At 47.7% G+C, this 57,671-nt stretch carries 52 protein-coding genes, 3 pseudogenes and 2 riboswitches (1 of these 57 running past the window's edge); of the genes and pseudogenes, 16 read left to right on the top strand and 39 right to left on the bottom strand.

Annotated elements, in window-relative coordinates:
• Positions 1–159: 159 nt before the first annotated feature.
• The 17 genes from Psfp_RS01725 to spoIIM form a co-directional block, all read right to left on the bottom strand.
• Positions 160–840: a DUF2953 domain-containing protein gene (locus Psfp_RS01725; RefSeq protein ID WP_134216833.1), complete on the bottom strand. Its 681-nt coding sequence runs from the start codon at positions 838–840 to the stop codon at positions 160–162.
• 150 nt (positions 841–990) lie between these two features.
• Positions 991–1,965, bottom strand: a complete 975-nt coding sequence (gene trpS, locus Psfp_RS01730) for a tryptophan--tRNA ligase (RefSeq protein WP_134216834.1) — start codon at positions 1,963–1,965, stop codon at positions 991–993.
• A 32-nt stretch (positions 1,966–1,997) separates the two neighbouring features.
• On the bottom strand, positions 1,998–2,624 hold the full coding sequence (locus Psfp_RS01735) for a site-2 protease family protein (protein WP_134216835.1): 627 nt from the start codon (positions 2,622–2,624) through the stop codon (positions 1,998–2,000).
• Positions 2,617–5,256, bottom strand: coding sequence for a CBS domain-containing protein (locus Psfp_RS01740; protein ID WP_134216836.1), 2,640 nt, complete (start codon positions 5,254–5,256; stop codon positions 2,617–2,619). Before Psfp_RS01740 ends, Psfp_RS01735 begins: the two co-directional genes overlap by 8 nt.
• Positions 5,257–5,487: 231 nt before the next feature.
• Positions 5,488–6,843: a TrpB-like pyridoxal phosphate-dependent enzyme gene (locus Psfp_RS01745; RefSeq protein WP_134216837.1), complete on the bottom strand. Its 1,356-nt coding sequence runs from the start codon at positions 6,841–6,843 to the stop codon at positions 5,488–5,490.
• 143 nt (positions 6,844–6,986) lie between these two features.
• Positions 6,987–7,964, bottom strand: a complete 978-nt coding sequence (locus tag Psfp_RS01750; RefSeq protein ID WP_134216838.1) for an acyl-CoA dehydratase activase — start codon at positions 7,962–7,964, stop codon at positions 6,987–6,989.
• A gap of 32 nt (positions 7,965–7,996) precedes the next feature.
• A complete protein-coding gene (locus Psfp_RS01755) occupies positions 7,997–8,983 on the bottom strand; it encodes an acyl-CoA dehydratase activase-related protein (protein WP_134216839.1) in 987 nt (328 codons plus the stop codon).
• 81 nt (positions 8,984–9,064) lie between these two features.
• Positions 9,065–9,673 (bottom strand): stage V sporulation protein AE, encoded by a 609-nt coding sequence (locus tag Psfp_RS01760; RefSeq protein ID WP_134216840.1) that lies wholly within the window; start codon positions 9,671–9,673, stop codon positions 9,065–9,067.
• 464 nt (positions 9,674–10,137) lie between these two features.
• Positions 10,138–10,332, bottom strand: coding sequence for a dodecin family protein (locus tag Psfp_RS01765; protein WP_134216841.1), 195 nt, complete (start codon positions 10,330–10,332; stop codon positions 10,138–10,140).
• 162 nt (positions 10,333–10,494) lie between these two features.
• Positions 10,495–11,274: an RNA polymerase sporulation sigma factor SigF gene (gene sigF / locus Psfp_RS01770; RefSeq protein ID WP_190238875.1), complete on the bottom strand. Its 780-nt coding sequence runs from the start codon at positions 11,272–11,274 to the stop codon at positions 10,495–10,497.
• Positions 11,275–11,292: 18 nt separating this feature from the next.
• Positions 11,293–11,742 carry an anti-sigma F factor gene (spoIIAB, locus tag Psfp_RS01775; protein WP_134216843.1) on the bottom strand — a complete coding sequence of 150 codons (450 nt, stop codon included), beginning with the start codon at positions 11,740–11,742 and terminating at the stop codon, positions 11,293–11,295.
• A gap of 15 nt (positions 11,743–11,757) precedes the next feature.
• A complete protein-coding gene (spoIIAA, locus tag Psfp_RS01780; protein WP_243120424.1) occupies positions 11,758–12,129 on the bottom strand; it encodes an anti-sigma F factor antagonist in 372 nt (123 codons plus the stop codon).
• Between the two features lie 134 nt (positions 12,130–12,263).
• Complete coding sequence (locus Psfp_RS01785) at positions 12,264–13,439, bottom strand: D-alanyl-D-alanine carboxypeptidase family protein (RefSeq protein ID WP_134216844.1); 1,176 nt, start codon at positions 13,437–13,439, stop codon at positions 12,264–12,266.
• Between the two features lie 195 nt (positions 13,440–13,634).
• Positions 13,635–14,936 (bottom strand): pyrimidine-nucleoside phosphorylase, encoded by a 1,302-nt coding sequence (locus Psfp_RS01790; protein WP_134216845.1) that lies wholly within the window; start codon positions 14,934–14,936, stop codon positions 13,635–13,637.
• A 44-nt stretch (positions 14,937–14,980) separates the two neighbouring features.
• Positions 14,981–16,162 (bottom strand): phosphopentomutase, encoded by a 1,182-nt coding sequence (locus Psfp_RS01795; protein ID WP_134216846.1) that lies wholly within the window; start codon positions 16,160–16,162, stop codon positions 14,981–14,983.
• A gap of 30 nt (positions 16,163–16,192) precedes the next feature.
• On the bottom strand, positions 16,193–17,080 hold the full coding sequence (xerD, locus tag Psfp_RS01800; protein WP_134216847.1) for a site-specific tyrosine recombinase XerD: 888 nt from the start codon (positions 17,078–17,080) through the stop codon (positions 16,193–16,195).
• Positions 17,081–17,166: 86 nt separating this feature from the next.
• Positions 17,167–17,796 (bottom strand): stage II sporulation protein M, encoded by a 630-nt coding sequence (spoIIM, locus tag Psfp_RS01805; RefSeq protein ID WP_192895229.1) that lies wholly within the window; start codon positions 17,794–17,796, stop codon positions 17,167–17,169.
• 184 nt (positions 17,797–17,980) lie between these two features.
• On the opposite strand from spoIIM, the gene mciZ reads away from it, so the two are divergent.
• Entirely contained in the window at positions 17,981–18,172 is a 192-nt protein-coding gene (gene mciZ, locus Psfp_RS01810) for a Z-ring formation inhibitor MciZ (protein WP_134216849.1), read from the top strand.
• Between the two features lie 217 nt (positions 18,173–18,389).
• Here the strand turns inward: mciZ and Psfp_RS01815 are convergent, their stop codons facing one another.
• The 7 genes from Psfp_RS01815 to Psfp_RS01845 all read right to left on the bottom strand — a co-directional run bounded on the left by Psfp_RS01815 (position 18,390) and on the right by Psfp_RS01845 (position 23,698).
• Entirely contained in the window at positions 18,390–19,511 is a 1,122-nt protein-coding gene (locus Psfp_RS01815; RefSeq protein ID WP_134216850.1) for a M20/M25/M40 family metallo-hydrolase, read from the bottom strand.
• Between the two features lie 172 nt (positions 19,512–19,683).
• Positions 19,684–20,244 (bottom strand): 2-oxoacid:acceptor oxidoreductase family protein, encoded by a 561-nt coding sequence (locus Psfp_RS01820; protein ID WP_134216851.1) that lies wholly within the window; start codon positions 20,242–20,244, stop codon positions 19,684–19,686.
• The gene (locus Psfp_RS01825) at positions 20,244–20,990 is read right to left on the bottom strand and encodes a thiamine pyrophosphate-dependent enzyme (protein WP_134216852.1); all 747 of its coding nucleotides are present in this window, start codon (positions 20,988–20,990) and stop codon (positions 20,244–20,246) included. The genes Psfp_RS01820 and Psfp_RS01825 overlap by 1 nt, the downstream gene beginning before the upstream one ends.
• On the bottom strand, positions 20,987–22,054 hold the full coding sequence (locus Psfp_RS01830; RefSeq protein ID WP_134216853.1) for a 3-methyl-2-oxobutanoate dehydrogenase subunit VorB: 1,068 nt from the start codon (positions 22,052–22,054) through the stop codon (positions 20,987–20,989). The genes Psfp_RS01825 and Psfp_RS01830 overlap by 4 nt, the downstream gene beginning before the upstream one ends.
• Complete coding sequence (locus Psfp_RS01835) at positions 22,051–22,269, bottom strand: 4Fe-4S binding protein (RefSeq protein ID WP_134216854.1); 219 nt, start codon at positions 22,267–22,269, stop codon at positions 22,051–22,053. Before Psfp_RS01835 ends, Psfp_RS01830 begins: the two co-directional genes overlap by 4 nt.
• A 60-nt stretch (positions 22,270–22,329) precedes the next feature.
• Positions 22,330–22,584 carry a hypothetical protein gene (locus tag Psfp_RS22085; protein WP_243120425.1) on the bottom strand — a complete coding sequence of 85 codons (255 nt, stop codon included), beginning with the start codon at positions 22,582–22,584 and terminating at the stop codon, positions 22,330–22,332.
• Positions 22,585–23,080: 496 nt separating this feature from the next.
• Positions 23,081–23,698 (bottom strand): LysE/ArgO family amino acid transporter, encoded by a 618-nt coding sequence (locus Psfp_RS01845; RefSeq protein ID WP_134216856.1) that lies wholly within the window; start codon positions 23,696–23,698, stop codon positions 23,081–23,083.
• 136 nt (positions 23,699–23,834) lie between these two features.
• Between Psfp_RS01845 and Psfp_RS01850 the strand changes: the two genes are divergently transcribed.
• Entirely contained in the window at positions 23,835–25,286 is a 1,452-nt protein-coding gene (locus Psfp_RS01850; RefSeq protein ID WP_134216857.1) for a PLP-dependent aminotransferase family protein, read from the top strand.
• 115 nt (positions 25,287–25,401) lie between these two features.
• A riboswitch (Fluoride riboswitch) is annotated at positions 25,402–25,475 on the top strand.
• A gap of 128 nt (positions 25,476–25,603) precedes the next feature.
• Positions 25,604–25,774, top strand: a complete 171-nt coding sequence (locus Psfp_RS21435; protein WP_192895230.1) for a hypothetical protein — start codon at positions 25,604–25,606, stop codon at positions 25,772–25,774.
• A gap of 56 nt (positions 25,775–25,830) precedes the next feature.
• Here the strand turns inward: Psfp_RS21435 and Psfp_RS01855 are convergent, their stop codons facing one another.
• Positions 25,831–27,717 (bottom strand): 7-cyano-7-deazaguanine synthase, encoded by a 1,887-nt coding sequence (locus tag Psfp_RS01855; RefSeq protein WP_134216858.1) that lies wholly within the window; start codon positions 27,715–27,717, stop codon positions 25,831–25,833.
• Entirely contained in the window at positions 27,714–28,292 is a 579-nt protein-coding gene (locus Psfp_RS01860; RefSeq protein ID WP_134216859.1) for a hypothetical protein, read from the bottom strand. Before Psfp_RS01860 ends, Psfp_RS01855 begins: the two co-directional genes overlap by 4 nt.
• Before the next feature lie 181 nt (positions 28,293–28,473).
• Between Psfp_RS01860 and istA the strand changes: the two genes are divergently transcribed.
• Entirely contained in the window at positions 28,474–30,009 is a 1,536-nt protein-coding gene (istA, locus tag Psfp_RS01865) for an IS21 family transposase (protein ID WP_134216860.1), read from the top strand.
• Entirely contained in the window at positions 30,002–30,748 is a 747-nt protein-coding gene (istB, locus tag Psfp_RS01870; protein WP_192895231.1) for an IS21-like element helper ATPase IstB, read from the top strand. The genes istA and istB overlap by 8 nt, the downstream gene beginning before the upstream one ends.
• Positions 30,749–31,021: 273 nt before the next feature.
• Here istB and Psfp_RS01875 read toward each other — a convergent pair whose 3' ends face one another.
• Positions 31,022–31,270 (bottom strand): hypothetical protein, encoded by a 249-nt coding sequence (locus Psfp_RS01875; RefSeq protein ID WP_134216862.1) that lies wholly within the window; start codon positions 31,268–31,270, stop codon positions 31,022–31,024.
• 264 nt (positions 31,271–31,534) lie between these two features.
• On the opposite strand from Psfp_RS01875, the gene Psfp_RS01880 reads away from it, so the two are divergent.
• The 8 genes and pseudogenes from Psfp_RS01880 (at position 31,535) to Psfp_RS01920 (ending at position 41,948) form a co-directional block, all read left to right on the top strand.
• Complete coding sequence (locus Psfp_RS01880; protein ID WP_134215405.1) at positions 31,535–31,747, top strand: helix-turn-helix transcriptional regulator; 213 nt, start codon at positions 31,535–31,537, stop codon at positions 31,745–31,747.
• A 19-nt stretch (positions 31,748–31,766) separates the two neighbouring features.
• The gene (locus Psfp_RS01885) at positions 31,767–34,607 is read left to right on the top strand and encodes an SNF2-related protein (protein WP_134216863.1); all 2,841 of its coding nucleotides are present in this window, start codon (positions 31,767–31,769) and stop codon (positions 34,605–34,607) included.
• A gap of 19 nt (positions 34,608–34,626) precedes the next feature.
• Positions 34,627–35,484 (top strand): annotated as a pseudogene (gene dinD / locus Psfp_RS01890) (DNA damage-inducible protein D).
• Between the two features lie 15 nt (positions 35,485–35,499).
• On the top strand, positions 35,500–37,083 hold the full coding sequence (locus Psfp_RS01895) for a site-specific DNA-methyltransferase (RefSeq protein ID WP_205079444.1): 1,584 nt from the start codon (positions 35,500–35,502) through the stop codon (positions 37,081–37,083).
• Positions 37,070–39,832, top strand: a complete 2,763-nt coding sequence (locus Psfp_RS01900; protein WP_134216865.1) for a DEAD/DEAH box helicase family protein — start codon at positions 37,070–37,072, stop codon at positions 39,830–39,832. The genes Psfp_RS01895 and Psfp_RS01900 overlap by 14 nt, the downstream gene beginning before the upstream one ends.
• Before the next feature lie 30 nt (positions 39,833–39,862).
• Positions 39,863–40,705 carry an HNH endonuclease gene (locus Psfp_RS01905; protein WP_134216866.1) on the top strand — a complete coding sequence of 281 codons (843 nt, stop codon included), beginning with the start codon at positions 39,863–39,865 and terminating at the stop codon, positions 40,703–40,705.
• A 40-nt stretch (positions 40,706–40,745) separates the two neighbouring features.
• Positions 40,746–40,994, top strand: coding sequence for a hypothetical protein (locus Psfp_RS01910; RefSeq protein WP_134216867.1), 249 nt, complete (start codon positions 40,746–40,748; stop codon positions 40,992–40,994).
• A 393-nt stretch (positions 40,995–41,387) separates the two neighbouring features.
• Positions 41,388–41,948 carry a DUF6550 family protein gene (locus Psfp_RS01920; protein WP_153189488.1) on the top strand — a complete coding sequence of 187 codons (561 nt, stop codon included), beginning with the start codon at positions 41,388–41,390 and terminating at the stop codon, positions 41,946–41,948.
• 86 nt (positions 41,949–42,034) lie between these two features.
• Here the strand turns inward: Psfp_RS01920 and Psfp_RS01925 are convergent, their stop codons facing one another.
• From Psfp_RS01925 to Psfp_RS01935, 3 genes are all read right to left on the bottom strand, one after another.
• Complete coding sequence (locus tag Psfp_RS01925; protein ID WP_134216869.1) at positions 42,035–42,703, bottom strand: hypothetical protein; 669 nt, start codon at positions 42,701–42,703, stop codon at positions 42,035–42,037.
• Between the two features lie 429 nt (positions 42,704–43,132).
• Positions 43,133–43,576, bottom strand: coding sequence for a DUF6076 domain-containing protein (locus tag Psfp_RS01930; protein WP_243120427.1), 444 nt, complete (start codon positions 43,574–43,576; stop codon positions 43,133–43,135).
• A 12-nt stretch (positions 43,577–43,588) separates the two neighbouring features.
• Positions 43,589–44,104 (bottom strand): hypothetical protein, encoded by a 516-nt coding sequence (locus Psfp_RS01935; RefSeq protein WP_134216870.1) that lies wholly within the window; start codon positions 44,102–44,104, stop codon positions 43,589–43,591.
• Between the two features lie 291 nt (positions 44,105–44,395).
• Here Psfp_RS01935 and Psfp_RS01940 point away from each other — a divergent pair.
• From Psfp_RS01940 to Psfp_RS21995, 3 genes and pseudogenes are all read left to right on the top strand, one after another.
• Positions 44,396–44,701: pseudogene (locus tag Psfp_RS01940) on the top strand (AAA family ATPase); the annotation flags it as partial.
• A gap of 11 nt (positions 44,702–44,712) precedes the next feature.
• On the top strand, positions 44,713–46,278 hold the full coding sequence (locus Psfp_RS01945) for a recombinase family protein (RefSeq protein WP_134216871.1): 1,566 nt from the start codon (positions 44,713–44,715) through the stop codon (positions 46,276–46,278).
• A 161-nt stretch (positions 46,279–46,439) separates the two neighbouring features.
• Positions 46,440–46,973 (top strand): hypothetical protein, encoded by a 534-nt coding sequence (locus Psfp_RS21995; RefSeq protein ID WP_205079446.1) that lies wholly within the window; start codon positions 46,440–46,442, stop codon positions 46,971–46,973.
• 47 nt (positions 46,974–47,020) lie between these two features.
• Here the strand turns inward: Psfp_RS21995 and Psfp_RS01960 are convergent, their stop codons facing one another.
• From Psfp_RS01960 to recN, 9 genes and pseudogenes are all read right to left on the bottom strand, one after another.
• On the bottom strand, positions 47,021–48,223 hold the full coding sequence (locus Psfp_RS01960; RefSeq protein WP_243120428.1) for an MFS transporter: 1,203 nt from the start codon (positions 48,221–48,223) through the stop codon (positions 47,021–47,023).
• A 286-nt stretch (positions 48,224–48,509) separates the two neighbouring features.
• Positions 48,510–49,501, bottom strand: a pseudogene (gene eno / locus Psfp_RS01970) (phosphopyruvate hydratase).
• Between the two features lie 218 nt (positions 49,502–49,719).
• Positions 49,720–50,754, bottom strand: a complete 1,035-nt coding sequence (locus Psfp_RS01975) for a hypothetical protein (protein WP_192895232.1) — start codon at positions 50,752–50,754, stop codon at positions 49,720–49,722.
• Positions 50,755–50,782: 28 nt separating this feature from the next.
• A complete protein-coding gene (locus tag Psfp_RS01980; RefSeq protein ID WP_243120429.1) occupies positions 50,783–51,118 on the bottom strand; it encodes a dynamin family protein in 336 nt (111 codons plus the stop codon).
• A gap of 62 nt (positions 51,119–51,180) precedes the next feature.
• Positions 51,181–51,239, bottom strand: a riboswitch (Fluoride riboswitch).
• A gap of 409 nt (positions 51,240–51,648) precedes the next feature.
• Positions 51,649–52,206 carry a DUF3795 domain-containing protein gene (locus tag Psfp_RS01985; RefSeq protein WP_134216874.1) on the bottom strand — a complete coding sequence of 186 codons (558 nt, stop codon included), beginning with the start codon at positions 52,204–52,206 and terminating at the stop codon, positions 51,649–51,651.
• Positions 52,207–52,975: 769 nt separating this feature from the next.
• Positions 52,976–54,184 (bottom strand): diguanylate cyclase, encoded by a 1,209-nt coding sequence (locus Psfp_RS01990; RefSeq protein WP_134216875.1) that lies wholly within the window; start codon positions 54,182–54,184, stop codon positions 52,976–52,978.
• Between the two features lie 192 nt (positions 54,185–54,376).
• Complete coding sequence (gene spo0A, locus Psfp_RS01995) at positions 54,377–55,147, bottom strand: sporulation transcription factor Spo0A (protein ID WP_134216876.1); 771 nt, start codon at positions 55,145–55,147, stop codon at positions 54,377–54,379.
• Positions 55,148–55,356: 209 nt separating this feature from the next.
• Positions 55,357–56,676 (bottom strand): SpoIVB peptidase, encoded by a 1,320-nt coding sequence (gene spoIVB, locus Psfp_RS02000; protein WP_282434315.1) that lies wholly within the window; start codon positions 56,674–56,676, stop codon positions 55,357–55,359.
• Between the two features lie 270 nt (positions 56,677–56,946).
• A protein-coding gene (gene recN / locus Psfp_RS02005; protein WP_134216877.1) for a DNA repair protein RecN crosses the window boundary here: on the bottom strand, positions 56,947–57,671 show its final stretch. 964 nt of this gene lie beyond the right edge of the window; 725 of the gene's 1,689 nt are visible here — the last part of the coding sequence; its start codon lies off the right edge, out of view; its stop codon occupies positions 56,947–56,949.

Genomic DNA, 57,671 nt, shown 5'->3' on the forward strand with positions numbered 1-57,671 from the left:
GGCATTTTGCATCACTTTTGGGAGAAGTGACTGAGGTTTATCAGGAGCCGGATACGAGGCCCGTAAGTCCGGTTCTGTGAGAGGGATAACGCCGCAGAAAATTACTGCGGCGCTACCCTACTCGATTCATTTAGACTCCTATGCCTAATCCAAGATTTTTCAACCCTTCAACTTCATAAAGACAAACTTGAGGCCGGTCAAAAAGATGTGGCCGACTTTGATATCAAGTTCGCAGTCAATCCTGGTAGTAAAGCAGGGCTTCTCAAATCTCGGTGTAATAACCACTGCAGGTCTGGCGGCCCCGGAATGTATAACGCGGTAAAGCTTGGCTAAGAGCAGCCCTTTCACCCCCCCGGCCAGCCCTGCCAGGAACCCGGTCACGTGGGGTTCCTCCATGCCAAATTCCGTACTCCATTGAAAACGCCGCAAGTATACTTTCCCAAGCAAGTACCGGATTGCCGGCATGTAGTTCTCAAAAAAAATTTTACCCTTTTTCATCATGAAAAGGATACGCTTCAGGCCGAGCACTTCTTCCGCCTCTATTTTCCCCACTGGATCCGGGTCGTTTTTCCCCGTCACCTTCGCCTCTATTTTGAAGGCCGGCCTTAACGTCCGTGGCCACAATGGACGGCGCCATGGCCGGAAACCAGGCTTCAGTTCTGTTTTCACCACAGGTATCTCCATTTTGTAGGAGATTAACCCGCGCCAAAGAGATAGCTTTAAAGCAAAATGGTCGTCCCTCCCCTGCCTCCGGTACTGCAGCCTCATTTTTAGACTGGTCAGGGACAGGATCAGCGCAAACGTGCCAACCAGGATCATTACCAACTGGGTCCTGCCCACTTACTCCCACCCCCTGCATTATTTTCCCTTATGAGAGCAGTAATATACCAAATACTGTTTATCTAGCAGCAAAGCCGCCTCTTAATTGAGGGCGGCCGGGTGGGTAGTTTACATATCAAATTAACTAGCGCCATATAGCATGGACGTCTTCTATTTATACCAGTAGTCCAGGCCAACGTTGTGCCGCGCCCGATCCAGGTAGACAGCTGCAGCCTGCCTGGCCTTACGGGCGCCCTCGCGCATGATGTCGATGACATACTGCCTGTCCCGCTCCAGTCTTTGGCGCTCGTTGCGGTAGGGCGTGAAATATTCCCAGATGACGCCTACGAGCTCTTTCTTTAAATCACCGTAACGCAAACCGGGGTTCAGAAAACGTTCTTTGAGAGCAGCCCTGTCTCTCTCATCCAGAAAGAGGCTGTACAAATCATAAAGTATATTGTCCTTCAACGGCTTGGGCTGGTCGACCGGGGTCGAATCCGTTTTGATGCGCATGATTTTTTCCCGGATGCTTTTTTCATCGGCAAATATTTCTATGGCGTTTCCGTAGGATTTAGACATTTTCTGTCCGTCAACTCCCGGTACCGTGGCAAAGTCTTCTTCGATATCCGGTTCCGGAACCACAAAAGTATCTCCGTAAGTATTATTAAAACGGATGGCGATATCTCTGGCAATCTCCAGGTGCTGCTTCTGGTCTTTGCCGACCGGGACTTTATCCGCGCCGTAGAGTAAAATATCGGCCGCCATGAGCACAGGATAGGCGAACAGACCGTGGCTGGCGGGAATCCCTTTAGCGGTCTTATCTTTATAGGAGTGACTTCTCTCCAAAAGCCCCATGCCCGTTACGTTGGACAATAACCAGGTCAACTCGGTTACTTCCGGGACGTCGCCCTGTACCCAGAACACCGACTTCTCCGGGTCAAGCCCCAGAGCAAGGAAGTCACAAACTGCTCCATAAGTTTGCCGGCGTAAAAAATCACTGTCAAAGACTGAGGTCAGAGCATGATAATTAACAATGAAGCAAAACAGCTCGTTATGCTCCTGGTAATCCACCATCCTTTTCATCATGCCGAAATAGTTCCCCAGGTGCAGTGAACCCGAGGGCTGGATTCCTGATAGAATGCGCAAAAAAAAAGCCTCCTTTTGAAAATAATTATTGCCTACCTTACCAGCTGCGCAACAATATTTGCCAGCAAAATAAGGATATTTACGACAGGGTTTATTAAAATGGATATAAAGCGAAACCCGAAAAAAACCAGGACTATAAGCAAAATTGGTCCGTAAGCCTCAAGCTGGTCCAGCCAGTCCTGGCGGCCCGGCAAGAGACCGGCCAGGATTTTGGAACCATCCAGAGGCGGGATGGGGATGAGGTTAAATATCGCCAGGACCACGTTAATCACGATCACGTACTGCATGATGATATTAAAATAGGGGATTTGCATGCTCCCAAACAACCCTAAAATCACCGCTGAAGCCACGGCCAGGAGAAAGTTCGTGGCGGGTCCGGCCAGGGATACCAGCAGCATTCCCTGTTTTATATCGCCCCTGAGGTTGTACGGGTTGACCGGTACCGGTTTGGCCCAGCCGAATCCGGCCAGTAAGAGCAAAATAAAACCAACCGGGTCCAGGTGCGCCACCGGGTTAATTGTAAGGCGGCCATGCGCTTCGGCCGTCCTGTCTCCAAGCCGGTAAGCCACCCAACCGTGGGCATACTCGTGGAAGGTGAGCCCGATGATTATGGCGGGCAGGGTCAAGGCAATGGTATGCAGGCTGGGAAAATTAAACACTATTAATTACTCCTTCGTAAGCCGCCAGGTACTCCCTGGCATAGCTCAATTCTTCCTGCCTGGTGCGTACCAGGCCGTCCAAACGGGCTTGCCACACGGCATCCAGCGCCAGCTTGAAAGCCGGCCCCGGCGTGAAGCCCATGCCGCTCAGGTCCTTTCCGGTGATGGAAGGCTGGTCGTAGTTAATAGCGCTGAGGACCTGACGCAATTGTGTCCTCGCAGCGTTTCCGGTAAGGCGGGTCAAGATTAGCGGGTATACTTCCTCTGGCAGCGGCATCAACCGCCTGGCCAGATCACTCATCTGGACCTGCTGAGCGCGCTGTAAAGAATCAGCGACGTCCTGCCACCCGGACAGACCTGCATGCACCCTGCCGGTCCAGCGTTGGCCTAGATGATAGCGGCGGCATATAGCGCCTGCAGCGTCAGCATCCGAGCGGCTCAGCAGCGCCAGGAGGTACGCAAGCCAGGGTTCCAGCTGTTCTGCCAGGTCCCAGGTATGTATTACTCTTAATGAGCGCGGCAGCTCATCCAGTACCTGCCGGACTTGCTCATAGTCGACGCCCGGGAAGAGGTAGTCCCATAACCCAATTTCTTTCAACCGGTAGAGGGCCAGCCCCGGCCGCGGCTCTGAAAGGATGTGCTTTAATTCTTCCCACACCCGCTCCATAGCCACCCTTTCCAGCATCTTGCTGCGTACAGCTTCCCTGGCCAAAGCAAAAGTCTGAGGTTCCAGGTCCATGGCATAGCGCTTTTCAAACCTTACCCCCCGCAACAGCCTGGTTGGGTCCTCTACAAAGCTGAGGTTGTGCAGTACCCGTACCAGGCCGCGTTCAAGGTCCTCCCTGCCGCCGAAGTAATCAATGATATCACCAAAATCATTCTGGTTTAAGGAAACCGCCATGGCATTGATGGTAAAGTCGCGCCTGTAAAGGTCCTGGTGCAGAGACGAAGTTTCAATTTGAGGCATGGCCGCGGGATGTTGGTAAAATTCCACCCTGGCCGTTGCCACATCCACCTGCCGGCCATCCGGAAAGAGGACCGTCGCGGTGCGGAATTTGGGATGGACACGTACTCTGGCGTCGTAGCGCCGGCCAAGCGCGCGGGCCATTTCCACCCCATCTCCTTCCACCACCAGGTCGAGATCAAGGCTCTCTACGCCCAGCAGCAGATCGCGGACAATGCCTCCAGCGGCGAAGACCCGGCACCCCAATTCATTAGCTATTGTTCCAACTTGTTCCAATATTGTTATATATGCTTCCGGCAGACTGCGATAGATCAGCTCGCGTATGTTTTTATAGTGGTATTTGAAGCTTTTTTCACTATATACCTTATAATGCTTTGACTGTACATCACCGTGCAGCGTCCGCAGCACATCAGTCCGCGATACTATGCCGACCAGTTTTCCTTCTTGCAGTACCGGAAGCCGGCCGATGTCGTGCTCAATCATCAACTCTCTAACCGCGGCAACCGTAGCTTCCGGGCCGACGCTCACCAGGCTACCGGTCATGAATCCTTTAACGGGAGCATGCCCAAGACCGTGGTGGACTGCTTTTTCCACATCACGCCGGGAAATAACTCCCACAACTTGCTCATCTTTTATTACAGGCAACCCGGTATGACCGTAGCGCAGCATAATTCGCCCCGCTTCTTCAATCACGGTTTCCGGCGCCACTGTCTTTACCGGGCTGGACATAATGTCTGCCACGCTAACGGGTGGTTTTACCTTCTGCCTGATCGCAGCCAGGAGAAGTTTTACCACATCCGCCACCTGCGAATTTTTGATGACAGCCGACGCCGCCGCGGGGTGTCCCCCGCCGCCCAGCATACCAAGGATATCTTTAACGCTTACTTCGGGCACGCTGCTGCGGGCGACAACGTGGACACAGCCGTCCATCTTGACCACCGTGAAAACAGCTTCAAGGTTGGCAAAATCGACCAGCTTGTGAGTCAGCAGGTCCAGGCCTCCCACAAATTGGTCCAGGTCCGCCTCTGCAATTAGAAACTTGATTCCGTTGATATTATACCTCTCAGCCGAAACCAGCAGAGCTTTCAACAGTCCTCTTTGTTCCTCCGTCAAAGGGCGCCACAGGAAGTTTGCGACCACGGCAAGATTGGCCCCGTTGGCCAGGGTATAAGCCACCGCTTCCGCATCCCTGGGGGTGGTATTGGAAAAGACAAGAGACCCGGTATCTTCATAAATGCCCAGGGCCAGGACAGTTGCCTCCACCGGTGTTATCTGAAGGCGCTTTTCCCTGATTTTTTCTACCAGCAGGGTTGTGGTCGCCCCAACCATCTCAACGACCTCAAACCTGCCCGTGGCGTCCCCCTCACTGCGGGGGTGGTGGTCGTAAATATGCACCTCGACACCGGGTCTATCCAGGAGGTAAGCTAGTTTGCCAAGGCGGGAGGGTGTTTTGGTGTCAACAAGAATGAGCTTTTCCACCAGTTCAGGCGCGATATCCCGGATGGCCCTGACATAGATGGTATCCTTATGCAGGGCCATAAACTCCTCAACGTTTTTCAGGAGCGCCCCGGGAAAGACCATAATGGAGCCGGGATACAGTTTTTGTGCCGCCACCATCGAAGCCAGGGCATCGAGATCGGCATTGGTATGAGTCGTAATTATATCCACTGCCGGGAGGCCTCCGCTAAACAACCTTTTCCAAAATAATACGTTTTTATATTATATCATACTGCCGGATGTATTTAAAAGCGCCCTATGGGCGCTCAGGTTCTGCTGACCTGGTTGTCTCATTGCTGTGGCAAGGGCGAATGAATTCTCGCCAACATTTAATGGCGCATTGCTCCGTATGCGAAAAAAAGAGGGTCGGCGCCGGGAAAGCTGACAACCCTCTTTTTCGTTTTAAATTTTTGGCAGCTTTTCCAGCGCCTTTTTAAGATTTTCCTCCGGAAGCGGGTAATCTACCAGGTTCCCTTCCATATATGCGTCATATGAGGGCAGGTCCAGCAGGCCATGACCGCTCAAGTTGAACAGGACAGTCCTGGACTCTCCAGCCTCCCTGGCGGCTAATGCCTCTTCTACCGCGGCATGGATGGCGTGTGATGATTCCGGAGCCGGCACTATACCCTCGCACCTGGCAAAAAGGACCCCCGAATCAAATACCGCTGTTTGCCCGTAAGCCACGGCCTCGGCAATACCGTCATGCACCAGCTGGCTTACCAGTGGCGATTCGCCGTGGTAGCGCAGGCCTCCGGCGTGAATACCGGGCGGCATGAACTCTGTGCCTAAAGTATACATGGACAGAAGCGGGGTGAAACCGGCCACATCACCGTAATCATAGCCAAAGCGCCCCCTGGTAAGAGTCGGACAGGCGCTTGGTTCCACTGCCAGCAACTTTACTTTGGCGCCTTTAACAATTTTATCATAGGCAAAAGGGAAAGTCGCCCCACCGAAATTGCTGCCGCCACCGCAACAGGCAATGACAACGTCCGGGTAGTTATCCACCTTGGCCAACTGTTCCCTGGCCTCCAGGCCGATGACGGTTTGATGTAAAAGAACGTGGTTTAAAACACTGCCCAGCGCGTAGTTGGTATCATCGCGCCCGGCCGCGTCCTCAACCGCTTCACTGATGGCTATACCCAGGCTGCCCAATGATTCGGGATCCTTTTTTAAAATTTCCCTGCCTGAATTGGTGCGGTCGCTGGGGCTTGCAATTACCTCCGAGCCGAAGACATGCATCAGTGAACGCCGGTAGGGCTTCTGGTGATAGCTGACTTTTACCATATACACGGTGCATTCCATGCCAAAGAAGTTGCAGGCCTGAGATAAAGCGACTCCCCACTGGCCGGCGCCGGTTTCAGTAGCCAGCCGCTTAATCCCCTCTTTTTTATTATAATAGGCCTGGGGAACGGCCGTGTTGAGTTTGTGGCTTCCCGCCGGGCTTGCTCCCTCATATTTGTAATAGATTTTGGCAGGGGTATCCAGGGCTTTTTCCAGGCGACGCGCGCGACAGAGAGGTGAAGGCCTCCAGAGCTTGTAGATCTCCATCACCTCATCGGGGATCTCAATCCAGCGCTCCTCGCTTGCCTCCTGTTTAATCAGTTCAAGCGGAAAGATGGGTGTTAAATCCTGCGGAGCTATAGGCTCTTTTGTGGCCGGGTTCAACGGCGGTTTGGGCTTATTTGGCATATCCGCCTGAATATTGTACCAGGCCCTGGGCATCTCTTTCTCGGTTAACAGCACTTTGATTTCACTCATCTCTTCTTGCTCTCCTCTCATCTCTTGAAATATTTATGGCGACAGCCAAAACCATTTTATCGTATTGGGCTGTACCGGCGCAAGGGTATGTTACCATGAAAATACATTTTCATTTCTGCCGGCGCATAATTAACATGGTTGTTCTAGCTAATTTTTTCCTCCCGGCCGGCCGTACTGCTCCACTTACCACAGCGGTCGCCCCAGCGCGCTAAAATATTATTGTTTTCCGCTATCTCCACCACTTCGCACAAGTTGGCGCAACCGGAGCACTCAAAACTACCGGCGCGAAAACTGGTATCAGCCACCCCAAAGCCTTTAAAAAGGCTGGTACCTTTCCTGGCTACAGCTTCCCTGGCAAGTATGGCGGCGCCAACCGCGCCCATAACGTTAAAATAAGGCGGCACCTGGACTGAAAGGTCCAGGGCTTTCTCAAAAGCCCTTACCATCCCGACATTGGCGGCTACCCCTCCCTGGAATACTACCGGCGCCAGGATTTCTTTGCCTTTTCCCAGGTTGTTGAGGTAGTTTCTGACCAGAGCCTCGCAGAGACCGGCTAAAATATCCGGCAAGCTGCAGCCCATCTGCTGTTTGTGGATCATGTCGGACTCGGCAAACACCGCGCACCTGCCGGCGATACGCACAGGAGCCCTGGCCAGCAAGGCGTACTCCCCAAATTTCTCAATCGGTATGTTCAGACGCGCCGCCTGCTGGTCGAGAAAAGAACCGGTACCGGCGGCACATACAGTATTCATGGCAAAGTCATTGACGACTCCATTGCGCAGGATAATAATTTTGGAGTCCTGGCCGCCGATTTCCAGTATGGTCTGAACGCCAGGCGCCAGTGAGGAGGCTGCCACAGCGTGGGCGGTGATTTCGTTCTTTACGGCGTCGGCGCCTACGATAAGGCCTGCCAGATGCCTTCCGCTGCCGGTTGTGCCAACCCCCCTGACAATTGTGCCGGAGGGAAGCCGGGCGCCAAGTTTTTTTAAACCGGCCTGAACGGTGGCGATAGGCTGCCCCTGGGTCCTTAGATAGATATCCTCGACAACCATGCCTCCCTCGTCTAAAAAGACAATATTGGTACTAACCGAGCCGACGTCTATACCCAAAAAACCCTTCATAACTTACGCCCTCCCGAATATCTTTTTTCCTTTTACATAGAGATTGCTCCGGCTTTCCTCCAGCGCAACATGTCCATAAATGCTTCCAGCCTGGTTAAGAGACCGGCTTCTCCGGTATGTTCATCCAGAGTAATATTTAAAAAAGGAACACCATTTGAGCGAGCGCTCCGTTCAATTAATTCCCCCGTCATAGAATCGGGGCCGCAACCGAACGCCGCTATATGCACAAGCCCTGCCACATCCGGACGTTTCATATAATTAAAGGCCGCTCCCGCCATGCGCTGGCCCAGCGTCCAGAACAGTTTTTTGGGCAGACAGCGGGAAGCGCAGTTAACGGCGTGGTCCGGCAGAAACTCCGCTGTTACGATGCTTGCCCCCATTTCTTTCAGTCTCTTGATAATGTTCATGTTGATGTAGGTGTCATAGATATTGTAGGGATGGCCGATTAAAGCTACTTTAAAGGAATCCTCCGGTTCAGGAAGGGGTAAATTTTCAACCCGGTCCTCCAGAATAGCCATGGCCTCGGTCGGCATCAACCCCATCTGAAGAAGCTTACAGTACTGATTATGCGCCTTGACCGACCGTAAGAAAGCCATCCATATTTTGTAGCTGCTGCCGCTGAATAATTTCCCCACCTCATGTGCCGCCCGGTAGATTTCCATACTGCTTTTATAAAGATTGATATTGGTGTCAATCAATTTGGGAAGTCCCTTGATCCGCCTGATCATATCCGGGAAACCCAGGAATTTCGGGCAAATGTACTCACGCCTCCCGATGCTGACCATCCGGGGCAAAAAAAGGAGGTCCGACTTACCTGCGAGGTCCAGGACATGACCGTAGGCCAGTTTAACCGGCAGGCATACTTCATCAACGGCGTTTTTCAGCCCGTTTGCCAGGAGCCCCTTGTTGGAAGGTTGTGAGAGCACTACCTCGGCCCCCAGTTCTTGAAAAAAGACCCGCCACATCGGGTAGTAGTAATAATAAAGAAGAGCCCTTGGAATACCAACCTTTAAAGGCACGGTATATTCCTCCGTCCAGTGTGTTTTGGGCAAAAAAAATAACCAGCCTGGTGTGAAGTATCCCCATTTGCAGGGATTTTATTACAAGGCGCCGTCCGGTTGTAGTACAGCAAGGTCTTGTGCAAAACCGCTTTTCTCGATTATAGTCTGAAAAGCCCTTGTTGTTAGCGGCGCGCCCTTTCCTGCGTCATCAGCGCCGTCCATTTTGCCTATATCGCCGATGCCGATCACCAGGGGCAGGTTAAGCTTATCGATTATTTCGACAGTATCACCTTCCTGCGGATCATGTTTAGGTTTCCCACTTTTATCGACTGCGCCTTCAATAACCTTTCCGGAGTTGGTTATAGAAGCGTCTACCGTACAGCCGGATACGTTTTCCGTGTTGGAGGCGACCGCCAACACCCCAAGCACCTGTATCTCAGGATGAGCAGTGATAAAAGCCAGTGCCTCCTCGCCACGCCCCGCGCCGTTGAACCCGCGGTCATCAAGCATAACCACGACCGGGTCATTGGGGGCCTGTTTAATCATTTCCACCAGTTCCTTTCCGGACCGCCTGGTCGGATTCCCGGCTGAGGCTGAAATGCAGCGGGCGCCGATGTTTTTAGCCGCCACTTCCACCGCCCTCTTGGCGATGCGGTCTCCATCGGTAACAAGGATGACTTTTCTTTTGCACTCAGAAAGATTGTCCATATTGTCCTCTAGGTCTTAAAAAGTCAGCGCCGGATAGCCGAATAACCGATAATGTCGCTGATCAATATATGACCTTTCGTTATACTTCCCTGCAGGTTAAACCTTATGCAGACAACAGAACTCAGGGACACAGGGACAGGTACCTTGTCCCTCTTTATTTATTGTTGTTGACTTGTTGACTTGGGACAGGGTACCTGTCCCTGTGTCCCGTGTCCCTCCATGATAAGCCTCCTTTAGTTGGTCATTGAGAACAGACTGGGGAGGCCTGATTTATAATTTAAGAAGAGTTCGGGGATATACCCGAACCCTTCTTTGTCAATACATCTCACTCACACGTAAAACCCTTGCGCTGTTTTAATCTGGTTCGATTTCATTCAAATTTGCATTGCGTAACAATTTAAGTTAATGGCAGCATTCCACGCCCGCGTCAAGATGTGTTTCATATTAGTTCTTCAATAATGTACCTATTCGGTATGCGCTATTTTTACATTGGCTTTGTATTCAACAAGACGGCCGTTCTCAACATTGGCGGTGAAGTTCACGATTTCAACAGCTACGATATTCTTCACTGTACGTGACGCTTCGCTGATAGCAGACTGGACGGCGCCTTTCCAACTATCGGGGGATTCCCCCACCAACTCTGAAACTATAACATGCATGGTTTATTCCTCCTTAAGTTTTTTCTTTAGCGGTAATATTATGTGTAGCAACCGGATATCTATACAATTTTTAGGAGCAAAATAAAAAGGCCCTTTACGGAGCCTCAGTATATCTACAAACCTTTCCTTGGAACTGTTCCCGTCCTTGGCGCTTGTGAGAGACTATTCACCACTGTCATCCATCAGGTCCTTAATTTTTTTCAAGGCCTGTCTTTCCAGCCTCGAGACCTGGACCTGTGAAAGACTCAGCCGCCTGGCAATGTCAGACTGGGTTTTATCCTCAAAAAAACGCCAGGTTATGATCTGCCTGTCTCTTTCCGGCAGTTTATCTAAAAGCTCGCTTACCGAAAGGCTCTCAAGCCAGGGTGTTTCCCCGTCTTCACTGTCCTTCAACTGGTCAAGCAGGTAGATCGGGTCACCGTCATCCTGATGCAGGGTCTCATAAATGGAAGCGGGTGTCTGCGCAGCTTCCAGGGCATTGACAATTTCTTCTCTGGAAAGACTCAGTTCACCTGCGATCTCGCCAATTGTTGGTTCCCTGCCCAGCCTGGCCGTAAGCAGTTCCCTTGTTTGCTGTATTTTATAAGCTGTTTCTTTGACCGAGCGGCTAACCTTGACCGGGTTGTCATCTCTTAAGAACCGCCTGATTTCTCCAACTATCATAGGTACCGCGTAAGTTGAGAATTTAACGTCATATCCCAGGTCAAATTTATCAATAGCCTTCATCAGCCCGATGCAACCGATTTGAAAAAGGTCTTCCAGTTCATAGCCCCTGTTCTGAAATCGTTTGACCAGGTTAAATACCAATTTGAGGTTGCAGTTGACCAGCTTGTCGCGGGCATAACTGTCACCATTTTTGGCTTTCTGGAGTAATTCTTTCATTTCCTTGTCTTTCAACAGGGGAAAGCGTGGCAGGTTCATTTCCACCAACCTGCTGCTCATTATTTGTTCAACTCCTGCTTAGTGTTCCCGGCTGTTTTGGACAGCCCCGGCGCCAACTCTTCTACTCATGCGGACCATGGTTCCACGCCCCGGCAGTGAATCGACCTGTAAGTTCTCCATGAAAGACTGCATAAAAACAAACCCGAGGCCCAGTCGTTCAGGGTCTGTGGTAAACGCCGGCTGCAGAGCCCTGTCAATGTCTTCTATTCCCCTGCCATCGTCTTCTATGCTTAGTTCAAGCGTGTTTTCCGTCAGTCCGGCATAGATCTTTATAAACCTGTCCGGGGCATTCCTGTAGCCGTGGATGATAGAATTGCTTACCGCTTCTGATACGGCGACCTTAACTTCCTCAAGGTCGCTCAAGGTAAATTCAAGCTGGGAGGCAAAAGCGGCGACAGTTGCCCTGGCAAAGGATATATTCGCCGGTATGCTAAGAAATTCCAGTTTCATCTGGTTATTTAACGGCATGGTTTCAATCCTCCTCTAACCTAGTTTCCGCAGGGCCTCGGCTTCACTGTCAGACTCGCCCATAATCCTGAAGAGACCGGACAATTCAAGGATTCTGCGAACCTGAGGCTGAGGTGAGACAATGATAACTCTACCCCCGTTTTTTGAAACCCGCTTGTAACGGCCCAGAAATACTCCCAGTACCGAACTGTCCACAAATGATACTTTCGATAGATTCAAAACTATATTTCTGGCGGGTTCCCGGTCGAGAGACTCTTCAAGGTTATTTCGGAGAAAGTCAGCTACGCTAAGGTCAAGTTCGCCACCCGGGCGGACAAGCAGGGTATCCTGTTTAAACTCAATATCCAAGAGCACGGGCGCCAATCCTTTCTCAATAGTTAATTGCATATACCCTTCTGCTAAATCTTACCAAATGTATCACCAAAAGGCAAGCTGTGATTCGAGATAAGAAAAATGAGCAGGCTTTTCGGCCGGCTCATTTAACACATCACCTGTGGATCATGACGTCTCTATATCCGATTTTAATAAACGCTGTCGATTACTCTTTTCATTTGAAGGAATATTGAGGCTTTGGGGACGTCATCTTTGGCTATGAGTTTAACCCGCAAGACTTCCTGTCCTTTCTTTGTAACGACATACGACCCCACTTCCTGGCCCTTCAAGACCGGGGCGCTAATATATCCAGGCAGTTCAACCTTTGACTCAAACCCCTTTTCTTCACCCTTTGGCACTACTACGCCGGCCCTTTCCGAGGTCAGGACATCCACACTGGCGGACTGCCCCTTACTTACCTTGACAGTGCCCACGCTGGTCCCCTTTTCGGCCATATTAACCGCTTTATAACGGGCAAATCCATAGTCCAGAATTTTGGTTGATTCATTGAAATGACTTTTGGGTTCAGCCGTTCCCAGGACAACACAGATCAGCCTGAGGCCGTCTCTTTCCGCCGAGGAAGCCAGACAGTATTTTGCCGCCTCCGTCCAACCGGTCTTGCCGGCGTCGGCTCCATCGTACCACCAGAGCATCTTGTTGGTGTTCCATAATTTAAAGGCGCCGCCGCGCAGTTCATGTTCCTTCATCGCGGTTATTTTTTTAAAAAGCGGGTTTTCCAGCCCTGCTTTTAAGATCACGGCCAGGTCATGAGCGCTGGTATAGTGGTCATCCGCGGTAAGACCGTGGCAGTTGACGAAATGGGTGTTTTCCAGTCCGAGGGACTTGGCCTTATCGTTCATGGCCTCTACGAAAGCTTCTTCGCTCCCTGCAATGTGTTCAGCGACAGCCACGCTGGCGTCGTTAGCCGATTGCAGCCCTACTGCTGTGAGCAGGTCCCACAGGCTCATTTCTTCACCAGGTTCGAGATAAATCTGCGACCCGCCCATTTCCCAGGCGTTTTCACTGGCCACAACCTGGTCGGTCAACTTAAACTCACCCGCTTCCACTGCTTCCGTCGCCAGCAGCAGGGTCATCAACTTTGTGACGCTGGCCATGGGCAGCCGCTTGTCCGGCTCCTTTTCATAGATAATTTTATTGGAATAGGGCTCAAGCAGCACGGCCGCTTCGGCTGTTGTTTTCAGGGTTCCTTTAGCGGGTTCATTGGCTTTTGCCGCCAGTTCGGCGGCAAAAGCCAACGGACAACCAGTAAAAACGGCAAGAAGCCATGCAAACAACAGGATTAACTTGGTTTTTTGCCAGGACATAAAAGCTTACCCCCAATCGATATTTCAGTTTCTCCAAATTCTTCCAGGTGGTTCTATGGAAACGCTATCATCTTCGCTTGTACCGGGGTTGTTTGTATTATGTTTCCTTGTTTTAAAGTTATGCGTGGTAACTCATTAACACATAAAAAAACACCCCGCGCATATGCGAGGCGACTCGTGCTGTAACAGGCAATTTTATTGCACCACATCATATACAAAATGAATCGGGCTTGGCTGACTATCACTGAATGAATATGCGTCCATTACCATAGCTTCGGCTTCTTCATGCTCATCAAGGTTAGAGTGCAATATACAGATTGTATCACCGGCTCTGACATACTCACCTATTTTTTTAACCATGGTCAATCCGGCGGAGTAATCAATGCGGTCGTCCTTTTTTTCCCGGCCTGCTCCAAGGAGCATCGCCGCAACTCCTATGGCTTCAGCGTTGATTGCCGCCACATAACCTGATTTTAAAGCTTTCACTTCGATATGCTTCTTCGCTTTGGGAAGACTAGCAGGGTTATCTATAAATCCGGGATTGCCCCCTTGGATTTCAACAAACTGTTTGAACTTTTCAATAGCCTTACCGGACATAATATATCGTTCCAGCTCATTATAAGCATGTTCAAAATCAGGAAAAGCGCCGCCCAACACAGTCATGTGAGCCGCTATGGTAAGCGCTACAGCGGTTAAATCCTTTGCGCCTTTCCCCGCCAGCGCTTCTATTGCTTCCTTAACTTCATTGGCGTTACCGACCTCATTGCCTAAAGGCTGGCTCATATCCGTAATAACAGCTATTGTCTTTCTGTTAAGCGATTTGCCTATTTCAACCATAGTCAGGGCGAGTTCCTTAGCTTCATCGATTGACTTCATAAAAGCTCCGGACCCGACCTTAACGTCCAGGACAATGGCGTCGGCGCCGGATGCTATCTTCTTACTCATTACCGAGCTCGCGATCAAAGGGATACTGTCCACTGTCGCGGTAACGTCCCGCAAGGCATATATCTTCTTGTCGGCAGGAGTCAAGTCGGCGCTTTGACCGGCAATAGCCATTTTGTAGGCATTCACATTTGAAATGAATTTGTCGCCCGGGAGGTTGGTGTTAAATCCGGCAATTGCCTCCAGCTTGTCAATAGTCCCCCCTGTGTGACCCAAACCCCTGCCGGACATTTTTGCAACCGGTATTCCCGCGGCTGCGACCAGGGGGATAATGACCAGGCTGACCTTGTCGCCAACGCCGCCGGTCGAATGTTTATCAACTTTTATTCCTTTGATTGCCGTCAGATCAAGCTTATCTCCCGAATCAACATAAGCAAGGGTCAGGTTGGCGATTTCTTCTTTATCCATACCCTTGAAGTATATCGCCATGAGTAAGGCTGACATCTGATAGTCAGGCACTTCTCCGGAAGTGTAGCCGGAAATGATGAAGTTAATTTCATCCCTGGTTAATTTTCCACCCTGCTTCTTTTTTTGGATCAGGTCAACCATCCTCATCGCATTACCCCCATATTACTGCTCTGCTTTGACGGCCAGCTTTTTCAATGCGCGCTTATTTGCGGCCAAAAGCTTGTACCGGCAGAATATTTCAGGCCAAAGCTGTCGGCTATGGTGGCCGCCACATCCGCGAAGGTTTCCCTTACCCCGAAATCTATCCCGCCGCGCAGCGTTTTGCCGTAAACGAGGAGGGGTACGTACTCCCTGGAGTGGTCCGTGGACGGGGTGGTGGGGTCACAACCGTGGTCCGCCGTAATAATCAGCACGTCCTCTTCCCGCAGTAGTTTTATTAGTCCCGGTAAACGCAGGTCCAGCTCTTCCAGCGCCTCAGCGTAGCCCCGCGGGTTATTGCGATGGCCGTAAAGCATATCAAAGTCAACCAGGTTGGCAAAAATCAGCCCGCCTGCAACCGAGTTAAGCATATTTATGATCTGCTCCATGCCATCCGTGTTTCCTTTGGTCGGAATGGAATCGGTAATCCCCTCTCCATCGAAAATGTCACGGATTTTACCGATAGCAATGACGGGGATGCCGTTATCTTTAAGCAGGTTCAGCACTGTTTGGCCCGGTGGTTTTAATGAAAAGTCATGCCGGTTCATCGTCCTTTTAAAATTCCCCGGTCCACCGGTGAAAGGCCTGGCGATCACCCTGCCCACGGCATGCTCCCCGGTTAGCAGCTCCCGCGCAATACGGCAAATCCGGTACAATTCTTCCAGCGGTATGATCTCCTCGTGTGCGGCTATCTGGAATACGCTGTCGGCTGAGGTATAGACGATGGGTAAACCTGTCGCCATGTGCTGTTCACCAAGTTCTTCGATGATCGCTGTGCCGGAGGCAACCTTGTTGCCAAGGACTTTGCGTCCTATGCGTTCCTCGTAAGTTCTAATCAGCTCAGGGGGAAAACCGCCAGGGTAAACAGGAAATGGCCGCTCCAGGATTAAACCGGATAGTTCCCAGTGGCCTGTCGTGGTATCTTTGCCCGGTGACAACTCGGCCATCCGGCCGAAAGACGCTGCCGGGTTTTTTGCCGGAGGAACCCCCGCTATATGAATAATATTTCCCAGGCCCAGGCCGGCCAGATTGGGCAGGCGCAATCCTCCCACAGACCTGGCGATATGGCATAGCGTGTTGCTGCCGGTATCTCCATATTTGCCGGCATCCGGCAGTTCCCCTACCCCAACGCTGTCCAATACAACTAAGGCAACTCTTTTCAATTCGGGTGACAACCCCCTTTAGCGTGTATTTCTCCCACCTGTTCAGGCCCTGGGATGACTGCGGTTGTAAATCTCCCTGACCCTTTTTTTGGTGAGGTGAGTATAAATCTGAGTGGTGCTGATATCAGTATGCCCCAGCATTTCCTGGACCGAACGGATATCGGCGCCATTTTCCAACAGGTGTGTGGCGAAGGAATGCCTCAGTGTGTGCGGGGTTATGACAGTATTAATTTTGGCCTTGAGGGCGTACTTTTTAATAATTTTCCAAAATCCCTGCCTGGTCAACCTCTGACCGCGGTGGTTGACGAAAAGCGCGGAGACCTTTCCGGATTTTTCTAGTTTGCGCCTGCCGCGCCCCAGGTATTCCCTGAGAAAGCGGGCTGCGACATCACCCAGCGGGATTACCCGCTCTTTGGACCCCTTGCCGAAACAACGGATAAAGCCGTTATCAAGGTTGAGGTTGGTGAGGTCGAGGGAAACCAGTTCAGATACCCGCAGCCCGGTGGCGTAAAGGAGCTCCAGCATGGCCTTGTCCCGCAAACCCGCAGGCTCCCCGATATTGGGCTGGCTCAGTAAAAGGTCCACTTCTTCTATGGTCAGGACCCTGGGCAGCCTCTGGGCCGGCTTTGGTGATTCCAGCTCCTGAGAGGGATCCTTGCTGACGACCCCCTCATTTAATGCAAAACGGTAGTATGATTTAATAGCCGCCAAATGACGGGATATGGTAGCCGGCGAGCGCCCGTCCAATTGCAGTTGGAAGAGGTATGACATAATCGCGTCTTTCCCGGCCTGCTCCATGGTCACCAAACTATACTTGCGGCAAAAGGCGATATAAGCTTTTAAATCGGTCCGGTAAGATACCAGCGTATTTGCTGCAAGCCCCCGTTCAACTGACAGATGATAGATAAATTCTTCGAGAAATTTTTCCATTTAAATACCCCAAAAAAATAAAGTCTTTTGCAAGACTCTATTTCCACATCCAGCCATATAATCCTTTTATAAATACGAACAAACCGCTACAGCAGGTAGGCGGCGGTGAGTTTGACCAGGAGCGGCGTCAGGTATACTTCTACCAGGCCGGCCCCGGCCGAAACAGCCAGAACAAGGCACATCAACCCGCTGTAAATAACAAAACTCGGCCATATTACTGTTTTTGAGTTATAAAAACGCTTGACGAGCAACAGGGCAAAGCATAGTGAAGCAACGCCGCCCATTAGCAGCGCCGGGACCAGGATAATATTCTGGGGCAGGATAGCCGCGCAAGTCAGCGCCATCCCCTGCAGGCTTTTTGAGTTGGTTAAGAAAGCGACACAATATCCCAGAACAAAGCCGCGGGTAAAGATAATTCCCAGCATAACCGGAATGCCGATAACGGTCAAACCCAGGAGATATACTTCCAAAATGAGAACCAGGTCGTTGTACATTACATCCCTTAGAACGCCGGTATTATCCACTTCCATCATCCCCGCCTGCTGCAGGAACTGGTCCAGGTAAGTTTTTAGTTCCTGAGCCTGTTCAAACGGGATTCCTTTAACACCCATGGCGCCTGTGATGATCCCACAAGCAAATACCCCCACCACAATTAAATAGGCAGGCCAGCTGTAACGTAGCGAGTTGCCCCAAAAGCCCCGCAGCGATTTAAGCACCTTCCAGCCCCCCCCCGTCCTGTTCCTGATTATTTTTATGGCCGGGACATCCCCTTTATGAATAGCCTGAGAGCAATTTTGCTCAGGCTCCTTCTTTATAACCTGCCTGACAAAACGAAAAGCTCATAACTTCTTGCTGTCTTTCATATGTTTAAAGGACAAGTTAGGAAGGGAGCAACAATCCATGGCAAGACGCGCAGGTATAAATAATGTTTGTCAACACATAGGGGCTGAGGAGTCTTCCGGGGTAAGACTTTACGTTCAAAAAGGAGGAGTTTTTCTTTGCGGCAAGCCAAAAGAAATCCGGCGCCTGCTTAAGACCTATGCCAGCAGGTACCGGACCGTTGAGGAACTAATAACTCATAATCTTAATTGAGGCACATTTAAATGCAGAATATATCAATGATTTGCCGGTTAGTTGTTTTAGTTAACATGCCGCTGTCACGGCGCCGCGTATCATAAAAATATGCTTAGCGATGTAGGCGCCATTTCAATCGCACACGGCGTGTCAGCGCCGAATTTGGGACCTAATGCAACTTTGTGCGAAGGAATTCGCACCTGCATTTTTCGGGGACGTGCTCCGTATGTTGTTTTTAGGGTAGAGCCTGGGTTGCGCGTACAATTTCTAAAAGGTAACGGGCATTGCCGCTGAGGTCGGCCAGGTTGATAAATTCCTCTGTTGTATGGACTTTACTCATCCCGATACCCAGCACAACCGCTGGAATACCTTTACTGTTATAAATATTGGCGTCGCTGCCTCCGCCGGTATTTTTCAGGCTGGCGGTTAATCCCAAGTTTTTAGCTGCGCTTAAGGCCAGGCGGACAGGAAGAGATTGCTCATCCAGTCTAAATCCATCATATTGCCTATCTACCACAATTTTGGCTTTGGCGCCAAATTTACCAGCAGCTTTTTGTAGAGTTTCACACATATGTGAAGTCTGCGCTGTTAACTTGGCGTGGACCAGGCTGCGCGCCTCACCCTGAATGGTTACACTGTCGGGGACAATATTGGTTGCTTGACCACCTGAAATAATACCGATATTGCTGGTGGTCTCTTCGTCAATGCGACCAACCTTCATCCCGGCAATGGCCTGGGAGGCTACCATAATCGCATTAATCCCTTGCTCGGGGTTAATCCCGGCGTGGGCCGACCTGCCTGTGATGGTCGCTCCTATATGGTCCTGCCATGGAGCCCTGGTAACGATCGTACCAGGCGGCCCGTCGCTGTCAAGCACAAAACCGGCTGTTGCCGCCAGTTGGCTGTAATCCAGGTTCTTGGAACCAAAAAGCCCGCCTTCTTCCCAGATGGTAAAAACAACCTCCAGGCCGCCATGTTCAATGTTTTGCTCCCTGACCAACCGCAAAACCTCAAGAATGGCGGCGATGCCGGCCTTGTCGTCGGCCCCAAGTACAGTATCACCGGAAGATCGGACCAACTCCCCGTCAACCACGGGCTTGACCCCACTGCCGGGTTCTACCGTATCCATGTGGGCAGACAGCAGCAACACAGGAGCTCCGCTCTTTCCAGGCAGCTTGCCGATAATGTTGCCGGTATCCGACCCAACTTCCCGGCCGGCGTTGTCTTCACTTACCTCCAGGCCAATTTCTGAAAGTTTTCTTTTGAGCAGATCAGCCATGTCCCGTTCTTTGCCGGATACGCTGTCGACCTGGACGAGTTCTAAAAATTCATTTAGAATACGTTCAGATTTAACCATAATCACCCACCCTGAATATAGGATTCCGGATTGACCTTGATTTTAAGGGATTATTGCATTGCTTTTAGGTCAGGTGCGAATGAATTCGCACCTGCATTTTGGTTATATAGGGCATTTTTCATATTAATTAGCAGCTTCGCCAGGAGGTGTTATCATAAATCTTTTTAATATATTAATCCGTCCGGGAAAATTTATGCGCCCTGACCAGTTCGGCCCCTCTTTCGAGCGCCTTGACGTTGGCCGGGATCATGTGGTGGTGCCGCTTTGGAAAGACTTCCTTTAAGGATTGTTCCACTCCTTTTATGGACGCTACCCCGGTTAACGCAAGCAGCGCCCCAAGGATGACGTTGTTAGCCACCTTGACGTTCCCCAGCGCTTCCGCTTCCTCATTGGCCCGGATGCTTACAACCTTAACGTCGCTCCGGGTAACCGGCGACTCTACCAGGGAACTGTTAATCATAATCATACCGCCCGGGACCACCGTGTCCTGATATCTCGCCAGCGAGGGATTGTTCATCACGACCAGGACTGTCGGCTCGGTAACAATGGGCGAACTGATTTCACGGTCCGAGATGGTGACACCGCAGTTGGCCACCCCACCCCTTTTTTCCACCCCGTAGACCGGGACGTAGGAAACACACTTTCCTTCCAATAACCCCGCCTGGGCGAGCAACTGACCGGTTGACAAAGCTCCTTGCCCGCCAAAACCGGCAATATAAATTTCCTCCAGCATCAGGCCACCCCCTCCGGCTTTTTGAACTCACCAAGTGGATAGTAAGGGATCATATTGTCCTCAAGCCATTTTACGGCTTCCAGAGGAGACAGCCCCCAGTTGGTCGGGCAGGTGGAAAGCACCTCCACCAGGGAAAAACCCAGCCCTGCCATTTGGACCTCGAAAGACTTTTTAATGACCTTTTTGGCCTGGATAATTGACTTGGGACTGTGCACGGCTACCCTGGCCAGGTAAGCTGAACCCTCCAATGGCGCAAGCATTTCACAGACCTTGACCGGAAAGCCGTTAATCTCCTTTTTGCGTCCAAAGGGAGTGGTTTTAGTCACCTGCCCCATTAGGGTGGTGGGCGCCATCTGACCGCCGGTCATACCATAAACAGCGTTGTTGATAAAAATAACGGTAATATTTTCGCCGCGCGCGGCAGCGTGCACAAATTCCCCTGTGCCTATTGCCGCCAGGTCTCCATCACCCTGGTAGGTAAAAATGACCCGGTCCGGCAGGACCCTCTTTATTCCTGTAGCAACTGCGGGGGCTCTCCCGTGTGAGGCCTGGACCATATCCATATCAAAATAGTCCATGGTGAAAACGGAACATCCTACTGAGGCCAAGCCAATCGTGGTGTTCTGGATGCCCAGTTCGTCAATCGCTTCAGCTATCAGGCGGTGGGCTATGCCGTGGGTACAACCGGGGCAGTAGTGATAGGATACGTCTTTTAATGTTTTTGGCCTGGCAAAAACCTTTTTCATCGGTCAGCACCCCCGCTGTACAGCTTTATAACTTCCTCCAGGATATCCCTGGCCACCGGAACCATCCCGCCCAGACGGCCGTAATGGTAGACGGGAATCCGGCCTTTGACCGCCAGTTGGACATCCTCCTGCATTTGTCCCATGTTCATCTCCACTGCAAGCATACACTTAAACTTTCCAGCGATTTCCCCGATAAAATCATACGGGAACGGCCACAGGGTAATAGGCCTGATCAGACCGGCGGGAATACCCCGCTGCCTGGCTTTGTCCACAACCGAGCGGCAGAGCCTGGAAGCTGTGCCAAAGGCCACCAGGACGATTTCCGCGTCTTCCAGGAAGTAACCGTCACAGAGCTGCTCGCTTTGGCGCATCTTTTGGTATTTCTTTTCCAGCCTTAAATTTACAACTTCCATTTCTTCCGGAATGACAAAGCAGGAGTTAATCACGTTTCTCCCCTCGTGATAAGCCGTCCCGGTAGCCGCCCAGGGTTTGGCCGGCAATTCAATTTTGATATCCTCTTCCAACTCTACCGGCTCCATCATCTGGGCCATAATCCCGTCCGCCATCACCATCACCGGGTTGCGGTACTGGTCGGCAAGGTCAAAGGCCCTCCTGGTGTGGTCCATTATTTCCTGTACAGAATTAGGCGCCAGGACGATCATGTGGTAATCTCCGTGGCCGCCTCCCTTGGTAGCCTGAGCATAATCCGCCTGGGAAGGCCCTATATTGCCCAAACCAGGACCACCCCGCATCAGGTTGACAACCACACAGGGGAGTTCCGCGCCGGCCATAAAGGATAAACCCTCCTGCATCAGGCTGATGCCTGGTCCCGAGGAAGCGGTCATCACCCTTGCGCCTGCGCCGGCGGCGCCGTAAACCATGTTGATCGAGGCTACCTCGCTCTCTGCCTGCAAATACAGGCCCCCTACTTCCGGCAGGCGTCTGGCCAGGTAGTGGGTCAGTTCGCTTTGAGGCGTTATAGGATAACCAAAGAAGTAGCGGCAGCCTGCCCGCACCGCTGCTTCACCGATAGCTTCGTTTCCTTTCATCAAAAGCCTGGTCAAGCGCTCCTCTCCTCCCTCTCCACTTCGATCACCATGTCGGGACACACCAGCGCGCACAATGCGCAACCGGTGCACTTGTCCTGCTCTTCCACCCCGGCAGGGTGATAGCCCATGCTGTTGATCTGCGCGGACATACTGATAATACCCTTGGGGCAGACCGGCAGACACAGCTGGCAGCCTTTGCAGCGTTCCTCTCTAAAGGTTACTCTTGCCAAAACTAGACTCTCCTTCCCAAACTCAACAAATATGTGTAGATATCCTCAAGGGACTCTACACTAAACAAAATCTTCCCAAGGCGGCTTCATAAAAATATCAATTGGGAGGACCGGCGCTCCAAGGCGGCCAAGCTGGTCAGCCAGCTCCCTGCGGGCCGCTATAAAAGCAACAGGTAAGCCTAATTGTCCGGCCGCTCCGGCAATAACTTTGTAGCCTTGCAAAATGATTTTCGCATCTGTCCGGCGACCCAGGTTGGTATTGCAAATCAAGGCGTTTACCTGCAAACGGGAAGTCCTTTCAACGCCCCTCATCATCTTGATAATGCCGCTTTGCTCTCTTGTATTGAGGCGGCAGGTATTAACAACAAAAAATATATTACAGGGGACTGCGTTAAGTTGCTCCTTAAAACGGCCTAAGGCCGTGGCGCCGATATCGTCGCCGCCGACATCTATAACTGCGTGCCCCTCGCCTTCAAAAATACCATAAATTGCCGCAGGCAGGGCCGGTACATCGGCGCCTGAAAGTTTGCCGCTCGGGCTGATAACCTTTATCCCCTTGCTTTCAAGGTTTTCCCTGACCGCTCTGACCCTGAAATACGGATTAATCAGGTCAAGGTCAACTACAGTTACCGCTTTACCACGGCCACGTAAAGATAAGGCATAGTTTAGGGCAGTTTCAGTTTTGCCGCTGCCAAAGCCTCCTGTAAATACGCTGATACGGTTTTTACTGGTCAGCTAGGAGACCTCCTTCCTGTCAAAAAAGATTTTATTCGACACTTTTTATTGAAAATCCTTTAACATAGTTTCGTTATTAGAATAGTGAAAACCCGATATAAATCGCCGCCGCCCACATGATCAAAGCAGAGATTTTGTTGATAATTACCATAAACCGCCCCGATTTATCTAACTCTCCAGTCATTTGCCCTACCGCGGCCAGTCCTATGAACCAGATCCAGGAAACAACAATACAAGCTATGGTAAAAGCCGCCTTTTCCGCCCCATTGTAGTTGAGTGAACTGGTTCCGATCACTCCAACCGTGTCCATGATCGCATGAGGGTTCAAGAGCGACACTGATGCTGCAAACACAATTTGTTTCAAGGGGGTAAAAGTCTCTGCCGTATTATTTTCGCTCTTATGATTTCCAGGGGTACTCTTCCATGTGCTCCATCCCATATACAGCAAAAATACAATCCCTGTACTCAAGAGTATCGTCTTGATCCAAAAGGAGCCCAGGACCACCAAAGAGACCCCTAGAACAGCAAGGCTGATTAAAAGCGTATCACAGAGTGAGGCCGTCAGAACAACCGGAAGCGCGTTGATGAAACGTTTCTGCAGGGCCCCCTGATTAAAAACAAAAATGTTTTGGACACCGAGCGGAAGAATGAGTCCAAACGCCAGAATGAATCCGTGCATAAAGGCTGCTGCCATCCGAGTCCCTCCACTGCATCATGTATAAATACAATGATACTCAGACTGCGGCCGCTGTCTCCAACCAATTGGATGGATTTTAACCCAACCAAACAGTATAATGGGTTTAAAGTAAATTAGCGGAGATAACTCATTTATGTTTAACCTAGATTGGAAACCGGATAGATCCTCTCCAGTACCTCTTTATTTACAGATCAAGGAGTACATCAAAGACAAAATAGAAACCGGGGAATGGCCTGTAAACAGCAAAATTCCTTCGCAGCGCGCCCTGGCGGAAATCTGGAAAATCAACCGCAGTACGATCGTTACGGCTGTGGATGAATTGATATCAGAGGGATTGCTAAAAGGCAGAAGCGGAAGCGGAACGAGGATTATCAATAATACATGGTCCTTGATGACCTCCACCCCGCCCCCTGACTGGAACTCCTATGTCCAAGCGGGAATCCATCAACCCAATTTTTCTACGATACAGGAAATCAATAAAGCGGAGTTCTATCCCAATATCATTCGAATGGGGACGGGAGAGCCTGCCCCCGATTTATTCCCTCGTGCAATGATGAAAAACGTGTTTAACCGTTTGACGGACCACATAAGTCCACTTGGCTATGAAGAACCAAAAGGGTTACTTTATTTGAGAGACCAAGTCAGTAAGCATCTAAAAACGTTCGGTATCGATGCTTCCCCCTCTTCCATTTTGATTGTTTCAGGCGCCTTGCAGGCATTGCAGTTGATTTCAATCGGCCTGTTACACCGGGGCTCTACTATCTTTCTGGAAAAGCCTTCGTATCTGTATTCCCTGCATGTATTTCAATCTGCCGGGATGAGATTATTTGGACTTCCTTTAGATGAAAACGGGATTCAAACTAAAACGATCACGGAACAAAAAAGGAGGCAAAATGCTTCGTTGCTCTATACGATCCCGTCCTTCCATAACCCAACGGGAGTCTTGATGCCGGAAGCAAGACGAGGAGAACTGATGGATGTATGCGAACAGGAACAACTTCCGATCATTGAAGATGAAGTATACCGGGAACTTTGGCTGGATTCCCCGCCGCCTCCCCCTTTGAAAGCCATCGATAAAAATGGTCTCGTATTGCATCTTGGCAGCATGTCCAAAACATTGAGCCCAGGCTTACGAATTGGTTGGGTAGTTGGGCCGGAACCGGTCATTGAACGATTGGCCGATATCAAAATGCAAACGGATTACGGTTCCAGTTCCCTTTCTCAATGGACCGCAGCAGAATGGCTTTCAAGCGGGCTCTATCACCAACATCTTGAAAAGGTCCGGGAAGAATTGAAGGTCCGAAGAGAGGTCATGATTGATGCGCTGCAAAAACATTTTTCGGACATTGCGGCTTGGAGTGTTCCCAAAGGAGGTTTTTATGTCTGGCTGCGATTATTGCCTGCACTTTCCATCCGGAAACTTTTTGAAGCGTCATTAGAGAAGGGGATACTATTGAACCCTGGTCATGTATATGACCAACACTCCAGCCAGTATCTTCGATTGTCCTATTCTTACGCTTCCATGTCTGAATTGAAACAGTGTCTGCCTCAACTGTCCTTGATGATCAGGCAGCTGCTCAAATAGGTGAGTGTGCTCAGCTTGCCTATTCTACCCTTTAGTGCAATGATTATATTTATGTATACTTTTCAAGAAACCGGCTGAAATTTGTTGTTGCAGGCGGTATTAAAAAATGTTACATTGTTAAAAACGGGATGAAGCTCCCCTTTGGAAAAATCCGAACCGCTGATAACAGCTGATGGCTTCTACGAGAAAAAGGTAGAGACTATCAGCTTTTTTATGCTCAAAATAAAATGTCCGGGCTGATAACTCCCATTATGCGGGCATTCGCAGCGGTAGAGTTGATATTGTGCGTCCGAGCCATAGCCAGGAGGTGTTTTTTCATGGCTTTCCACAGCATATTATTTGAAAGAACTGAAGACAGCATAAAAAAAGAAACCCTGGAAAGGCACGGTTTAATAGGGAAACTTGTTGAACCATACCCCAAACCGATACGGAAAAAGCAGGAGAGGCATTATCTCAATGATAGTGCCTCTCTATTTGCTTTGAAGTGATTTAGTTGTCCCTTGTATTTGTATCAACACGGATAATCAATGAAGATAGCGATTTATTATCGATATATTCTGACAAAACAGTTCTGCCGTGTTGCTTCAAAAGTGCTTATAAATAAATCATCATCTGTGATCTTTCTTTCGGGATCATACACAACGAAAAGTATTCCTGCTACTGAAGATGGTATTTTAGTTATATCCGCTGCAATCCCTTCCGAAACAGTACTTTTGGCAGTTTTGCCTCTTGGAAATTTTGATTCAATAATTAAACCATCTTTTGCATGATCTGCCTTATATGCAGTTTCGCCAAATTGAAGAGCAGGATACTCCCTTGTAAATTCACCCTGGGTACTAAGTAAGGCTTGAACTTTGTCATTCATATCATTCTCATCTTTTGGTTTCTCGCGTTGAAATGACATTGGAATAGCCTTACGCAGAATAGTATCCATCTCATTCACCCTGATTTGAACCGGCGTATTCAAGTATTCTCGTTCAGCGACGATCCCTAAAAGAGAATTTTTATTTACCGGCACCCGAGGATCTTCAAACTTTAGTTGTATCGATTTTATAGCTTTCATGACCGAATCTCCAAAACGACCGTACAACTGAAATATTTCATCTAGACTATCATCTGGATTGTCATTTGGCCAATAATTTATGACATCAGTAATCTCATCAGTATAGCTGCGAAACAGTTCATCTTTTGTACGGCTTGATTCAGCACAAGCAAGACGCAGTGTATTGTAAAGATGCTGAGCCGTTTTTTTATCAAGTATTTCCTTAATAATGTCATCCGCATAAGTGACATCATAGTCCTCAAGACCAGAAGCGTAAATTGCAAAAATCCTATCTATACACTGAGAACAGCAGCCGCAATGTGTAGCCGAATTTTTGGGTTTGTTGCGCGTAGAACTGCAGGAAACAGAACTCGTAATAATATTTTCTTCTCCATACTGCTTGAAAATATCAAGGATATCGCTCTTGGTCTTGTTATAATACGGAGTGATAATGTTGAAGTCTTTATCAAACAGCCTGAAAAATTCACGCAGCAGCCCTATAGTCTTTGGGTGCGTTGTCCTGCTCATCCTTGCATTAAAAGTATCACTTTGCTTTGGTAAATTGATACTTGTTATACCGTTTTCATGAACGAAGAATTCCTTTTTTTCGTAACAATTACATATTGCAAATGCTATCGCCGAAAACAAAAACATCCTCGACCGCTGAGTTTCTTCTCTGCTTGGAGCGGCCTTCTTATTATGGCATTCAAAGCCATATTGAATGGCTCTGTTGGAATATTTATCTCGTAAATGTTTTGCAGTAGCATTTTGTGTTCGGATGGTACAATTATTTGCCTTATGACTAACAAGACATAATTTTCTATCATTATGATCATTGAGCCTTTGAATTGCCCCAGCTAAAGAGTCCAATCCTCCAGAGAAAAGCATGACATCTGTTTTTTCTGCCTCATCAAGTGTTATATATTCCGTACTAAATAACGACAATTGCTGATTATCAGTATTAACAGGACTTAAACTGGCCTTTGTAAAAGAAAAGTTAAAGCGACGGTCACCGGTCATGAATGCCAAGGCTTCGCCCATCTTGGTTGAAACCTTTCCATCTGACCAAAAAGCGATATCGGAAACAGGAATATGAAATTCGAACGCTCTTGACCATGCCGTGTTGTTGAGGCTATCTCTCTCACCACGGTTAATAAGCCTGTCCGCACAATAAACATATGCCGCAATACGTAATAAATCCAAAATGCGCGGAGAAAGATTTTCCGGATTTCGAACAAATTTATTGAACTCGATAGTAATGTTGGCCTCTAAACCATCGATATCCCGATTTAGCAGGTTAAGTTCCTGGCTGTTACATATACTTGACTTGCATAACTCGTCGCAATACACAATTATAGCTTCGTTGGGTTTTGAAGGTTGACTGTTCATTCTTTTGCAGCCTCCCTTCGAAACTCCTCTCTCATTTTACTAAAAGAAATTCTTAAGAAGTCTGTTATCTTATTATCGGCAGGAACACTTGTCATTGCGTGTTTATTAAACCATCCAGCCGCAAATGACTGCATGATTTTTGACGTTTCAAAAGCATGATGGGATATGGCATCTGCAGTTTGCGAGATTCCGGCGGAAAATGATTGCAGCGTCGCATAATCGTTGATTTCGCTTGCCGCAGAACGTTCAATGTAATACTTTATCTGTCTGTCGGTGAATGCAGCAAAGAATGATCTCGCCAATTCGCAAAAGGCCGCTCCTGAGCCGACATTTTTCCAAACCGGCTCATTATTATCACCAAATAGCGTTAATTGATCTGAGGTATGATGGCTCTGGTAAGTTGTAATGGCTTGCAATACAGCATCTCGTGCTATTTTGTTCGTTTCAAGTGAGCCATCTACTGTTGTAATGAAATTTTTCGCACTATTGACCAGTGAGAAAAGAGACAACTTATCATCGACCGCACACCCATTGTTTCTTAAAAAAGCTGCTTGATTATCTTGATTCGCTGACACAGAGAGCATGCATATTTCGGTCGCATCCGGACACCCGTTCCGGTAACATCCGGACAGCGTAACGGTCGCATCCGGACAGCATAACGGAATTATCCGGACAGCATTTCGGTAACATCCGGACACCTTGTCGAGTCAGTAGACTAACTGGTACCCTTTTAACAGATTAAAAGGGGGCCGACAGATGAGGAGGATCGAAATGCTGAAAGCGAGAGAAATTCTAAAGCTAAAACATGAAGTAGGAATGTCCTTACGAGAAATCGGGAAATCGTGTAATTGCGGGAAATCAACGGTATCAGAAGTGCTTGAACGGGCTGCTAAAGCGGGAATAACCTGGCCAATTGAGCTTAACGACAAGCAATTACTCTCATTGCTCTACCCACCCGTGGAACAGAAAAAAACAGTTCTTGAACCCGACATGGAGTACGTTTTCTACGAGATGAAGAAGAAGCATGTAACCCTGATGCTCCTTTGGGAGGAATATAAGGACAAGCACCCTGATGGGATCATGTACACCCAATTTTGTGAACGCTACAGGAATTTTAAAAAGACTAATCAGTTGACCATGCATATCGAGCATACAGCCGGCGAGGAAATGCAGGTTGACTGGGCTGGTACGACCATGTCTTATGTGGAGCCTGAGACAGGAGAAATCAAGCCTGCTTACCTTTTTGTGGCCGTCCTGCCGGCCAGTGCCTACCCTTTTGCCTATGCTTATGGTGATACCAAACTTCCTAACTGGATAGATGCCCATGTCAGGGCTTATGAATACTTTGGCGGCGTTCCAAAGGTAACGATCCCTGACAATACGAAAACTGCGGTCATTACCCCGGATCTCGTTGACCCGGTACTGAACAAAAGCTATTGCGAAATGGCCAGACATTACCGGACAACTTTAATCCCGGCACGGGCCGGCCGGCCAAAGGATAAGGCCGCAGATGAGAACATGGTAGGTAATGTGTCCAGGAGAATCATTGCAGCCCTTAGAAACAGGCAATTTTTCAGCCTATTTGAGATTAATCAAGCAATCAAGGAAGAGCTGGTGAAACTGATCAACCGCCCCTTTCAGAAGATGGAGGGGAACCGGCTGACGGCATTTGAGAAGATCGACAAACCACTCTTGCAGCCCCTGCCTGCAACGAGATATGAATTTTCGGATTGGAAAGAGACTAAAGTACAATTCAACTACCACGTCGACTATGATGGCTTTTTCTACAGCGTGAAATTTACCTATGTTGGCCAGCCATGCTCAGTGCGGGCAACCTCTAAAACCATTGAAATCTATATTGCCGGCGAAAGAGTTGCGGCATACGCCAGAAATTACAACCCGTATAAACGGTACATTACGCTTCCGGAGCATATGCCGGAAGCACACAAGGCCGTGTCTGGTTGGAGTCCGGAACGCTTTCTGTCCTGGGCGGAGAAAATCGGTCCCAACACTCGAGATTTCATAAAAAACGTGCTGGAAAGCCGTGAATACCCGGTGCAAACCTATCGAGCCTGCATGGGTATTATGCGATTTAGCAAAAGCCATCCTCCTGAAGTCATGGAAACTGCAAGCCTGGAAGCCCTGGCGAAGAAGACATATTCCTTCAAGTATTTCAGTATCATACTTAAGCAAGTGACCGCCAAAGCTTCAAACTCAAAACCTGAGAAGATTGTCAACCATGCCAACATTAGAGGCAGTAAAGCTTATACAGGGGGTGGTATCCATGCTTAACAACCCCACTGTAGAAAAGCTCCGGGATTTGAAGCTCAAAGTGATGGCCCAGATGCTAAGTGAGCCAGACTCCACCTTACGGGATCTGTCCTTTGAAGAGCGACTCGGCATCATGGTTGAAAGGGAATGGCTAGCCAAGAAAAATGCTCGCATTCAAAGGCTTTTAAAGAGCGCATCTTTAGGGCTAAATGCCTGTATTGAAGATATTGACTACAGTGCAGACAGAACAATTGACAAAAAGACCATCCAGACACTGTCAACATGCATGTTTATTGAGCAAAAACTCAATATCGTGATTTCAGGTAAGACGGGTAGTGGAAAGACTTACGCCGCCTGTGCCCTTGGCAATAATGCCTGCCGGCATGGCTATACCGTCAAATACTTTAGAATCCCGGAACTCCTGCTGGAAATTCAGGATGCCAAAAATGAAAACCGGTATGCCAAGTTCATGACTCAACTCCAAAACATCAAGCTGCTGATCCTTGATGATATCGGTCTTAAATCGTACACTCTTGAAGAAAGCCGGGACATCCTCGAAATCGCTGAGAGCCGGTACAACAAAGGCTCAATGGTGTTAGCAGGACAAATCGCCCATACTCAGTGGTATGATTTGTTTCCAGACCCTACGATCGCTGACGCCATTATGGATAGGGTTATCCATAACGCCTATATCCTGGCTCTTGACTCCAAAAAGTCCATGCGGGAAGTGATGGCAGAAAAGATAATTAGGAACTTCTAAGCTGGCTGTGGATAGTGCCGCCATCTGGACAACCCTCCGCTAGTCGCTACGGGTTGACCAGATGGCTTGGATAAGCCACTTGGGGTATTCCTTAAAAGAGTTTATCCATACTCTCCACAACCACGACGGCGACAATATTATTATTGACCATTGGCACATTTTGGAGTATTCTTCAAACCAATAAAGCTACCCCACGACTAACCGACAAGTGTCCGGATACTTCCGGAATCACTGTCCGGATGCCTCCGGAATCACTGTCCGGATGCCTCCGGATTAGTGTCCGGATGTTTCCGGATTCGCCGTCCGGATATGCCGGAATACGCAGAGCATAGCCAAAAACTTAATTGCCTTTGAAACAGACTCGTCATACGGCATCTGTTCATAATTTTTTCTTATACAAGTTAAAGTATCATCTGCTATTTTTGCAGTGGTTTCAGCGCTGGGTTGATATTCAGAAAGCTGCTGGACAATGGCATTCCATTGCTTGCGTTTTGGTAAAAAACCAATTCTTTCATGTCCCATGATATCGCCTCCCCCCTATGCCTCTTCATTCTACGTTATTAACATATACAACGTAATATGAAGCTGTTAGGTAGTTCGAAAAACGTATTTAGCCTCGAGTGCATCTGACATTATCTGATAAATTATACCATTTCCACTCCATAAAAATCAATATAACGTATAAATAATTCCTGCGTTCGCTCGTATATTTCTTGTTTTTTCATGGTTTTATTGTTATAATCAAAGTGTTTATTTTGGTTGAAAAAACCAGGCGAGGTGGACAAAGTGGCGATCAGTTATAAAAAGCTGTGGAAACTCTTAATTGATAAGGACTTAAAAAAGAAAGACCTGCAAAAGCTTGCAGGAATCAGTTCTGCTTCCATAACAAAACTCGGCAAGAATGAAAATGTGAATACCGAAATACTTGCGAAGATATGCAAAGCCTTAAATTGTGATATAGCCGATATTATGGAAATGAGCGATGACGTGAAACGATAAAGAATTGGGTGGGGTCATTATGGAATCATATACGCCGTATCAGACAAGATATTTTGCCGAACAAATACTTCTTAAACGCCCGCAGTCCAGTATTGACGGGCTTGCTTCCGCTATGTCCGGCGTAAAGGTTGATCTGAATCCCCATCAGGTAGATGCCGCCTTGTTTGCCTTGAAATCACCGCTTTCCAGCGGCGCACTACTTGCCGATGAAGTTGGTCTGGGTAAAACTATCGAGGCAGGGCTTGTCCTTGCACAATGCTGGTCGGAGCGTAAACGCCGTATCCTGCTCATTGTTCCCGCCGCACTTCGAACCCAATGGCGCACAGAACTTGATGAAAAATTTTTCATAAAATCAAGGATTCTTGAGTCTACAAATTATAATAAGGCCAAAAAAGAAGGTGAACTAAATCCTTTTGACATAAAGGATGAGGTTGTTATTTGTTCATTTAACTTTGCGTCTCAAAAAGAAATTGACGTGAAGGCAATCTCCTGGGACTTAGTCATTATTGACGAGGCACATCGTCTTCGCAATGTTTATAAATCAGGAAATATCACCGGGACGCGTCTGCGTCGCGCATTGTCGGGGAAGCGTAAATTACTGCTTACAGCTACTCCGCTCCAAAACAATCTGATGGAGCTTTTCGGATTAGTCAGCATTATTGACGAGCATGTTTTTGGCGATGCTCGAACGTTCCGGGATATGTACGTTTCAGTGAATAACGAGGAAGTTCGGAACCACGCTCTGAAGCAGCGGCTGAAGCAGTTTTGCAAGCGCACCTTGCGTAAACAGGTTACCGAATATGTAAATTACACAAGCCGCATAGCGATACTGCAGGAATACACGCCAACAGCGGATGAAGAAACCCTGTATAACTATGTTTCGGATTATCTGCGTTCGGATAAGCTTTATGCTCTTCCGCAGGGACAAAGGACGCTGATCACACTGGTGCTGCGTAAATTACTTGCATCGTCATCCTTTGCTATTTCCGGCACGCTTAATTCATTGATTGACCGGCTGGAAGGAAAACTTAAAGGTATTGAACATGAATTGAACCTCAATGACTATGATACATATGACGAATTGCTGGAGGAGCAGGAAGATTTAGAAGATTCGGAGCCCTCCGATTTAGAAAAAGACCGGGCAGGTATAACGGAAGAGTTGGAAGAACTACGTAAATTTTCCGAACTGGCGCAGGGCATTACATATAATGCAAAGGGTGAAAATTTACTTTCCGCGCTGAAACAGGGATTTGAAAAAACCGAGATGCTGGGCGGCAAGCGTAAAGCAGTGATATTTACTGAATCACGCAGAACACAAGAGTATCTGCTGAATCTGCTCTCCGACAACGGCTATAAAGACAGCATCGTTTTCCTGAACGGTTCGAATAACGATGAAATATCCAAAAGAATTTATGCAGAGTGGAAAGAACGGCATAAAAACGACGGGACAATTTCCGGTTCGCGGCAGGCAGATATGAAGGCCGCTGTCGTTGAGGAATTCAGGGATAGGGCTAGTATCCTTATCGGTACGGAAGCCGCCGCCGAGGGCATCAACCTGCAATTTTGCAGTCTGATTGTTAATTATGACCTCCCGTGGAATCCACAGCGCATAGAACAGCGTATCGGCCGTTGCCATCGGTATGGTCAGAAAAACGACGTAGTTGTGGTTAATTTCCTTAACCGCAAGAATGCTGCAGATGTGCGGGTATATGAGCTTCTCGATCAGAAATTCCGGCTTTTCAGCGGGCTGTTCGGCTCCTCCGATGAAGTTCTGGGTTCAATTGAAGCTGGTGTTGATTTTGTAAAGCGCATCGCAGCGATTTATCAGAACTGCAAAAACCAGGAGCAAATCCAGGAACCATTTGATCTTCTTCAAGAGGAACTCTCCGAACGTATCAATGAGAAAATGACTGCTGCACGGCAATCTATACTCGAAAACTTTGACGAAGAAGTAGCCGCAAGGTTAAAAGGATGCCAGGAAGATACCCTTGCCGGGCTTGATAAGTTCAGCCGCTGGCTGTGCAATTTTTTTATCATGCAGGGCGCAGAACGGGTAGAACCGCTCGACCAATGGCGACTCGCATATGCAAGCGAAGGGCATAGCGCCACATACAACATCCAGTGGAAAGACGCTGAGCGCCAGGGCGATATATTTCTGCGCAGGGACGATCCCCTGGTTCAAAAATGGCTGGAGCAAGCAATGTCCGCTCCCCTGCCTGGAGCAACTGTTCGCTTTAACCATACAAATTCGCCGGAACATAAAATAAGTTTCTTGGAGAGCCACCCGAATTTGCGCGGAACGCTTTCCTTGGACAAGCTGAGTTATACCGGCTTTGAAACCGAAGAACATCTCATCTTTACAGTCCTTACAGAAGATGGAACTGAAGTTGATGAAGATATAGTAAATCGCTTTATGGAATTGCCGGCAACAGTAATCAGCGGCTGCGAGCCGGAAACCGCCGAACTTAACGAGAAACGGTGCACTGGAATTGCATTGCGGCAAGCAAAAATCGAGGAGGAAAATAAAAAATACTTCCTCGAAGAATGTGCCAAGCTGGACGCATACAGCGAAGACTTAAAAGAAGGATTACAGCGGGAATTGAAGGAACTGGGCAAAGAAATTTCCGATAAAAAGAGGATTTTCAAAAGCAGTACCGACAGGCCGCTTGCGGAAATGCTGGACATGAAAGAAGAAATCAACCGCCTTGAGGAGCGCCGCAAGAAAATGCGCCGGGAACTCTACGAGCGTGAGGATGAAATCAATTCAGCCAACGAGCGTTTGCAGGATGAAATCCGCTCAAAGCTGGCCGGAACATCCAAAGCTGAGCATATTATGACCATCTCGTTTGAGATTGTCTGAGGATACGGAGGAATTGAAAATGTCGAACCTGAATGCCGAGGAATATAAAACTTTTGAAAGCATTAAACATGTTCGGGACAATGGAACAGAATTCTGGTACGCACGGGAGCTTGCTGAGGTTTTGGAATATGTGCAATGGAGAAATTTTCAAAAAGTGATTGACCGCGCTGTGCTTGCCTGCAAAAACAGTGGTTTCGAAGTCGCGGATCATTTTGCTGAGGTCAGCAAAACGATAGAAATGCCCAAAAATGCGAAAAAACACATTGTTGATTACGAACTTACCCGGTACGCTTGTTATCTGATTGTTCAAAACGGCGATCCGCGCAAGGAAATAATAGCGCTGGGTCAAACTTATTTTGCCATTCAGACACGCCGTCAGGAAGTTCAGGACGCCTTCAATCAGCTTGATGAAAATAATAAGCGATTAGTTGTTCGCGGTAATATCAAGCAATGGAATCAGCTTCTCGCGGAAGCTGCGCATAATGCCGGAGTGATAACCGACGAGGAATTCGCGATTTTTCAAAACGCCGGGTATATGGGTCTCTATGGCGGTATGACTGTCGCGGACATCCATGCGAAAAAAGGCTTGAAGAAAAATGAGAAAATCCTTGATTACATGGGAAGCACTGAGTTGATAGCAAACCTGTTCAGAATTTCTCAGACCGAAGAAAAGCTTAAACGGGACGAAGTTTCCACCGCTGCCGCTGCGAACAATACACATTATGAGGTCGCTGAAAAAATTTGAAAAGCGATTATTGAAATGGGCGCAACACTGCCGGAGGATCTGCCTGTGCCGGAGAAAAGCATTCAGACAATTGAGCGCGAGGAAATACGCAGGCTCAGAAACTCAAAGAAAAAGCTGATGCTGGACGAATAGGGGGTTTTACATATCATGCAAAAACTGGAGCTTACATGGATCGGCAAGGGCAGCGAACCTGCCGTGGAGCCGCGCATACTGCTGCACGACGCCTCAAAAGATTACGGCGATCCTGCCGCTGATAATATGCTCATACATGGCGACAACCTGCTGGCGCTGAAAGCGCTGGAACAGGAATTTGCCGGAAGGGTGAAGTGCATCTATATAGATCCTCCGTATAATACCGGTTCTGCGTTCGAGCACTATGATGACAATTTGGAGCATTCAACTTGGTTGTCGTTGATGAAACCACGTCTTGACATATTGAAAAATTTGCTTAGTGAGAGCGGAAGCATTTGGATAAGTATTGACGATGACGAGGGACATTATTTAAAAGTGCTGTGCGACGAAGTGTTTGGTCGTGGGAACTTTATAGCTACTGTAATATGGGAAAAGAAGTATACCATTGCCAACGATGCCAAGTGGTTTTCAGATAACCATGATTTTGTACTTGTTTATGCAAAGAATAAGGAGACATGGAGGCCAAACTTATTGCCTCGTTCAGATGAAATGAACGCAGCTTATAAGAATCCTGACAACCATCCGAAAGGTGTATGGAAAGCGACTCCGCTTCATGCCAAGAGCGGGTCTGATAAAGCTGAACCTTTTTCTTATACCTTTCGGAATGGAGTGACTTGGTCACCACCCGCTGGAACTTATCCTCGGTTTTCGGCTGAAAGTCTTGCTGTGATGGATGCAAATAATGAGATATGGTTTGGTAAGGATGGAAAAGCTGTACCATCAAGAAAAACCTTTCTATGCGATTTGAGGAAGAATGGCACACCCTCCCGAACAGTATGGAGGTTTGATGATGTTGGTCATAACCACGAAGCGCGTGACGAAGTTAAGGCGTTTAATCCTACATCTATTTTCGCCACACCTAAACCTGAACGCCTGATAGAGCGCGTCCTCACACTCGGTTCCAACGAAGGCGACCTCGTGCTCGACAGCTTCCTCGGCTCAGGCACGACAGCCGCCGTCGCGCACAAGATGGGGCGGCGCTGGATTGGCATTGAACTGGGCGACCACTGTTACACCCACTGCCTGCCCCGCCTGAAAGCAGTCGTGGACGGCGAACAGGGCGGTATTTCCAAGTCTGTCAACTGGCAGGGCGGCGGCGGCTTCAAATTTTATGAGCTTGCGCCGACGCTGATTGTCAAGGACAAGCACGGCAACCCGATTATCGACACCGAAAAATACAACCCCGAAATGCTGGCGGCGGCCGTCGCCAAACTGAACGGTTTTGCCTATGCGCCCGATCCGGAAGTGTTCTGGAAGCAAGGAAAAAACGTTGAGAATAGCTATATTTACGTTACTACCCAATACTTGACGGCACGGGAGCTCGACGACATTGCCCGCGATTTGCCGGAATATGAGAGGCTGCTCATTTGCGCCCCGGCGTTCGACATCGGGCTGGGCAAGCGGTATGAAAATATTGACGTGCGGAAAATCCCGCAATCGGTGCTGAATAAGTGCGAATTCGGCGCGGACAACTACAATTTGAATATTGTCAACCCACCGGAACTTGACGAGGAGGAATGGGACGATGCTGAACAGTAATGCAAAATTTATCAATAACCGGCTTGCCCTTCGCCCTCCTCAAAAAGAGAGTCTGGAACGCTTCCAGCAAATAGTGGATATTCTGTCGCTCTCCAAAAATCCAGACTTGGAAGAAGAATTACGAAAAATCCGCGAAATATTCCCGACGCTTACCAGCTTTGAACGGGAATTTCCGTCGGTTTGCTTTGCCCTTGCCACAGGCATCGGTAAAACGCGGCTCATGGGGGCGCTTATTGCATATCTGCATTATCAAAAAGGTATAAAAAACTTTTTTGTCATGGCTCCGAACCTTACGATTTATAAAAAACTGAAAGCCGACCTTGGCGACCCGTCGTGTGCGAAGTATGTGTTTCGCGGTCTGGACAAGTTCGTAAATCCGCCTCGCATCATCGACGGCGACAATTACGAAGAGTTTCGTCAGCTAACGACAAATGAGATTCTTCAACCGATAGTTATCAATATTTTTAATATTTCCAAGCTCAACTCCGAAAGCAGGACGGCGGATGGCAAGCCTGCCCGCATTAAACGGCTCAATGAAGTATTGGGCGAGTCATATTTTCAATACTTGCAATCCCTGCCGGATTTATGCATCTTCATGGATGAGAGCCACCACTACCACGCCGATCGCAGCTTTGACGTAATAAACGAGCTGCGTCCGATATTGGGAGTAGAGCTTACAGCGACGCCGCAGATCCAAAATGGCGCACGTAAAATCGACTTCAAAAATGTGGTATACGAATATTCTCTCGCCCACGCGCTGAATGACGGACTGTACGTTAAAGTTCCCGCAGTATTCACACGGAAGGATTTCCGCCCGGAGGAATATACGCCGGAACAGCTCGACCGTGAAAAATTAAATGACGGCATCCGGCTTCATGAAGAAACAAAAAGTAAGCTGGACGTGTATGCCCGCACCTATGGCAAACAATTGGTCAAACCTTTTGTACTTGTCGTTGCCAAAGACACCGAACATTCCCGGCAGATTAAGGAATATCTGACCTCGACGGACTTTTTTCGCGGGTATTACAAGGACAAAGTTCTGGAAATCAACTCTGCCCAGCGAGGGGCGGAAAAAGACGAGAACATTGAACTTCTCCTTTCTCTGGAGCAGCCGGACAACCGCATTGAGATTGTCATCCATGTGAATATGCTCAAAGAGGGCTGGGATGTAACCAACCTTTATACGATTATTCCGCTGCGTGCCTCCGCTTCAGAAACCCTCACCGAACAGACCATCGGGCGTGGGCTGCGTCTGCCTTATGGCCAAAGAACAGGCGAAGATGAGGTCGACCGTTTGTCCATCGTAAGTCATGACCGCTATGAAGCCATCGTCAGACTTGCTAACGACCCGAATTCGCTCGTGCGGCGTGTTTATTATATTGACCCCGCCGAACCCCAAAGCGATGATCAACGGGAAACGTTGGAAATGCCGACGGTATACGATGAGCTGACAAGTGCAGAGAGCTTTACGGAACAACTCGCCTTCACATTGAGGGAAACTGCGACGAATGACTATGTTGTGGATAAAGCTCCGGAACAGACCGTGCAGGTGGCGCAGTTTGTTGCCCGTCTTGCCTCCAAAACAGTCATGGAGCTTGGCAAACAAGTGAAAACCTTTGATGCCGCCAGGGATGAAGAAATAAAAAAACTGGTCCATACCAGCATTGTGAGCGAAACCATCCGGCAGTTCCCGGCACTCGGATTAAAAAAAGAGGATTTAACAGCGGTTGTTGAAAAAGCCATAGATACTTGTACGCAGGCACTGACTGAAAATGTGATTCCTATCCCGCAAGCGGTGGTGCAGCCTTTTACGGAAGTAAAACATGGTTTCTATGATTTCGAGTTGGACACCCGCAACATGAACTGGCACCCTTCGGACGATACGCTTATCGGAACAGAGCTGCAGGAAGGCGGTGAAACTTTCGAGTATCATACCGGATTTGCTCTCTTTCCAAAAACAGACACCGTTGAAAACGAGATTGTGCGGCACATCATCGTGCATGACAATGTCGATTACAGCAGCTGCGCCGATCTCATCTATTCCCTGATCGCCGACGCCAAGAGGCACTTTTTGTCGTACTTGAATCCTGAAGAAACAGAAAAGGTGATGCGTGACCGCCAGCGCAGCTTGGCGGAGATCATCTACGCTCAAATGAACGAGCATTTTTACAAAGAAGAAACCAGCTACAGGGCTTCAGGCATGCGTCCGTTTACACGCATAGAAACTGGGTTCGGCGGAAAGTTCAAATCCGACGATCTTTATGACTTGCGCGCCAACCTATCCCCTTCTGAGGTAAAGACGAAAATTTTCAAAGGTTTTAAGAAAGCTTGCCATACGCTATATAAGTTTGACAGTAATACCGAGCGCATATTTGCTATTGTATTGGAGAACGATGGCGCTGTGCTGAAATGGATGAGGCCGTCAGCAAAGCAGTTCAATATTTATTATGGTCCGGGCGGCATAAGCCGCTATGAACCGGATTTTGTTGTTGAAACGTCTGATGTAATCTACATGGTGGAAACAAAAGCATCTGATGATGTTCAGAAAGCGTTGCAGGACAAATCCGGCGATGTTTGGGAAAAGGCAATTGCCGGACAGGAATACTGCCGTGCCGTCACGGAGTGGAACGCCAAAAACGGGGGTAAACCGTGGAAGTATGCGCTTATTTCACACGATGAGGTGCGGCTGCAATCCAGCTTCATGTATCTTGTGAAGAACAGGCTGCCTATGGAGCAGTTGGAGTTGTAGTGGAGATCATTTGAAAGGAACAGAGCAAATATGCGGTGTATTTTTTGTAAATGCGATTCGACAAATTCAAAAAGTGTAGAGCATATACTTCCTGAATCTTTGGGAAATAAGTCGCATATTTTGCGCCCTGGGATTGTTTGTGATCACTGTAATAACTACTTGGCACGTGAGGTGGAGAAGCCATTTTTAGAAAATAGCAGCATAAGAGAACTGCGCTTTGAGGAAGGTATTTTGAGTAAAAAAGGGCGTATTCCAACGGTAGATGGGGTTTTAATCGAAAACCGAAAATTATCACCGATATCGTTGTCACGACCATCTGAATTTCCTGGTTCGATGTTAGCCCAAAATCCACTTATCTTTGAGTTTAAAGATGGGGTTAAACCGAGTAGTAAAGGAAAAATCCTTATTCCGAAGTTCGATATCTCGATGTCTCTCCCAAACGGAACTACGTTATCGAGGTTTTTAGGGAAAATTGCTTTGGAAGTATTAGCATTAAGACTCTCCGAACATCCAGAAGGTATAGATTATCTTATTGATGAAGTTCAATTAGATGATCTTCGAAATCATGTGCGTTATGGGAGAATTACAGATTGGCCATGTAGTGTACGCCAAATATACGATAAAAATATCCCCCTCTTCGATGATCAAACCGGAGAGTTATATCAGGTTATAAATGAATTTGACATCCTATTGACTGAGCATAGTGAATATTATCTTGTTCTGGCCATATTTGGTATCGAATTTGTAATTAATATGGGAGGAGCTGAAATAAGCGGATATTATGATTGGTTAAGACAAAACAACAATAAAAGTCCATTGTATGTGAATTTAAAAGAACATAACCAAAAGTGTCTAGAAAAATTTATGATATGAATCTCAAAGTATAGCTATTGGTCTATAAGGAGGCAACGTTATGTCAGCGGTTGTTGTAAAAAAAGAAATAAAGGTTAAGACGGTGTTTGCTGCGATGGACAATCCCTCTGATATGCAAGAGTTTAAAGTTAAGTTTAAAGAACTTTATCCCGACGATTGGAAAAGGATTAATAATGTTTATCAAAAAGAGGAACGCCGCGATACGAAAGGCAAAGGTCATCCAATGCCAGAACCCGAAAAGTATCTTGAAAACATGTTTAAGGTTGCGAGAGCTAAGATAAGCGAATAAGCTTACGTATTTTGGCAATCATATAAGGCTTAATTTCGAGAGGCAAGCATTTTATCATAAGATGGAAGATACGTCATAGTAAAAATTTCTTAAACCTATAGCTATCTCCTCTGAAGTGTGGTATCCTGTGTCGCTGAAAGGGGGCGACAAGCATGAACAACGTACCGAAAGAACCGCATGACTATTTCTATTGTGAGCAAGAAAACACACCGCAGGCAAGACGAATTGAAACGAACCACCGTCTGTTGATCCAGAGACTGAGTAAGCGGAACCGCAAGCTGGTGCTACGGATCATCGACGATAAGGATCAGATCTGCACAAACGTATCATTGGATAGCTTTACCTGTGGGTTCCGGCTGGCATGGCAGATTGCAAATCAAATACAAAATTACGATGGGTGTTCGGATTGCAACCGAAGAATCAACAGTAGAGAAAAAACAAGCGTCATCACCGCCTGATGAAGCCATACCGGAACCCGAGGCAACCGGTACATCAGAACCGACGTCAACGCCCGCACCAGCTCCCAAACCGGCAGTGCCATCCGCGCCGCCGTCACCTGATCCCAAGCCGGGGACAATAGCTGTTATCGACGGCAATCGATGCATGTGGATTCCCGGCTTCGGATGGGTCAAGGATGAAGAAAGCGGCGCACAAGGAACAACGGTCGGCAGTCCCGGCGATGAGCTTACCGGCAACAAAGTCGGACAAATGGGCGGCGGCACTATAGCAGACGGCAAAGGCGACATCAACAAGATGGTTGGTATCATGGGAGAAGATGACACTCCTCCCTCCGAAAAATCCACTCCTGCACCTGGGACGAAAGCCGTCATCAAGGGAAAGCCAAGCGTATGGATTCCCGGCTTCGGCTGGATAGAGGACAACGGCGGAGGAAACGTCGGCACCGTCGCCGAGGATATGTACGAGAACGGCCATAAAATCGGGACAATGGATTAAAACAGAAAAGAAAGAGCACAGCGGCCTGTCGGAGTGTTCCGCAGGCCGCTGTATTCACATTTATCACCCTTTTATACTATTTTCAATTAATAGTATAAAGGTTCATCCAACAACAACTGAAACACTTGCTTAGACGTTTCCCTGTCCCGGTAGGTCAGCGAGTACAGTAATTGGTTGGTCATCCCCTGAAGAAAAATGTCTATTGCTTTAACAATCAGGAATCGCTGGCAAAACAGCAGGTTTAAATGCTCCATTTCCCTTTCACCGCCGAGAGCTTCACAGATTTCGTTGTAGAGGTTATTCAGGTCCACGATATCGAGGAAAGCTCTGATGTCGGCGACAAGATCTGTATAGTACTGTTCGTATACAGACTCCAGATAACTGCACGAAAGCATCACATCATACAGAGACAGCTTGGTAAAACTCTCCTGGTACTTTAAGGGATGAGCATCAATAAATGCCTTGACCTGTTCGTAAAACGGATGATCATTGCTTTTTGCATCACCTCTGAGTATTTCTGCGCACAGGCTGTTCAAGGTACTTTCAGTTTCAAAGCCTTCAGTAGCAGCTTCATATGCCAGTATCCCGTTTGTCGCCTCAAATAAGTATGAAAGATATTTGTCCAGAAGATATCCCTGCTTTCCAAGCCTTATGCGTATTTCGGTTGCCTGTCGTAGAAATTCCTTAAATGAGCGCTTCAAGTGTTCCACGGAAGCGCTGCCAAGAATACCGGATTCGTTTTCAAAAATGTTCATGTTCTCCCGACCTTTCAAATTTAGTCGAAAGGTTCCCAAGGGCAAGGTATGCCCTTACAAAACAGCGTACGCAAAGGCGGGCGGCATCGCCGCCATAACCCCTTGCATACGCCGAAACTTCAGATTGTGAAACACCATGAAGAGTGATAGAATAATCACGTCATAGTGCCGTTTACGGTTGCGCGGGGTGGTCTCTTCACCTTTCGCAGGGCTGGTGTGCTGGAACCACATCAGTCTGCTATGACGTTTTTTCGTCAGGAAACTCCCGTGGTTCTAATACAGCTCTGTTTGGAGAAAAAGTCAAGTTAATATTGGATTAAGTCCCCGACCGTACAATACTCAACATCTCTTCGCCGGTTATCAATCTTTTTTGGTAATCGGCTTTTGCTTTGGACGCAGCCTTTGACCACATCCGGAATTCCTCACGCGTCATATCCTTGCCGGACCGCTCGGAAGCAAGCTTCCCGTCGGCGCGGAGAATCGGGAGTAGATCTTATTGTACTCCGTCTCAAATTTCTGCAGATAAGTATCCGTCTCGAGACGCTGTTCGTAACGGAGCATGGGGCCGACATCCTGACAGGTCTTTCCCTCTGAATATTCTCTTCCGCAATACTCCCGCTTGCGCTTGTCAATCAGTACGAAGTATCGTCCGCATAATCTGCACCGCTTCACCTGGATACCGCGCTTGAGCATTTCCATAAACTCAAGGAACAGCATTTCATCCAGCGACTGAATGTGATAATACGGCAGCAGACTGACCTTGGAACGATCCTCGTGGATGGCCTCCAGCGTTTGTCTGGTATCCGTAATGTTTTCTCTGTGTATTTCTGCAACTTTCTCGTAATCCAAAGCACCCTTTTTTACCGGAGCCACCGCGAAGCCCGTCTACACGGTAAACTTGCTCAAGTTCGGAAACTGAAAATAGAAACCGACCAACCTTTCGGATGCCGAGCGGTCGGACAGATTGTCCTTGTCAAGGCAGAAGCGCAGGGCATACTGAAATATCTCCTGCAGCGTCGGCACATCCTCCAGAATGGCAAAACAGCTTTGCAGCTGCTCCAGTCTCCGCGCTTCAATATCATCCTGAAAATAGACCGGGGTTGCCAGAATATTGTTCAGCGCGCCCACCAGAAAGAAAAAAGCATAGTCGTGCTTGTCCTTTAGCAACTCCGCTGCGTCAAAAATACAATTTCGTAACATGTCGTAATTCAAGCTTGTCAGCGGTATTCCGGCAAGCTCTTTTATTTTATCTTCAAGGGCAGTCAGATCAAGCTCGCAGAAGCTTACCAGCCCTTCTCCGATCTGCCCGCTGCGCCGGAAGCCGTGCTTATGTTCATCTGAGTACCAGAGAATGTTCATGAATGACTGATTGTCGATGAAAACTTTGAAATACGGAAACATGCTGCCCTCCGCAAATAATGGATTTTCTCAAAAATAAATTATTTGCATTCTCTGTATCATTTTACCACGGCATTTGTAAAAATGAAATCGTGGCAAAAAAAGATTAAAAATAGAATAGCCGTACCCGGAGTGGATACTTTCAGGCGAAGCATGCCAGGACCCTGCAAATGCAGGCGAGCATGCCAATGAGATGGGAACGCTGTGTTGGTCACGCAAGGCCGTAGGGCAGGAACCTGGCCGGGAACGCGGTGTAAATTAAACAATCAGAATTCTGTGGACGGAGGTGAGAATATGCAGAAAAAGAAAAACAGGCTTATCCGGATGAGCGACATTCCGTCGGAGCAGGTGCAATGGCTGTGGTATCCGTACATCCCCTATGGCAAGGTCACCATCATTCAGGGAGATCCCGGCGAGGGAAAAACCTCTTTTGTTCTGGCGATGATCGCGCTGCTGACCAACGGCGAACCGCTGCCGGAGGAAGAAGCGGCTAGTCCTCCCATCAACGTCATCTACCAGTCGGCGGAGGACGGGCTGGCGGATACCATAAAACCACGTTTGGAACAATTGGGCGCGGACTGTTCCCGAGTGCTGGTCATCATCAAAGGCTGATGCTGGAAAAATACGCTGCCGATAACGGCTTTGAAAACATTCTCTTCCTTTCTGACGATGGCTGCAGCGGCACAAATTTCAACCGCCCTGCGTGGAAAGAACTGATGAAGATGGTGGAAAACGACGAAGTGGCGACGATTATCGTCAAGGATATGTCCCGTCTTGGCAGAGATTATTTGCTGGTCGGACAGTACACCGAGATGATATTCCCCAGCTATGGAGTCCGCTTCATCGCCGTCAACAACAACGTGGACAGCCTCTATGGCGACAATGATTTCACCCCGTTCGTGAACCTGTTTAACGATTTCTATGCCAAAGACACCAGCCGGAAAATCCGTGCGGTCGTTAAATCGAAAGCGGAGCGGGGCGAACGTGTGGCGACCAGAGCGCCCTATGGCTACAAGAAAGACGAGAACAATCCCAAAAGCAGAATCGTTCCCGACGAGGACGCTGCACCGATTGTCCAGAGGATATTCAACCTCTGTGTCGGAGGGAAAGGCCCTACTCAGATTGCCAAGCAGCTTAAAAATGAGCAGGTTTACACACCCGGATATTACTATTACAGCAAAACCGGCGTCCTTTTGACCAACGTAGATGTAACCAGACCTTATGATTGGAACAGCAGATCTGTTGCCGACATTTTAGAGGATGAAGTCTACTTGGGGCACACCATCAGTCTGAAGTACACCACGGTATCCTACAAGAATAAGAAACGGATCAAGCGTCCCGAATCAGAACAGCTTCGGTTTGAAAACACTCATGAGCCTCTGGTGACAAAGGAAACATGGGATATCGTTCAGGATATCCGCAAGCGTAAAAGGCGCAGGGCAAACATGGCTGAGCAGGATATGTTCTCAGGGCTGGTTCGCTGCATCGATTGCGGAGAAAAGATGGTTCTCCATCGGGCGCACGCCATGGCCGCTGTGAAAAACAATTTTATCTGTTCCACCTACAGGAAACGCGGCAAGGAAAAGTGCAGCGCACACTATCTTCGGGAAGTCCACCTGGCGGCGATCGTGCTGGATGATTTACTGAGAGTAACCCACTTCGCACGGCAGCAAGAGGCGCTATTCATCCAGTACATCAATCGTAAAAATAATGCCGAAACCCGACGTGAGATTGAAAGGCTCCAAAGAGAACTGGAATTAATGCGACGGAGGGACACGGAGCTCAGCACCTTGTTCAAACGGTTATACGAGGACAATGTGCTTGGAAGAGTGACAAACGAGCAGTTCAGGTTGCTGTCCGGTGACTACAACGCAGAGCAAAAAAGCCTGAAGGAGCGAATCCCTCATACTGCGGAACGGATCGAAGAACTGCAAGCCTCCATCTCCAATGTCACACGATTTATCGATAAGGCGAAACGGTATACCGAGATAAACGAGCTAAGCGGTGAACTGCTGAACGTATTTATCGAGAAGATCGAGATCGGTGAACGGGCAGAGCGGTACTCCAGAACAGCGGAGCAGCAAATCGTTATTCACTACCGTGACATCGGCGTCGTCGGCGCTTTCGCAGAAGAAGCCGAGAAAATAGCCGAACAGCGGCAAAGGCAGACAGCTTGATCTGCTGCCTGCCTCAACCAATACCCACGGTTCATAAAATGTCCCTATGGAAATGCGCTTAAAGCGCCCGACTTTTTTGTTGATTTAAATCTTGATCAGATTGTAGACGCCATCACGTCCGGTTGGCAGGAATACAATCTAAAACCTTTTTTTACACTTCCTTGAAAGATATTGACTCGATCAAGTATCGTCAGGAAATAATGATGGACCTTGAAAATAAAACTTTTTTTGAGCATATAAAAGCCTTTGCGCAAAAAATGCGTGTAATGCGCGAACATCTAGCCCAAGCAGGCAAGCTTTACTATAAATACCAGAAGGAAAGGTGGTTTTTAGACGCGGTAGAAATTTATTGCGAAGCCGTTAATTGCCTGCTAAATGATTTAACCCTGGCAGATTTAAAATCGCGCGGTTTTTTGGCCTTTCGTGAATATATAACGAACTATGAATCCTTCGCCGCGACCAACGAAAGGGAAGGCTCGGAGATCGCAAGGCAGATAATTTGCGCATTATTGGAAAAACGCATCAAGGTTTTCTTCGTTACGCATTTATATGATTTTGCTCGTAGTTTTTACGATAAACAAACGGACAACGCCATTTTCCTGCGGGCTGAAATTCAATCAACCCCTAATTCCCTGGCAAATTTACGTACATCTTCGTTAGTAAGCTTAGCCAACCACCATCAACACCCTTCTTAAACTATATTTCACCAAATGATCATTTTGATATATTTGGTAGTTAGATTTTATTTAATTTCATACTGTCGCTTATAAACCATAAAGAAAAGAGGTATTGAAGCGAGTTGGGCCAACATGGAAAATGCAACCAGCGATGGAACTGAAACATCGTAAAGGAACCCCATTAATGCGCTGCCTGCAAACCAGAGCAAACCGTATCCTGTATTGAAGACTCCATAAGCAGTGCCCCGCCTGTCGGCCGGTACCATTTCAGCGACAACCGCCCTCATAATCGATTCCTGCGCTCCTACGCCCACACCCCATATAGCCGCTCCGGCTATGGCCAGGTACTTGCCGCCTAAAAATACGAGCGGAGCAAAAAATGCAGACAATATAGAAACAAATATCAAAACAGAAATTCCTATCCGGTCGAATAATCGCCCAAAAAAGAGTGCCGCTAAAGCATCCATGCCCATAGCAACGGAATAGAGAACCGGGATCAAGGTATCGGGGGCGAGCGAAACTTTTTTAAAGTGATAGGCAATAAGCGGGAAATCAGCATAACCGGCTGCAACCAGTCCAACAGCAGCCAGGTAAAGCCAAAACACCTGGTCTAATCCCTTTGTTTGAATCTTTGGATTATCGACTTCAAGATCACGCGGGCGAGGATAGAGTAGTCTTGCAGTAAGAAGTATAGTGAGCGCCAAGAGAGCCGGAATTAGTAAGATACTAAAACTTGTCCGGTAATCCCCCTTAAAATATAAGATGGCGGCGACAATTAAAGGACCTGTAACGGCGCCTATTTGGTCCATAGCCTCGTGCAAGCCGAAACCCCAACCTCTTCCTATACTGTGAGTCGCATGTGAAAGCATTGCGTCACGGGCAGGGGTCCGTATTGCTTTACCCATGCGCTCCCCGACAATAAGAATCGCCGCTATTTCCCAGCGTCCTGCCAGCGCTAAAAGTGGAACAATAAATAGGTTAAGGGTATACCCGACAAAAGTGATAGTCCAATATTTCTGAGTGCGATCGCTAAAATATCCGGATACTAGGCGCAAACCATATCCGATGAGTTCTCCAAACCCTGAGACAAACCCTACTACTGTGGCGCTTGCGCCAAGAAGGGCCAGATATTGGCCGGTGATACTGCGGGCGCCTTCGTACGTCATGTCTGCAAAAAGGCTGACCAGCCCCAGGAGAAGGACTAACCTCCAGGCAGTTCTTCCTGACAAGAAGTTGCTTTTTTCATCTACTGCCGGCTTACGTCCCACACAAATAACCTTCTCTCACCAATGGATTTATAACACTAATAGCATTGTCTAAAACTGTTTGGAACGACCAGGAATCTAAAATTAAATATGCTAAAATATGCCGTGTTTTTTCAAGCCTTCCAGTATACCTGAGGCATAGTACGCCTTTGAGTAGTAAACTTCCTTTGGATTAAACTTTGACGAGTTCCTTGAAATGGGTTTGGTATTTCCCACAACAATTACTTTGTACCCTTGTGAAAACATGTTATCATCAGTGACACAGCCGCAGACAAAAGTTTGATCGGGTTTAACTAATGAAAATAGAGTTGGCGATGCCCTCTTTTATCCCTTTGTTGAATATGTCCGGGTTGGTTACAAAGATATCGTCACCAACAAGCTGAATCTTACCGCCGAGGGCTTTTGCCAGCGCCTTCCAGCCTTCCCAGTCGTCTTCCGCCAGACCATCCTCAATAGATATAATGGGGTATTTCCCGATCAGCCGCTGGTAGTAGTCAACCATATCCTGCGAGGCCCAATGGCTGCCCTCGAAGTGATAGAAGCCTTCTTTGCGAAATTCACTGGCTGCCGGGTCAAGGGCCAGAAATACGTCCCGGCCCGGAGCGTATCCTGCCGTTTCAATGGCTTTGACTATTAACTGCAGCGAGCCCAGGTTGGGTGAAAGCCACCCTCATCACCCACGGAAGTGTTCTGTCCATTACTCTTTAGGACTGCTTTCAAAGCATGGAATACCTCAGCTCCCATCTGGAGTGACTCCTTGAAGCTGGGCGCTCCGGCGGGTACGGTCAGGAATTCCTGCGTGTCGATATTGTTGTCGGCGTGTTTGCCGCCGTTTAATACATTTATCATGGGTATGGGTATTTCCGCAGCGGTGATGCCGCCAAGGTAGCGGTAGACGGGCACAGCAAGACTTTGTGCGGCGGCCTTGGCGGCGGCGATGGATACCCCCAGTATAGCGTTTGCTCCCAGTTTGCTTTTGTCCGGGGTCCCGTCGAGCGCGATGAGAGCCTGATCCAGGGCATACTGAGCAAAGGCGGCCATCCCTGCAATCTTCTGGGCTATAATCGAGTTGACATTGTTGACGGCCTGCAAAACACCCTTTCCCTGGTAGCGGCTTTTGTCCCCATCCCTTAGCTCCAGCGCCTCCCTGGTTCCTGTTGAAGCGCCGGATGGTATGGCCGCCCTACCCGTGCAGCCATCTTCAAGCGCAACTTCAACCTCAATAGTCGGGTTACCCCGCGAATCAAGAATTTCTCTGGCATATACCTGTGTAATTTTCATTATTTGTTGTCCCTTCCTTCATTTTTCTGGTTTATCTGATAATGGAGCAACTTTTTGCTATTAGAAATAACGTGTGCCAGTAATAAAAGCAAGCCGGCTGTACTCCACAGCGAGTATATCGACGTTGATACATCAGCCGGCTTCTCTTCAGATATATGACCGGGAAACCGAAATTTATTGCCTTAAGGCATCCTAATTAAATAGAACTTAGGGTTTTTCTAACGAGATGAAATAACTTGCTGAACCATATCTTTCATCTGTCTCAGCTCATCATATTCCTTACGCCAACTTTCTAATCTTTCGGCACGCTCCTTCTCACCCAGGTCCCTTTCCAACCTGGCTTTATGGATGGCTGCGAGCAGTCCTTTGGACACTGAGTTGGCTCGCAGCCTTAGATCTCCCGCCACGTCCCTGGCGCTTTCTGTTAAGCCTTCAACCAGGTCGAAGCGGACGCGGCCGCAGTTGCGGTCAAAAAGTTCTACAAGTTTGTTTTTAGCATTTTTCAGCAAACGGCCGCCTACCAGTGTTTTCGGGAGCACACCCAACACTGTTAAAGTCTCCAATGAGGGAATGAAGGATGGGTGTTCCTCAAAGTAAAAGTAAAACCTTTTTGACCCCAGGATGTATTCCTTGGATGCCGACTTATCCACGGATATGTTGAAAATTTCCGCCGAAATCTCCATCATCCGGTCAACTATTTCTTCAATACGGCCAAAGAAGCGAAGCGCCACCTTTTCAAATTGCTCCCTGATGATCAGGCGCTGTTCGTTGCGTTTTTCATCCAGGACGCTCAGGATAAGCTCCCTGCTGTATTGGTTTAAAATAACAGCCAGCTCTTTAGCGGACTTACCCGGCGACTCTTTGTGGCAGTACTCTTCCAACAACTTCACCAGCTCACCTGACTTAAGCGAAAAGAAATCATTGAGGTCCTCCCCTACCGAGGCGCCCAGCCGTTCCACCTCGCGGTAGAGAAGATAAATTGAGTCCTCCCGGTCTTGCTCCAAAGACTCCATCTGAGCTGTAAAGGCATCTATTTTTTGGTCGAGTTCTTCCAATGAACCTTCCATTGCCCGCTGCCAAAGCTGAAGCTCCAGTTCCAGTTCCCCGATTGTCCGGAGCGCTCTGGCGGCGGATGCCTCCAGGATTAACTGGCCCTTGTTATTGTGGATAAAATTCCCCAGTTTTTTTTCGAACGTCAATATGCCGCTGGTCTCCAACGATATTGCACTGCCGCCGCCGGTCCGGCTCTGCAAGGCCTGTCTGGCTGACACCGGTAACAGTTCATATTTGCTCCAGTGTAATTTCTTCAATGACACCGTTCATGTGGACTGCGTGAACAACAAGACTCTCCCCGTAACGGATCACAGTCGGGATGGCTGTTAACGGCACGATCGCGGTTGGGAGCAGTTGGGCGCCTAAAAGCGCGTTGATAAAAGTGGACTTGCCCCGCTTGAATTCGCCCAAAATGACCAAAGTGAATGTTTCCTGGATTAGCCTTTCCCTGCTCTCAACCAAGAGCGATGCGGCCAGGGAGTTCTCCTTTTGCCTGGCAAAAGCGACTGCCTGGTCCAATACCTGGATCATAGTGTTTTTTCTTAAAACAAACTGGTCCAACATTTGTAATCCCCCGTTAGTTGTTGTTACAACCTCATTAAAAATACAAAAGCTCCTGTAAAGTATACTTTACAGGAGCCATCAGCCATTCGGGCACAAGGCGAGCCCCATCGCCTGTTGTTTAATTGTAATCACTATATAAGAATAAAGCCAACTGGAACAAAAGTCAAATAGATTGCATTTCTGAATAGCACTAAACTGCTGGCGCAGTGGTTTACCAACATTGCGCCTATGCCCTTTATCGCACTGCTGCAAATTTGTAGCAGTGTTTTTTTGATCACGCCTCTAAAATATTTAAAGTGCCGATAAGCGCTGAAATACTCATGGCACCGTCAAATACCGGCATGGAACATTCAGTAACTTTTAACCATTTAGCCCGAGTAAACACCTCACCCTTCTGGCCGGCGTCTTCTCACCTCAAGCAACTAGCTACACTAATGCATAAATAAAGTATATGATTAATATGAATTTAAATTTATATATGTTAATTTCTAGTATGCTCATAATCTCAACTACAAATTGGAATGTAACTACTACTTCTTGCTGGCTTTTTTATTAAGTTTCAACACAATGTTTCGCTTCGCTGCCATAGTTTGAAACAGGTTTGCTGCAAGTACAGCTTTTTCTTTTAACGTTAGATTGTCTGAGCCCGTTTTAGTTACAATTTGTTCCATTAAGGATTTTACATCTTGCAGTTCCAATAGATTAACAGCTATGCAGTAAAAATTTTTTCGCCGCCCGTCGTTGTAGTTTGCCAATGAATATCTTAAAATCTCTATTTTTTCAGCAAGCTCAGATTGATAGGAATCTATTCCTATTTTCTTGACTTTCTCAATATCCTTTAATTGATTACGATGAGTAATAAAGGAGTCAAATGCATCTATACCATCATATTTTTCACAAGGATACTCATCACACAAATAGCAGTATTCTATTCCACCATGCCGTAGGCTGCACCTTGCAATCGCACATGGTTGATTACCAGCTCCACCTCCGCAACCGGGACAATAATCATCCAAGTGCATTGGACATAGACCACAGTTTAAGCCGCAAAGCGAAAATAAAGGATAGCCCCTTTTGAAATTATCCATTTGTGTACCTTCTCCGTCAAATTTCAATTTAATAATAAGATTATATAAACAATAAGAAATTCACTTGTGTTCGTTCAGATTCCCATTATTAGCATTAGTTTTATTATATTTAACAAAACCTTCAAATTAGAACATATTCATTAATTTGAAAAAGATAATGCAGTGCATAACAAAAGAAAGTGTTTTTATTGCGACTTTCTCATCTAACAACTTAAGCCATACTCGGCACTTCGTTGTTGCAGTTAATTGTCAGTGTAATATTCTATGATGCTTTCATTACCCTCTGGGTGGGCTGCCACCGATATTCTTGCACTTCGTTGTGCCAGTAGATAATGATAACTAAGTTGTATACTTCTGCCTTTTGCGTCAAATTTCCTGCCTTTCAAAAACACGGTGCAAGGTAATTTTTAGAAAAAGAATAGCCGCCATTTTGGTATATTATAGTGGCTTTGAAGTCACCTAAAAGAGTCCAACCGTAAGCCGTGTTGACAACACATCGATCCACCAAATGGGTTATATGGTTTTAATCCTAATGCTGTTCACATTTTATTTGTAAAGAACCGGTCGTTATCTACAGGCGGTGACAGTAGAAGCAAAACCGGTATCGAAGTGGCTTGATAGCATCCGGAGGTGGGCAGTGATAAGAGAAGTGCTGGAGGGGGGAAGTGGAAGTCAAAAACATATTAAGGCAGGACCAGTTTAACCTATGCCACCACGACGGGTGATAACCAAAGCCGTCACATATCTAAATGACTAATTATTTTTGGAATTAGCCACAACACACCCGGTTACCTCCAGCCTTCTTAGCCTGATAAAGAGCCTTATCGGCAGCCTCAATAAGGGTTTCCGGCAATTCCTTGTCGTTGGGTTGGATGCAGGCCAAACCGATACTAATGGTTAAACGGCCATTCGAAGAGAAAGGGTGATTAATATCCAACCTTTCTACTGCTTGAAGCATTTGCTCAGCAATCCTGCGGGCCCCAATTAAGTCTGTCTTCGGCAGAATAGCTGCAAATTCCTCTCCTCCGTAACGGGCAAATAAATCACCGGGGCGCTTAACAGTTCTGCTTAAAGTGGTGGCTATATTGACCAGGATATCGTCTCCATTTTGGTGACCAAAGGTGTCATTCAACTGTTTAAACTGGTCAATATCTACCATAATCAAGCTTAGCTGTAACCCATGCTCACGGAAGGCCAGTCTCCATTCTCTATGTAAAAATTCATCAAGAAATCGTCTATTGGGTATGTTAGTCAGAGCATCCAGATAAGAAAGTTTTTCTAATAAGTCATTAGATGCGGCTAATTCCTCTTTCTGCAATTCGATTGTTTGTAGGTTTAAAAATTCCTTAACCCGATTGACATATATAATCTGTGACATTACTAAAGCAAGAATAGTTACAACACTACCATTAATAATGGCGGAAAAAGCTAAAATCCAGTCAGGTTGAAAGCGCCAGACCATAACGCTGAATACGATCCAGGAAAAGCCATAAATCAGTATGCTTTTAGACCATTTTAAATAAAGAAACGTGGCTGAAACGAGGACTGCCATTAGGTAAGAGGAGGCTATACCAGGCCCAACAGAATGGATCAGGCTATATAAGATTGCATAACTAATAAGGTTAAGTATTATATACCCGCTCTCGTAAAAATGATGGGATCGTTTAATAGCATCTGGAAACGGAAGCCTGGTTATGAATAAAAAAGCTGCAGAGCTTACTAGAAGAACAATCCTTAGGGTCATGATATACGGAGCTATTTCAAGAATGCGGGGTTGATCGATTTTGCCGATATATGCCAATTGGATAGAGATAAGGGTCAAATTGATTAATATTAACAGCCACGAGATAATACGTAAGCGTTGTATATTGGAATAAGTTAAAATACTTTCCAGAATATTCTTATAAGCCTCGGGCACAACGGGAAACCAATTACCAAATCTGTTTTGGAGTTGAATTCTAAATTGGTTTGGAGTCAATATGTTTCATCCTTTTCCCTTAACTTTTTGATATCACTTAACTAATTTGATGCAGCGCCCCCTGCTTTTTTCTTTGCTCTATCTATTCAAATAACATATCAAAAAAACAACACCCCCTGATTATTGGTGATAACCCAATAAAAAAAGTGGTGTCTGTTGAACAAAATTCTATATTACTATCTATAAGTTTGTTTAACTGACCTTGGTTTCAATTCTTAACTTATCCGCGACCATGGCGATAAATTCACTATTGGTGGGCTTGCCGCGTTCAAGGTTGATGGTATAGCCGAAAAATTTGGTCATCATATCCACATTGCCGCGGTCCCAGGCCAGTTCAATGGCGTGCCGTATGGCGCGTTCAACCCTGCTGGGTGTCGTCTGATACTTCTGGGCTATCATGGGATACAACTCCTTGGTAACCGCCCCGAGCAGGTTGATCTCGCTGATAACCATTAAAATAGCATCCCGCAGATAGTGGTAACCTTTAATATGAGCCGGAACACCCATTTCATGGATAATATTGGTTACAGCTATGTCCAAATTTTTGGGTTTAACCGGAGCAATATACTGCGATACATTTACCCCGTCCGCCAGCTGCCGGATGCGGGTGGCCAGTACATTAAAGTCAAATGGTTTTAAAATGTAGTAGTCGGCGCCCAGTTCAACCGCCCTTTGGGTTACGCTCTCCTGTCCAAAGGCAGTCAGCATGATAATTTTTGGCCTGCTGCCGGTATTGCCGGTAACCAATTTTTCCAGGACCCCGATCCCGTCCAGGTGCGGCATAATGATATCCAGCACGACGACATCAGGATTGTTTTCCTGGATCATTTGAATGGCTTCCAGGCCATTATAAGCAATACCGGTTAGATTGAAATCTTCCTGCTGCGTTATGAATTCCTTTAGCAGCTCGCAGAAATCTCTGTTATCATCTGCGATTAAAAGCCTGATTGCTTTCTTTGGCATAAACGCTCCCGCCTCCTAAATATTTCTATTTTTTATATTTTAGTATGTTTACCCAAATGATTCGACGACCACAAAGAATGTCCTTCCAGATAAAAAGGAAAATTTTTGTATATTGCATTAAAGTCATCGGGGAAACCTATCTAAAAAGGAATTAACCCTGGGAAAAAGCCTTTCCCAGGGTTAATAGAAAAGCAAAAAATTATTTATATTTATGCCGCAGGTTCTTTTATAACTTGTCCTGAATCATCCAGCAATCCGGATTCCTCCAACATCCATTCAGCCGACACCCCATAACCTCTGGTTGGGTCATTCACAAAAACGTGGGTAACCGCGCCAACCAACCTCTCCTCCTGAATAATTGGACTGCCGCTCATACCTTGGATAATGCCGCCGGTCTGATCAAGCAGCCTTTCATCAGTTATTTTTAATACAAGCGCCTTGCCGTCCTGCCTGACCTGTGGATTAATTTGTAAAATTTCCACAGAAAATTTTTCCACCTTATCGCCGCTTAGGACAGTTAGTATTTCTGCCGGCCCTTCATGAATTTGACTGGTCATGGCGACTGGTATTGGTACTGTAAAAACAGGGTTTTCGAGCGGTTTCTGAAGATTGCCGAATATACCCAGCCTGGTGTTTCTGTTGATGGTACCGGACAATAACTTGTCACCCTGAAGTATGCCGATTTTTTCTCCCGGCTGGCCGCGTTTGCCTTTGGCAATACCCTGGACGCTGGCGCCGACGATTTTCCCGTCCTGCAGGTCAACCGGATGCTTGGTGTTTACATCGGTAATGATGTGGCCAAGAGCGCCATAAGACTTGCTGCCTGGTTCATAAAAAGTTATGGTGCCTACTCCGGCTGCGCTGTCCCTGATCATAAGACCTACCCGGTAATCAGAAGTTTCCTTGCATAAAACCGGGTTTAAAGTAGTGCTGAAGGTTTCCTTCCCCCGTTTTACCTCTACCTCCATGGAGTTGCCTGCCGCTCCGGCCCTGGACACAGAATCTCTAAACTGGCTGTCGCTGCCCACCTCTGACCCGTCAATTTTTAGGATTACATCCCCTTTTTGAATACCTGCCTGCGAGGCAGGATTGATTCTTTGGTTATCCTGATTAACCACATCGTATGTGCCGGCTACAATAATTCCCCGCGCATGGATTAAAACCCCGATTGATTGTCCGCCTGGAACAACTCTTATTTCCGGCGCCACACTTACCAGCATATCACGTACAGGGACCACACCGTACAAGCTGAGCCTGAGTTTTAACCGACCGGGATTCAATGCCACCGGGTTTGACCCGGATATAAAATCTCCTTCGATAACACTTTCTTGAAGGGCGTTGCTTTCATTATTGACTATCTCCATTTTTAAACCTTTTTCTAATGGAGCGGGAAATTTAAAATTCAGCGGCTGGCCAACTGATACCAAATGCTTTTCAGGAGGAAGCAGCGTGCCTTGAACCTGATAAGTTAGCATAATTGATAAAAATATTAAAATGCCACAAATACAACCGCATGTTTTCCCCTTCAAACATTACCCCTCCAATATTATTGCCATCCACCTCCAAATATTGATAACATTATTTAGACAACCCTATACGTATATCTTTGTTTCAAAACAAATTGCAAATTTATAATAACCTCAACAAATATCTAATATTCAACCTAAAAATGTTTCAAAATCCCAAATACAGAGTCTATTTCAGTTTATTTAGATATGTAATTTATTGTTTTGTTACCTGTAAAAAAAATAGAAAAAACCGCACATATTTTAAAATGTGCGGTATAATTTAAAATAATTTCAAATTTTATCGGAATTTTTAAGCATCTGGCTCGCGTGCAGGCGCGTGATATCAGTAACATTTTTACCGCCCAGCATCCTTGCCAGCTCTTCCACTTGCTGCTCCCGGTCAAGCAGTTCAACCCTGGTTACCGTACGCTCACCGTCAAACTCTTTGAGGATCCTGTGGTGCGCCCTGGCATGGGCGGCTACCTGCGCCGAGTGAGTAACACAAATAACCTGACGCTGTTGACCCAACTGGGATAACTTCTCTGCCACTGCCTGCAGCGCACGGCCGCCAATACCGGCGTCGACCTCGTCAAACACCAGCACAGGCTTGTCATCGGCCTGTGCCAGCAAGGTCTTAAGCGCCAGCATGATCCTGGACAATTCACCGCCCGATGCAATTTTAGTCAGAGGCTTTAGAGGCTCGCCCCGGTTTGGGGAGATCAAAAATTCAATCTGCTCCAGACCTGCGGGGGAAGGCTCTTCGATGGGAGTAAATTCTAATGATAATACCACTCTCCCCATCTCCAGTGAGTCCAGTTCAACGGCCACCCTTTCCTCCAGCAGCCGGGCCGCAGACTTGCGGGCGCTGCTGAGCTCCTTTGCCGCCTGGTAATAGGCTGCCGCGGCAGCGCTTAATTCTCTGCCGGAAGATGTCAATTCTTCATCAAGGTTTAGCAGGTTTTGCAGTTCGGAGCCGGCACTATCCAGAAACTGCAGAATCGCGGGTATGCCGTCTC

This window comes from Pelotomaculum sp. FP, assembly GCF_004369245.1.
In the GTDB taxonomy this organism is placed as follows: Bacteria; Bacillota; Desulfotomaculia; order Desulfotomaculales; family Pelotomaculaceae; genus Pelotomaculum_C; species Pelotomaculum_C schinkii.

Bases quoted from the DNA above. Each gene is read 5' to 3' on its own strand.
- Psfp_RS01850 (WP_134216857.1), top strand. From the start codon at position 23,835: ATGTTTAACCTAGATTGGAAACCGGATAGATCCTCTCCAGTACCTCTT.
- Psfp_RS01885 (WP_134216863.1), top strand. From the start codon at position 31,767: ATGGAATCATATACGCCGTATCAGACAAGATATTTTGCCGAACAAATA.
- Psfp_RS01900 (WP_134216865.1), top strand. From the start codon at position 37,070: ATGCTGAACAGTAATGCAAAATTTATCAATAACCGGCTTGCCCTTCGC.
- Psfp_RS01910 (WP_134216867.1), top strand. From the start codon at position 40,746: ATGTCAGCGGTTGTTGTAAAAAAAGAAATAAAGGTTAAGACGGTGTTT.
- Psfp_RS21435 (WP_192895230.1), top strand. From the start codon at position 25,604: ATGGCTTTCCACAGCATATTATTTGAAAGAACTGAAGACAGCATAAAA.
- Psfp_RS01985 (WP_134216874.1), bottom strand. From the start codon at position 52,206: ATGGATAATTTCAAAAGGGGCTATCCTTTATTTTCGCTTTGCGGCTTA.
- Psfp_RS01820 (WP_134216851.1), bottom strand. From the start codon at position 20,244: ATGCTGGAGGAAATTTATATTGCCGGTTTTGGCGGGCAAGGAGCTTTG.
- mciZ (WP_134216849.1), top strand. From the start codon at position 17,981: ATGGCAAGACGCGCAGGTATAAATAATGTTTGTCAACACATAGGGGCT.
- Psfp_RS01980 (WP_243120429.1), bottom strand. From the start codon at position 51,118: ATGTTGGACCAGTTTGTTTTAAGAAAAAACACTATGATCCAGGTATTG.
- Psfp_RS01935 (WP_134216870.1), bottom strand. From the start codon at position 44,104: ATGTTTCCGTATTTCAAAGTTTTCATCGACAATCAGTCATTCATGAAC.
- Psfp_RS01765 (WP_134216841.1), bottom strand. From the start codon at position 10,332: ATGCATGTTATAGTTTCAGAGTTGGTGGGGGAATCCCCCGATAGTTGG.
- Psfp_RS01895 (WP_205079444.1), top strand. From the start codon at position 35,500: ATGCAAAAACTGGAGCTTACATGGATCGGCAAGGGCAGCGAACCTGCC.
- Psfp_RS01760 (WP_134216840.1), bottom strand. From the start codon at position 9,673: ATGGACAATCTTTCTGAGTGCAAAAGAAAAGTCATCCTTGTTACCGAT.
- Psfp_RS01905 (WP_134216866.1), top strand. From the start codon at position 39,863: ATGCGGTGTATTTTTTGTAAATGCGATTCGACAAATTCAAAAAGTGTA.
- Psfp_RS01920 (WP_153189488.1), top strand. From the start codon at position 41,388: ATGGGTGTTCGGATTGCAACCGAAGAATCAACAGTAGAGAAAAAACAA.
- Psfp_RS01925 (WP_134216869.1), bottom strand. From the start codon at position 42,703: ATGAACATTTTTGAAAACGAATCCGGTATTCTTGGCAGCGCTTCCGTG.
- Psfp_RS01845 (WP_134216856.1), bottom strand. From the start codon at position 23,698: ATGGCAGCAGCCTTTATGCACGGATTCATTCTGGCGTTTGGACTCATT.
- Psfp_RS01745 (WP_134216837.1), bottom strand. From the start codon at position 6,843: ATGAGTGAAATCAAAGTGCTGTTAACCGAGAAAGAGATGCCCAGGGCC.
- istB (WP_192895231.1), top strand. From the start codon at position 30,002: ATGCTTAACAACCCCACTGTAGAAAAGCTCCGGGATTTGAAGCTCAAA.
- spoIIAA (WP_243120424.1), bottom strand. From the start codon at position 12,129: ATGCAATTAACTATTGAGAAAGGATTGGCGCCCGTGCTCTTGGATATT.
- Psfp_RS01815 (WP_134216850.1), bottom strand. From the start codon at position 19,511: ATGGTTAAATCTGAACGTATTCTAAATGAATTTTTAGAACTCGTCCAG.
- Psfp_RS01750 (WP_134216838.1), bottom strand. From the start codon at position 7,964: ATGAAGGGTTTTTTGGGTATAGACGTCGGCTCGGTTAGTACCAATATT.
- Psfp_RS22085 (WP_243120425.1), bottom strand. From the start codon at position 22,584: ATGATGAGGGGCGTTGAAAGGACTTCCCGTTTGCAGGTAAACGCCTTG.
- spoIIAB (WP_134216843.1), bottom strand. From the start codon at position 11,742: ATGCCGTTAAATAACCAGATGAAACTGGAATTTCTTAGCATACCGGCG.
- Psfp_RS01945 (WP_134216871.1), top strand. From the start codon at position 44,713: ATGCTGGAAAAATACGCTGCCGATAACGGCTTTGAAAACATTCTCTTC.
- Psfp_RS01785 (WP_134216844.1), bottom strand. From the start codon at position 13,439: ATGTCCTGGCAAAAAACCAAGTTAATCCTGTTGTTTGCATGGCTTCTT.
- sigF (WP_190238875.1), bottom strand. From the start codon at position 11,274: ATGAGCAGCAGGTTGGTGGAAATGAACCTGCCACGCTTTCCCCTGTTG.
- xerD (WP_134216847.1), bottom strand. From the start codon at position 17,080: ATGGAAAAATTTCTCGAAGAATTTATCTATCATCTGTCAGTTGAACGG.
- Psfp_RS01825 (WP_134216852.1), bottom strand. From the start codon at position 20,990: ATGAAAAAGGTTTTTGCCAGGCCAAAAACATTAAAAGACGTATCCTAT.
- Psfp_RS01875 (WP_134216862.1), bottom strand. From the start codon at position 31,270: ATGGGACATGAAAGAATTGGTTTTTTACCAAAACGCAAGCAATGGAAT.
- Psfp_RS01790 (WP_134216845.1), bottom strand. From the start codon at position 14,936: ATGAGGATGGTTGACCTGATCCAAAAAAAGAAGCAGGGTGGAAAATTA.
- istA (WP_134216860.1), top strand. From the start codon at position 28,474: ATGAGGAGGATCGAAATGCTGAAAGCGAGAGAAATTCTAAAGCTAAAA.
- Psfp_RS01855 (WP_134216858.1), bottom strand. From the start codon at position 27,717: ATGAACAGTCAACCTTCAAAACCCAACGAAGCTATAATTGTGTATTGC.
- spo0A (WP_134216876.1), bottom strand. From the start codon at position 55,147: ATGCCAAAGAAAGCAATCAGGCTTTTAATCGCAGATGATAACAGAGAT.